The following is a 57,671-nucleotide window of genomic DNA, read 5'->3' on the forward strand; positions in this document are numbered from 1 at the left end:
GCTCATCCCGCAGGCCATAACGGCGCACCATAGTAACATCTCCCTCTTTGGCTTCAAAAACTCAGATTTTTGATTCTAAGCCGACAGAGGGGCTAATTGATGACACGCCCTAGAGCTATGGATGATTGTTATGAAAACAGCACAAAACGCCGCTTCTCTAACAACCATCCACCAGCTTCAGTCCGGGTCTTCTTTCCCTCGTCGAGGATCATCTTTATAGTCTGGAGCGGCCTGGTGGCGATACCAGCGCTGCCATTCCTTAGAGCTGCGGATCGCCAGCCAGAGGAGTAGGAGAGCAAGTAGACCGCCATGTTCGGGGGCGTCAAAGGCGAAAATTGCCAGAGAAACGCAAAGGACATCCTGCGCAAAGATCACCCAGAGGGGAATATTGTTGATGCGGTAAAACCAGCCAACCTGAACCAGTTGCAGCACCAGGGCCAGGACACCTCCGGTAATCCCGATAAGGGGGGTGATCGAGGCGTCAATGCCCAGGGTGCGAGCGACACCAATGCCCGCGATCGCCCCTGCAATCGGCCCTAACCCTAGCTGAATTGTTTGCAGAAATCGATGCATCAGGCGGTCTTTCGAGAGCATCAACTCTACCAAAGACCAGCTCACCAAAACGCCCACTACGACACTGGGCGGCACCCGTGAAAGGATTGGCATATTCGTCCACAGAATATCGCTCCGAAGTATGCCAATGAGTAACAATGGCAATGCGACCCGGATTCCTGCTGCCGCTGAGATAGAAAGGGCGGCCAGGATTTCGACCATACTCTGTTCTCACCCTGGTTGAGTACTGCTTTTACTCTAAGGCACGACCTTAAAAATTTCGCGTGAATTCCCCTTGATCACGATTTTGTTTGTTTATCGTGAGAGGAGAGGCAGCTGACCCCTCACAAGAAACAAGCCTCGGTTGCTGGGGATGTATCCCACTTTTGTAAGTGAAGCGGGCTTCGTCCGCTTCACTTACAAAAGTGGGTTTCCAAATTTGCAAACGTGGGATGCACCCGTTGCTAGCAACCGCCAGAAAGAATAACGAACGAAAACAAGACAAATTAGAACACTTGTACTAATATTATTTTACAGGCATGAAGCTTTTGGGAGCAGAATAGCCCTGATCCCTTGCTAACTATGTCATTGACCCCTTTTCTCTAATGCCAGAACGCATCGAAGGGGTTGCTAGAGCAGATTAGGAATGGCTGATGTCCTTGGGTTAGCCCCCTTAACCAATCAGCGTTTCGAACATCTTCTAGAGGATCAAATGATGGAAGCTTACATTTCAAACGAAACGATCGCCCGGTGCCGTGCTGTGTTGGATGCATTGCCTGCCCGTCCAGAATCAGTCATGCCATGGCTACCTGAAGGCGATCGCCATCAAACGACCCAATTAACCCTGCTTCCCCCGGATGAGCTGGCTGATTTCAGATCGCGCCTGCAATCATCAGAATTGATGCTTGTAGAGTCTTGAAAAGTTTAGTTTTTGTGTACCTTGTGCACAAAAACTAGATTTTGTCGCACTCCTCAGGGGCATAACTTCTGTACCCCCTATCCCTCGGGTTCTTATTATGACCTCCACGCTTCAAACGCAAGACCTGACCAACACTCTGATGCTGGTACTCCGAGAGCAAAACCACCTGCTTCAACAAATTCTGGCCAAACTTGATAAACCCCAGCTTGGGTTGCATGACAGCGCAGGAGCCATGCGGATTTATGCCAATCGCTCCAACGGATGCCTCTGGTATACCGTTACTGATGGCGCCGTCACACCCGTTACTCAAACGGCTCTAACCGCTTATCTAACCGATATTTCCTTTCCCAAACTAGAACGGCGAGGGCGGGAAACGGTTAAGTTGCAGGCGTTTTTCCAGGGCGATCGCCCCTATATCGTTGAGGCTGGTCACGATTCCAACTTTAGCAAAGGGCTGTTGAGTGCAGTCGCCCAACTTACCCCGGCCCAACTACAATATCCTCTCACCATTGCCCCCCAGGCCGGGTCCGATGAAAGCGTACTGTTCTGTCGGGTCTTTTCTCAGGGAGAACTGGTCAAAGGGGTTTATAGCGATGAAACCGACTGGCGCAATGTGGCTCAGACGGCGATCGCTACAGTCCGTCGTGCCCAAGCCGGGTAGTCCAGTCTCGTTCAAGCCAAAAGGAAAGAGCGGATGCTTCGCATCCGCTCTTTCCTTTTGGCTTAACCTGATAGCTGTAGCTGTAGACGAGTTAGTACGACCCAGAGGAGCACTGTGGAAAACATAGATTGGATGAATATCATTCCAGCAGGGTTTGCGATCGCCTTCTTCGCAGGTGGCATGCTGATGTTGGTGTCAGGTGTATGGTCTGCCCGCGATAAGTAATGCCCTATCTGTAGAACCTGCCTTACAGCGCTTTTCAAGTGCTTAAAATCTGGTTGCTTCTGTGAGAACTGCGTTCCGCGCGGCTTTCACAAAGACAGCCATAGCTGATTCAAACGAAAAGCGCTGTAGGGACTCAATGAAAAGCGCGGCGCATAACGCCGCGCTTTCTATGTAATGTGAATGGGCGGGGCGAGACTCGAACTCGCATGACCGAAGCCGCCACATTTTGAGTGTGGTGCGTCTACCAATTCCGCCACCCGCCCTCGGGCTTGGTTTCCTTATTATATAGGATTGTGCGCCGTTGTAAAAGATTTTCGTAAGTTGGACTGGTTGCCCAGCGATCGACTTCTTTCGCACGCAGCACTGGAACCGGATGCGTAAGTTGCGCCGTCTGGGCTTGACGCAGTACGCGGCCCATTTCGGAGGTGCTCAAATTTTCATAGGCTCGGGCCTGCTCTAGAAACGCATCCAGGTTTAGCATGGGGGCCAAGGCGGGAGAACCACCGCACAGCTTCATGAGCAGCGAGGCCACTGTACGAGGATTTTGAGTGACCAACAGAGCTGCGCGATCGCAGGTAAACTCGGCACAGCGCACCCACTCCATCATGCGCTCCTGAAGGGTTTGGGCGGCGATCGACCCTAAAACGGTTGTGCTGGCCGCCAGAATCAACAAATTTGCCAGGGTTAAGTAAACACTATGCTCACACTTCAGGTGGCCTAGCTCATGGGCAATCACCGCCTGAATTTCTTCGGGCGTCAGCATGTCAATGAGCGAGGTATGCAGCACAATAAAGGGCTGTTGCCCACGCATAGCAAAGGTGTAAGCGTTGGGAGCTGGATTCTGCTTAACGAAGAGTTGGGGCGGCTCTAACTCCAGAATTTTGCAGGCGTCCAATAGAAGCTCGTGGAGATGGGGTAACTGCTTCTCGCTTACCTGCACCCCAGACGCCAGGTTCTCCAACTGAAAGAACTGCTCCCCAACCGACCCCAGCACGCTGCGAATGATGATGTCCAACCCAGGAATCTGCTGAAGTGCTTGAGTTGCCTCCAGGTCAAGGGGATGGCGAAAATGATGGGCCTTCAAACCCGTTAAAACAATTTTGGAAGAATCCATAAAAATGGCGTAGATGGGCGATCGCCCGTAGCGCTATGGGCCTATTTTAGCGAAGGCAAGGGACAGACGGTCAGAAGGCGTTTCTGTTAATAGGAAAAGGCAGAAAGCATGCAAGTTTTCCTGCTGCTCCCTGCCCTTTGATTTCTGCTTATCAAAGCATTCGCGTTTTCTTGTGCTTTCCGTCCTAGTTTCTTGGCCCTGCCTGAATCGCCGAGTTGGCGATCTCGACAACATCTTCCAAAGAGCCATTCTTCATGTAAACGGTGTAGAGCACCCCTTGCATATCCCATTGCAAGATAGCGGAACAATAGGCACCGCAAAGATTAACAAACTGACCTGTAACCCCATTGGCCAAGGGGACGGTTTCGAGGCGATCGCCTGCCTCAAGGTCACTTTCGGTATAGCGATAGCCATCCTGCTCAGCGGTCAGGTTCCCCACGCTACAAGCGGTCGCGCCTTCGCAATTGGGGGTGTAGTCAAGGGTGAGGTAGTACCCATCGGGGCTCGTCAAACCATTCACATAGACGGGCTCAGAAACAGGATAGACCTCAGGTAGGTAAATCGGTATGGAGGTACCCCCCCGAATATCTGCTAGGGCATCATTCACAGGGAACTGGGTCTGAGCAGAGGCTGCTACCGGGGCCAGCACCATCCCTAGAAATGCGAGGGCAATATGCCATTGAAAACGGTTAAACGCCATAGGTCAGAAGCCAATATAGGTGAATCTTATAGGTAGACGCTTTGTGTAACGTGTGAGGTTCCCTTCCAGATTGGCATTTCTTTTGAGCGATCGCCATCTACTTAGAAAAAATGTTGTCTATCTAGCTTTAAAACGCCAATTTACCTTATAAAGTTAAGCCATGAGCCTAGATTCTTTAGATTATAAAGTCGTTGAACAGTTGATGGGGCAGGGGCGGATGACCTGGTCTGATTTGGCTGGTGTTTTACAGCTTTCGGCTCCAGCCGCGGCGGATCGGGTCCGTCGTCTGGAGGAGCGAGGGGTGATTCAGGGCTATGCTGCTCTGGTTAATGCTCCTGCTGTTGGAATGGATTTGTTGGCGTATGTAGCGGTCACCCTGGAGCGGCCTGAGCACCGAGCTGAATTCCTGATGGTGGTGCAACAAATGCCTGAAATTCAGGAATGCCACCACATGGCTGGCGAGGATGATTACTGGCTTAAAGTACGGTGCCGTCACACGCGCCATCTAGAGCAAATTATTAGTGATCAGATTAAGCAGGTTCGTGGGGTTTTACGCACTCGTACCACAATCGCTCTTTCCACAGTTAAGGAAACTCCCCAAATCCCCTTACCCCTTCCCGAATCCTAGAGGAGTTGGTTTTTCGTACCTGTCGGGATGAAAAACCAACTCCTCGAAAACGCCCTGGGTCTGCCAGGAAGATGGAGAAAACCATGGATACTAATTTTTTCTTGCGGGGTTTCGTTATTGGGTTTTCGATCGCCGTCCCCGTGGGCCCGATTGGTTTGCTGTGTATTCAGCGAACCCTCGCGCGCGGTCAGATTGCCGGGTTGCTATCGGGATTGGGGGCGGCTACGGCTGACGCTATATATGGTGCGATCGCGGCCTTCGGATTGACTATAATTTCTGCTATCTTGATGCAGCAGGTTTTCTGGTTTCGTCTGGTGGGCGGGATCTTCCTGATCTACCTGGGGGTTTGCACATTCCGTTCCAAACCAGCGGAGCAAGCGGTCTCTGCTCAAGGCGATACTCTCTGGAGAGTGTATGGCTCCACCCTGGTGTTAACCTTAACCAACCCGGCAACTATTTTGTCGTTTGTAGCAGTATTTGCAGGGTTGGGGTTGGCGACAGCGGCGGGCGATCGCACCACGGCGCTTGTCCTTGTGTTTGGGGTGTTTCTGGGGTCAGCCCTCTGGTGGCTGCTTCTTAGTTCAGGGGTTAGTTTGTTCAAAACTCGGCTTACGGCTCGCCACTTGCAATGGCTCAACAGAGGTTCCGGAATTATCATTACAGCGTTTGGCATCGTTGCCTTGCTCTCATCGGCGTGGGGGTCGTAGTTTGCGGTGTCTGGTTAGGAGCTGTTCCCGCCTTTGCACTCCCTGCCCAAACCATAGAAGTTGCTCAGGCTAACCAATCGATCGATGAGTTACGGCAACAACGCCAGGAGATTGACCAACAGCGCCAGCGTCTGGAGCGCGAGCGTAACCAGCTCCTGCAACAAGAGAAGTCGGCAAAAAATCGATTGGATGGGTTGCAAGATCAGATCAAAACGACAGCCGATGAGGTGCGCCGAAACGAGCAACAACTCAAAGCTGCCGAAGCCCGTCTGAAAGCCCTTGAAGCAGAACTGGCAAAAGCTGAAGACCAGTTCCAGAAGCAACAAACCGCGACGGTCGCCCGGCTACAATTCCTGCAACGACAGCAGGGAAGCCAGGGTTGGGCTGTGCTGTTAAATAGCCAGAATATTAATGAGTTTTTGGAGCGGCGATCGCAACTGCGACGGGTTTACAAGTCTGACCGGGATTTTCTAGATCATCTCAAAACCATTGCCGAGGACATCAATCGCCGCCATGCTGCGGTTGAGCAGCAAAAGAATGAAATTGCACTGATTAGTCAGCAACTCCTGGCCCGTAAAGCCGTATTCGAAGCACAAGCCAAAACTCAGGAACAGTTGGTGAATCGCTTAAACCAGGATCGCAAGGCCCTGGAGGTTGCCGAGAATCAACTGGAACGCGATTCAAATAACATTGCGGGTCTGATTCGCCAACGGCTCAGCCTGGCGGCTGGCAGCCGTTTGAGAGTACGGGGTACTGGGATCTTTAGTCTCCCCTGTAGTGCCCCCCTGACCAGTGGCTTTGGATATCGTGTTCATCCCATCCTGGGTTACCGCCGCTTCCATGCTGGCGTAGACTTTGGAGCGGCCTATGGAAGTACTATCTACTCAGCAGACCGGGGAACGGTTATTTTTGCTGGGTGGTACGGCGGCTATGGCCGCGCTGTGATTATCGATCATGGTGACAGCCTAACAACACTCTATGGCCATGCCAGTCGTGTATTTGTGCAGGAGGGGCAATCGGTTGAACGGGGGCAGGCGATCGCCGCTGTGGGCTCCACGGGCCTTTCCACTGGGCCTCACTTACATTTTGAGGTGCGTCGCAATGGCGAACCCGTGAACCCCCTCGAATATCTGTAGTAACCTGCCAAGAAATTTTTTGAAGGATATTTGCCTCTACAAAAGATTTTAAATTTAAGTGTTGGGGGCACCGCAATTGATCAGGCACTGGCAGTCGTTTTGGGTTAATTCTTGCTAGAGAGCAAATCTCCGCTCAAAGAGTTGCTCAAAATGCCGTTCCCCCTTAGTATCTCTAGCATTGCGCCTCTGTCGCAGCTCCTGAATCTAGTACCCTGACCCCTGGATGATCAATCATGCGAGGATATCTGGGTTACAGTCGCTGCATGATAGAGCAATACTGCTCCCCTTATGAATAGCCCTGCGTTTGGAGGTATGTCATGGCCAAGATCGTCTCAATCCATTCCTACCGAGGCGGCACCGGCAAATCGAATACAACTGCTAATCTGGCAGCCACCATCGCACGGATGGGAAACCGGGTTTGTATTGTGGATACAGACATTCAATCTCCCGGAATCCATGTCCTGTTTGGTTTTGACGAGGATAGTATTACCAAGTCTCTCAACGATTACCTGTGGGGGCGGCGGAGCATTGCCGAAGTGGCTTATGACGTCACCCATGTTTTGGAAGGTCGCGGTACCAATGACAGCAAAGTCTTTCTGGTGCCCTCTAGTGTCAAGGCCGGAGAGATTGCTCGGGTTCTACGGGAAGGCTACGACGTTGGTCTCCTGAATGAAGGATTTCAGGAACTGATTGAAGAACTTGATCTAGATTACTTGCTCATCGATACCCATCCCGGTCTCAACGAAGAAACCCTCCTTTCCATCACGATTTCTGACGTACTGGTTCTGATCCTGCGCCCTGACCAGCAAGACTATCAGGGGACTGCAGTAACGGTCGATGTGGCCCGTAAGCTGGAGGTACCCAAACTGCTGATGGTAGTTAATAAAGCTCCTACGGTGTTTGATTTTGACCAGCTCAAGGTGCGGGTTGAAGAAACCTATGGAAGCCATGTTGCAGGAATTTTGCCCCACTCCGATGAAATGATGGTGCTAGCCAGCAGTGGCATCTTCTCGCTGAAGTATCCCGAAAACTCTCTTTCTCGGGTGATTGAGGGTATTGCCCAAGAGGTTATTCATTAAACGGTTGCTGTTTGCGCGTGAAGTGTATCAACAACTCTTCTATCCGTGATTTTTTAGCGTGGCGGCGGTGTCGCTACGCTAAAAAATCACAGGCTACTGTTTCACCATGCTGAAAGCTCTCCTCTTTGATCTTGACGGCACCCTGACTCACTCAGATCCGGTGCATTATGTGACCTGGCAGGCCATTCTGCAAGACCATGGCATTGCCATGGATGAAGGTTTTTATAACACGCACATCAGTGGGCGCTTGAACGATCAGATTTTGCAGGATCTGCTTCCCCATCTAAATGCAACCGAGCGGCAGAAACTGAGTAACTTGAAAGAAGCAACCTTTCGGGAGCGCGCCCGAAATTTACAACCTTTGGCAGGGTCGTCGCAGGTGATTGAGTGGATGCAAGCTCAGGATTTAGGGCGGGCGATCGTCACCAATGCTCCCCGTGAAAACGCACACTTTATGCTGCAAGTGCTGGGATGGATAGACCTTTTTCCTATCGTGGTGCTTGCGGAGGAATTACCCCGTGGGAAACCTGATCCGCTGCCGTATCAGACTGCCTTGCAACGAGTCGGAGTCGCCCCTGAGGAAGCACTTGTGTTTGAAGACTCTCCATCGGGAATCAAGTCGGCAGTCGCAGCGGGCATTGCAACAGTGGCGATCGCCAGTGGCCACCCTGCTGACTATCTAGAAACCCTTAACCCTACCCTGGTTATTCCTGACTTTACTGACCCACGTCTGGCAGAGTTATTGGAACAACGGTATAGTCTGTTGCTTCGCTAAAACTTTCATCAACATTGCACAGTGAGACTCAGCCTTACGGTGCAACCTGAGTTCAGGTTAAGGGCGTTTTCAAGTGCTGCACGGTACTCGAAAACGCCCATTTTGGTGCGCGAAGCACACCAAAATGGGCACTTCAACCTTTGTTTAAGAGGGCAAAAGTGGCACCAGTAGTGTCACAAAGTAATACACCAGTGGTGCCGTAAAGACATAGCTATCGGCTCGATCCAAAATTCCACCGTGCCCTGGGATAAGTTGTCCAGAGTCTTTTACCCCAGCATCCCGCTTCATCATGGACTCTGTTAAATCTCCCAGTAGGCTAGCAATGCCAATAAGCAGCCCCAGAGCCATGCCTGTGAGAGGAAAACCACCCCAATCTAGCCACCATGAACCAAACGCCCCTACCGTAACACTGCCCATCACCCCAAAAACTGCTCCCTCGACTGTCTTCTTAGGGCTAATGTTGGAGAGACGGGTACGGCCAAAAAATTTGCCAAACACATAGGCTCCAATATCAGCCGCCCAAATGCAGCCAAAGGCCAGTAGCGTTGCAGTCAAGCCCATAGGCATATGCCGGAGATCCAGATTGCCAGGCCAATAACCACTGAGAGGCAGGTTTGCCACATCGTCCTGACCGAGCAATCGCAATCGCACCCAATAGCTCGGCAAGTATCCCCCATAAAACAGCCCCAAAATTGAGGTAGAGATGTCTGCAATCGTTGCGAGCTTGGGCTGAAACAGAAGATAAAAGCAGATAAACGTCCCTGCTACAGGAACGACAGCATCTGCCAGGCCAGGGACCGCAGTGGAAATCACGAGCAACACCTGACTGACAACCAGGGTTGTCTTGGCTGCAGGGACAATGTCTTTTGCCCGGACCAACTGAAAAAACTCCAACTGCCCTAAGTAGACCAGCAGCGCAATTCCAACGGTGTAATACCAACCCCCCAGGGTCGTCATCCCCACGGCAAGAATAATGGCAACAATGGCACTGAGAACACGGGGGAGGGGCATGGCTAGACTGAGCTAAATAAAGTAGATGAAGATGAATTAGATGAGGGTGACGAACGGCTAGAACCCTCTCAAACTATATATTAAAGGCGGGTTAATCCTTGCGATGTTTTCCGGGTCACTCAAGATTTTTTTGTTTGCCTGAAAAACAAACGATAGAGTTATCAGGAAACAGGCCATCTTGCTTTGAATCATAGTGTGAAAGAACACTGACCGGGGCGACATCTGGAGAGATTCGTAGGGGATGTGGCTGTGGCCAGATATTTTCAATTTTTAGGGAGATTTTATGACTCGAATGATGTTGCCGCTCCGTGCCCTTGGTGTAATGGGGGCGATCGCCACCCTTGCTGGAAGTGCATGCTTTTCCTCAGCGGCCCTAGCTCAAACTCCTATTCTGGAGCGGGAGGGAAGTCTCCGCTCTCTCCAGGGCGAGCATGTTTACAACGGCACAGCGGGGCAACGAGTTGCTATTAGCCTCACCAGCACCGAGTTTGACGGGGCGTTGACCTTGCTGTCTCCTAACGGCACAGAACTGGCCACCAACGAAGACTACGCCCGCAGCCAAAACCCCACCATTATCATCACCTTGCCCAGCACGGGAGCTTACAAAATTTTAGCCCGTTCTTCCTACGGTCAAGCGGGTAGCTACACGGTGAATGTGCGTCCCGCTACGGCTTACGATGAGGCGTATGCACGCGGGGTTAACCTTGTTCAGTCTGGTAATTTCTTGGGGGCGATCGATGCTTTTCGTGAAGCTACCCAGGCAGATCCCAACCAGCCAGTTGCCTATTTAGATATGGCCGATGCGCTCTACACGGAAGCCACCCGACTCCGCCCAGAGGAAGCCCGCAACATTGTCGCCAACTACAACCGTGCTGCTGATCTCTATGCTCAGCAAGGTAATACAGAAATGGCTCAAATGCTACGGGAACAAGCTTCCTACCTGGAACAATCGGCCGCTGGTGGGCTCTAAATTCGCTTAAATTTCCTTATGGAAAGCGGGCGGTGCTCAGCACTGCCCGCTTTCCATAAGGGGATTAAACAGCTATGCCGTTAATTGACCACTTGTGCTCCGTGGCTGCGAGGATCATCCTGAACCGGGTTGCGGTTGGACGCTGCCTCCAGCTGGGAAACCTGTCCCTGGCGGGGTACGAAGGGTAAGTCGCTACCGGCTGCCAGAGCATCTAAATTAGCCGCCAGAATGGGGCGTGGTTGCTCCCCGATAATGCTGGCGATCGCTCCCCCATCCGGCTTCAAAAATACAAAATGAGGAATGCCATCCACCCGATACCGCATCAGCTCTGGCAGCCACTTGTCATTGTCTACATTGAGCATGACGAAATTGATGCGTTCGCCATACTCCTGCTTCAAGGCTTCCATGTCGGGAGCCATAGCCTGGCAGCTGGTACACCAGTTGGCATAGAACTCCATCAAGGTTGGTTTGCCATTACTCAGGGCCATATCAAGAGGGGTGGATGCCTCTGCTTGAGCGGTCAAGGAAGAGGAGCCCGACTCAGTTTGAAGGCCTAGAAAAATAGCGGCGCTCAGGGCGATCGCCACCAGGGCAATTAAGAAGTTACGCACCCGCCCGGCCATTGAGGTCGTGGTGGGTTCAGCAGAGGAAGGATTTGGGGAATTCAGGGTCATATGCGTCGCAAAGATGCGCCTAAAATTTAGGTAGATTCATCAAGCTGGGCCACACGGCCCCTCTTTCCCAGTCTAGCGGAACTCACCCCCAAGGCTTTCCTGTGAAAAAACGCGTCACTCTCACGTTTCCTAAACGCTCTGTGCACATGCCCGTCACTTACCGGCTGGCAAAGGATTTTAATGTAGCAGCCAATATTATTCGGGCCCAGGTTGCTCCCAACCAGGTGGGTACCCTGGTGGTTGAGCTGTCGGGTGATATTGATCAGTTGGACGCGGCCTTGGAGTGGTTGCGATCGCAGGATATCGGCATTTCTACAGCCAGCCGTGAAATCTTAATTGCAGAAGACGTCTGCGTTCACTGTGGGCTTTGTACGGGAGTCTGTCCAACAGAAGCTCTGAGCCTGGACCCCACAACCTTTAAGCTGATGTTTACGCGATCGCGATGCATTGTCTGTGAACAGTGCATCCCTACCTGCCCAGTTGATGCCATTTCTACCAACTTGTAACGAGAAACTATGGCTTCCTCTCGCCCCTCTCCAGTGCGTTCTCTCCTGACCTCAATGGTTCTTTTGATGTCAGCCTATAGCGTCTTGAGCTGGTTTTTATACCGAATTACGGCACCCCGATTTGTGTGGATTCTCGTAGCCGTATTCGCGCTGTTTCAGGCCTTGTTGCTGACGACATTCTCTCGCGGATTTCGCACCTTCTTAAAGAATTGGCTGGAGTCTGACCTGGGATATTTTTCGGTTGTCATGGTTGCGGCTTTCTCCGTGACATTGGCGTTGATGTGGTACCACGTCTTTGAGTACTTTGTACTTGTAGCCGCCGCCGAAGTCCTGGCCCGGCTTGACCTTCAGAATGCTGGCTTAAACCAGTGGCAGGCGTTGCTATTCATGACTCTTACCTCGGCACTGGGACTGGCTGTAGGATGGTCAGCTCGCCAGGCTATCGAGGAAGCTATCCTTCACCTGGGTTGGTTTGCATAAAAATCGCAGCCCCCGGAGGAGCTGCGCGGCGCATAAGGAGTGATGTTTAAAGCTTAGGGCGATCGCCCTTTCTTCCACTCCGGGTTACGTTTTTTGATACACCAACTGCTCATGAGTTCGAGCAAGTGAATAAGCTGAAGTGCCATTTCGGAGTGCCGCACGTTGCGCGGCACTCAAAAACGCCCGTAATCCGAATTCGGGTTACGCATTTATGTTGTAGTTAAGGTGCTCCGCGCCTCAACTACAACATAAATGCGTAAATCCTGTTGAGTAAAACACAGGAAAGGGGTATATGGACGTTTGAGAAAGCGTCACATCTATCGGGATGACGGGAGATAGATATTTCACACTGAAATCGGTGTTTAACTGTCCGTGTCCCGCCGTCGCAGGCAGCGGGACACTTTTTGCATTTAATGCACATACATATTAGACATCCTGCGTGAATCGTTGCGCGGCTGCGCGGCGCAACGATTCACGCTCTCACAAATCGATTCATGCAGGAGGTCTATTGAAAGAGGTTGATTTTTCGTCTTTAGAAGACTCAAAACGTCAACCTCTTTAACTGTTTTTTATCGACTGCGGGTTGTAAAGATCGTTGTGAACATCATCAGAAATCCACACAGAAGGATGGCGATCGCCACTCCGCCCAGAATTAAGTTTGAGGTTTCAGTCGGTTCCATTGGCGTACTCGGTGGGAAATAAACAGCACCAGTGAACGGAGGAAGGCTTCTAGACTCTGGGGACGGGCGATCGCCCATCCATTCACGGTGATACAAAACAGCCCTAACCCCATCAAGATGAAGGTCGGAGCCATCACTACCCCAATCACATACCAGGTCATGACATGCAGCAGCATCAAGAGGGCATAGGTGCTAGCGGCCAGAGTAATCCAATGGCGGCTGCTGGCAGGACGATGAAGCCCCGTAAAAAGGAGGGTTTGAAAAGTCGCGAGCAAATTTGCTGGCACCAGAACCGCACAGATCGCTACACAATGCTGCCGGGAAAAATCGAACAAGCTGGCAAAATCAATCATGTGAAAAGGGATTTGGGAACTACGCCTTAAGGCTTATCACTTCCCCCCATAATAGAATGCGATTTCTTTATCTTTGAGGGGTGCGAACCCCGCATTCTGTAACATTTGATTGAGCTCATCTTGAGCAATGTGCTTGGCCCCAATGCGGACAATGCGTGAGCGCATTGTATTGCTCACCCCGCTGCGTTGCCGTCCGGCCTCCAGACCCATAACTTTGTTATATAAGTTCAACTTTTCGGCAGGGATGGGGGTGCCATCAAAATCGATTCCCTGGGCGATCGCTGTATCCACCGCATCCGCACCCACCAAATCATTTGCATTCGTTACATCAGACATGCCCGCGATACCAACCTGATCAATCAAAAGTACGCCCCTCATTATATTGTGCGATCGCTCCCAACCTTCTCTCGTCGGGATCAAGCCAGCAATTCTCATTTTGAAATCAGGCCCGAAAACCGCGCGCCTTTGGCGCGCGGTTTTCGGGCATCAAAGCCAAGAGTTCACGCCCTACGGGCGTGAACTCTTGGCTTTGATGCCCATACTGAGAATTGCTGGGATCAAGCCGAATTGAAGTGAATTGCCCTGGAAGGCAGTTTGCAAAAGGCTCTGTATGTTCTCTCAAGCAATTCACAGTTTCTTGGGTATATAAGGGGGAGGAGGGCGATCGCCCTCCTCCCCCTTATTTGCTCCTAATACTCAGCACTATGAGCTTGCCTATGTTGAGATAGGCGTACTCGGTGATTTAACCTGCACCTCTATACCCGCTGGGGAGATTGAATTTGTGATTAAACCTTCTACCCCATAAGGCATAAATTTTTTGGTCATATTGTATTAGTGAACTCAGCCCCCAATCAGACCAGGCAGGTTGCCATGCATCTCAAGCTGTATTTTCATTGTCTGGAGCTGTCGCTTAATTTTTCCTCTATCCAGCGTGTCCTAAGTTTCGGACCAGGAGCGCTGGAAGAATTACGGAGAGCCCTTTCGCCTCACTCTTGGCCAGAGAGAGGACGTGTATGAAGCCTCGCCTCCTTTCCTCAACGTCACTTTCACTACATAACGGTGACAATATTACGGATTGTAAAGGTGATCCCCGGAAGCTCTTGACCAAAATCGCGGTCAGGCATAAAGAAAATCTTTGGGTAGACGAGTTTATCGAGAAAAGTTGTCTACTCTGATAAAGACAACCCTGAGGATTGCAGCCGCGCCATTGGCCAGGGTTGACCTGGATAAGCAGGGATTGTTTGTCATCCTAGACAGAATGCTCTCAGCCCCGGTGTTGTTCAGAATTGCTCAGCCATAGACACACAGGCAGGTCTTATGACATACAGTTTTGGTCTGATTGGTTTGGCCGTGATGGGCGAAAACCTGGCCCTCAACATTGAACGCAATGGTTTTCCCATCGCTGTCTATAACCGGACGGCAAGTGTTACCGAAAAGTTTGCCGCGACCCGTGCACAGGGTAAAAACGTTAAAGCCGCTTATTCCCTTGAAGAATTTGTCCAGTCGTTGGAACGTCCCCGAAAAATTCTGGTGATGGTGAAAGCGGGTGGTCCCGTTGATGCGGTGATTGACCAGCTCAAACCGATGCTGGACGAAGGTGACATGATCATCGATGGAGGCAACTCCCTCTATACAGACACCGAACGACGAGTGCAACAGTTGGAATCCACTGGCCTGCGCTTTATGGGCATGGGGGTTAGTGGTGGTGAGACCGGTGCGTTGAATGGCCCCAGTCTGATGCCCGGTGGCACAGCTGCGGCTTATGAAGCGGTTGAACCCATTGTCACCAAGATTGCGGCCCAGGTCGACGATGGCCCTTGCGTCACCTACATCGGCCCTGGTGGCTCTGGTCACTACGTCAAAATGGTGCACAACGGCATTGAGTATGGCGACATGCAGTTGATTGCTGAAGCGTACGATCTGCTGAAAAACGTCGGTGGGCTCTCAGCCGCCCAACTTCATGATGTCTTCTCCGAGTGGAACACCACCGATGAGTTGGACTCTTACCTGATTGAAATTACCGCTGATATTTTCCGCAAGTACGATCCTCAGACTGGGGCTCCCCTGGTGGATATGATCGTAGACGCTGCCGGTCAGAAGGGTACCGGACGATGGACGGTAGAAACAGCTTTGGATTTAGGGGTTGGAATTCCTACCATCATTGCAGCGGTGAATGGCCGCATCATGTCTTCTATCAAGGAAGAGCGGGTGATGGCATCGAAGCAGCTCACCGGGCCATCGGGCCGGTTGGACAGTGACATCCAGACCTTTGTGGACCAGGTACGGGATGCCCTCTATTGTTCGAAGATCTGCTCTTACGCCCAGGGAATGGCGCTGCTCAGTCGGGCTTCCAAAGAGTTCAACTACAACCTCAACCTGAGCGAAATTTCTCGCATCTGGAAAGGGGGTTGTATTATCCGAGCTCGCTTCTTGAACAAGATTAAGGATGCGTTCCAGCAAGACCCGAATCTACCCAACCTGCTGCTGGCTCCCGAGTTTAAACAGACCATTCTGGATCGGCAAGGAGCATGGCGCGAGGTTATTACCTACGCGGCCCGTTACGGTATCCCCGTTCCCGCCTTTAGTGCGTCATTGGATTACTTCGACAGCTACCGTCGTGCAGTTCTACCGCAAAACCTGACCCAGGCGCAGCGCGATTACTTCGGGGCTCACACCTATGAGCGTGTGGATCAGCCTCGAGGCCAGTTCTTCCACACGGATTGGGATGCCCCTGAGGTGCCCACTCCTCCCGAGCCCTCCAGAGTTTAGTTGAAGCTCTAGCTGGGGATTATGTCGTGAAAAGCGCCCGGTGCTCTAGGCATCGGGCGCTTCTGCATGTTTGGAAACAACGGTTCGAAAACAATAGACCTCCTGCATGAATTATTGCCCTCAAGAACCGATTTATGTAGGAGGTGTAATGGCTCGAAACCAACGGTTACTGCCAGAGACTCAGAGGAATCAGCCGCTCCAACTCAAGGTTAGAAGCCACATGGGCTAACTTGTTGAGGTTGGTAGTGTCTTCTAGATGCGGAATGGTTCCCAAAATGGGTACCCCGCTGAGTTTCTGAATTAACCGGATGGGGGCCCATTGCTCTGCTTCTTCGGGGCTACAGGGTTCAACGCAATTGAGCACAATGCCCTTCAGGTGAATGCGACATTCACGAGCCAGGGCTGCATGGGCGATCGCCTGTCCAATACACCCCACTCGCACCGGCACCACTAACACCGTGGGTAAGCGCCAATCCCAGGCCAAGTCAGCAACGGTACTATCGTCCGTCAGGGGGGAGCCCAATCCACCGAAGGCTTCGATCAGCACCCAATCCTTTTGACTGGCTAAGTTCTCAAACGTATTCCAAATCAGAGCCAGATCTACGCGTTGCCCGACCTGATGGGCAGCCAGCGGTGGGGCAATGGGGGCATCAAAGTATGCAGGGCTAATTTCCTGAAGGGTTTGAGGTAGGGAAAAGAGCCGTTGATAGAGGTCGCGATCGCCTCCACCTGCCTGCACTGGCTTAAAAATGCCGAGCGATCGCCCAGCATAGTAACTCTGCCAGTAAGCAGCGAGAGCGGATGTCAAAACGGTCTTGCCGACCTGGCAATCGGTTCCTGCGATCAACAGCGCGTTCAAGTCAAAGCTCCTGGATTAAAACGACATCCTCTAACCTTATTGAACCTCAACCCGCAGCGCGAAGTTAACAACTTGGTTGCCAGACACATCAATTTGATAATAGCCACGGGTTGCTGCTTCAACCTGCCCACTGCTACCGCTCACCTGCCCGGTAGACTGCCCGGCTGGTTCTCGCAGGTTAATCGATACGTCGCCTTGAAGCACATCCACTTTCAGGACCTGCCCAGGAGAGAGGGCTACTAAGTAGCGTTGGATGCGATCGCTCTGCACCTGCCCTGTCACCTCCGTGCTACTACCCGGGCTCACGCTAATCGTTTCCTGACTAACATCCGGGTCGGGAGAAGGACTGGGATCGTCGGGCTCATCGGGTTCATCCGGTTCATCAGGGGGTGGGTTGGGAATCGTGGCTTCACGCCGCAGGTTCAGGGCATAATCTACGCGATCGGCATTCCCCGTTGGCCTTAGTTGAAGAATGTAGTCCCCGGCTTCATTGACCGTGTCCTGCCACCGGGTTACATCTACCGTGGGGCCATCTAAAGGATCCTGGTTGGCATCCAGCACACTCATCACCATGTTGTCTGCCTCCAGAAGAGCTGCGAGGGAGTCCCCTGCATCCAGAGAAACGATGTAGTTGATCGCCTGGTTGGCTCGTAAGGTGCCCCGTAGGGTTGAACGGGAATCCGCTTCCAGATTAACCCGTTGGTCAAATACCACAGGCTCGTCGTCTGGGGAGGGGCTATCCGTTGGGCTGGGAGAGGGGGTCGCAGAAGCGGTGGGAATGACTGTGGGAGTCGCTGTCACGGTGGGTGTAGGGTCTGGCCTGGAAGCCTGCAAATTCATCAATGCACTGACCACAGCCCAGGAGGCAATGCCTGTAATGAGGGCCAGCCCTAACCCCATCCCAATCACCGATAGGGGGTTGTCCCACATACTCCGTTGTGTTTGGACCCCTGGCACTTGAGCCGTTTGTGGATAAGCCGCGCGACGGGAGCGGGATGCGTTTGGGTCCATGCCCGTTGGGGACGGAACAGCCCGACGGCCTACGGCCACTGTCTGCATGTGCGATAGATCAGGAGCTTGGGCGGCTGGGTTGGGTAGGGGAGGCAGGGTGTGCTGGGGCACGGCTGCCGGATAAGTGGCTGGGGCCGTAGGAGGCGCTGCGGTCTGCCCTATAGGAGAAGCGCCAATGTCTTGTAAAGCTTTGGCCACTTCGGCAACGGATTGATAGCGATCGCCCGGCCGATAGCTCAGCATTTTATTCAGAATCCCCGCAAAGTTGGGGTTGACCTGGACGTAGCGCTGCCAGTGCCAGGTCAAACTGATGTCATCGTAGAGATCCTGGGGCTCATGCCCGGTCATTAAGACCACAACGGTCACGGCTAAAGCATACAGGTCGCTGTTGGGGTAAGCCCGCCCAGTCTGCATTTGCTCGCTGGGGGCATAACCCAGCTTGCCAACGGTAGTGACGTTAGACTGCCCGGTGCTGCCCTGGAGTTGAATTTGAGTGGCGATCGCCTTCACCACCCCAAAGTCAATCAACACCGGCTGATAATCAGATTGCCGCAGAATAATATTGTCCGGCGCAATATCGCGATGGATAATGCCTCGAGCATGAATGTGAGCCAGTACAGGCAAGAGTTGCCGCAGCAGTTGCAACCCTTCCGATTCGGAGAAGGCCATGCCCTGTGATTGCCGCTCGTTCAACAATTCTCGGTAGGTTTTTCCGGCCACATAGTCCTGCACGATAAACAGGCGCTGGTTTTCCTCAAAGGTGGCGCGAAACTGAGGAATCTGGGGATGGGAAATTTGGTAAAGAATTTCGGCTTCTCGGCGAAACAGCTCCCGAGACTTCGCCATCGCGCTATCCCCCGTCTGGAGAGGAATAAATTCTTTAATGGCACATCGCTCATTGAAGCGGCCTAAGTCCTCCCCAAGATAGGTACGGCCAAACCCGCCCTGCCCCAAAATGCCTAGAAGGCGATAACGATTTTGAAGAGTTACTCCAGCCGACAGGGAAGGTTGCATAAGGCCCATCCGAAAACACTGCTCGCCACTAAACCTCAGTAACTACAGCACCCCATCCCACCGTTACGGACGTTTGATGTTGATTTCTGCCGTTGTACCTGAACGCTTAGAAGACAATAGTCCACAGTTTAGCGCCTTGAAGCGGCCCCTGGGACACCGTCAGAGCCAGTCAAGATTTTGGCTAACAGCCTCCATTTACTCTCCTCAAAGCTCCCGCCATGAAGTTGCGTTGACTGGATTGGAGTCAGCTGGCACAGCTCTAATGCGCCCTATAGGGATTAACGAAAATGGCCCGTACCCCCAAAAGAAGCACAGGCAAAAATCTTTGAAACGTCCTTGGAAAACAGTCTTTCACCGATGCCAGGGGATGACGGTTTTAGACACAAACCTGTCCTACTCCCAACAAAAGCGATTGGATGCTGGTTGGCTTTACCCTTTCGAAGAGAGTTGCTCAACCTCACCCAGTGGTTTAGCCGAAACGGCCGCTCACATAATCCTTCGTGGCCTGCTGTGCCGGGTGGTTAAAGATTGTTTCGGTAGGAGCATACTCGACCAGGTAGCCTTGCTTGCCACCCTTATCATTCTGCTGAGCGTTAAAGAAGGCCGTCATATCGGATACCCGTGCGGCCTGCTGCATGTTGTGGGTCACGATGATGATGGTGTAGTTGGTCTTCAACTCCTGCATCAAGTCTTCAATTTGCAGGGTGGAGATCGGGTCGAGGGCCGAGCAGGGTTCGTCCATCAGAAGAACTTCGGGTTCGATGGCGATCGCCCGCGCAATACACAAGCGCTGCTGTTGACCACCCGACAAAGACAGACCACTGGCCTTCAGCTTATCCTTCACTTCGTCCCACAGAGCAGCTCCCCGCAGAGCCCGCTCTACCAAGTCGTCCATGTTGCCCTTGTAGCCATTAATGCGGGCACCAAAGGCAATATTTTCGTAGATCGACTTAGGGAAGGGGTTTGACTTCTGAAACACCATTCCAACCCGGCGACGCAACTCTGTTGCATCCACTCTCGAGTCATAAATGTTGGTACCCCGGAACGAGATCTTGCCCTCGACTCGAGCACCGGGAATCAAATCGTTGAGGCGGTTAAAGCAGCGAAGTACCGTACTTTTGCCACAGCCCGAGGGGCCAATGAACGCCGTAATTTTTCGTTCGGGAACCTCTAAGAATACGTCCTTGACTGCCAGGACCGGGCCATAGTAGTAATTTGCCCGCTCAACACGAAATGTCAGATCCGTACCAATCATAGTATTTGACTGCATGAGGGATAACCCTTGGTCAGGTGAAACTTGATAAACCATAAACCGTCGTATTGTATTCGTCGGCCACTAACGCTCTTTCTGGAAGCGATTCCGCAGGTAGATCGCAGTGGCATTCATTAACAACAGCACTACTAGCAAAACAATACTGCCAGCAGCAGCGTTTGCATGGAAAGCCTCTTGGGGTCGAGAGGTCCAGTTAAAGATTTGAATGGGAAGAGCAGAGAAGGACGAAAAAGGCCCATTGGGTAAGAATGCTACAAAGGTTTGTGCACCTATCACAATGAGGGGAGCGGTCTCACCGATGGCTCGAGACAGAGCCAGAATCGTTCCTGTCAAAATTCCGGGGAAAGCCAGGGGGAGGATATGATGCCAAACGGTTTGCCAGCGAGTAGAACCCAGGGCCATGCCTGCCAACCGTAACCCATCTGGCACTGCCTTCAAGGCTTCCCGTGTCGCCACAATAATAACTGGAAGAATCAACAGAGCGAGGGTTAAACCAGCAGCCAGAAGACTACGACCGTTAGTGATAGGGCGCAACGCCTGAACAAAGACTGTAAGACCCAGCAATCCATAAATGATAGACGGAACTGCTGCCAGGTTGCTAATGTTGATTTCCACCATGCGGGTGAACCAGTTATCTTTAGCAAACTCTTGCAGGTAAATTCCAGTCCCAACACCAATGGGAAACGCAAAGGCTGCTGTAATTAGCAATAACCAGACCGTACCTGCCAGTGCCGAGGCAACTCCAGCGCGTTCAGCTCGGCGGGAAGGGAAACTCGTCAGAAAGTCTAGGTTGAGACGAGGTAGTGCATCAATGCAGGTATCAATGATTAGAATAGCCAGCACAATCAACCCAATTGACGTCGCTATCCACGTCAGGGCCCTGAAAATAGCATCAAGGCGGTAGCGCTGCTTCAGATTAGAGTCAAACAGACTATCGTTGGCCGCAGAACCACCTGAGGAAAAGGATTTAGGATTCGTAGTTGCCATTATTCGTATTTCTCCTGGTACTTCCGCACAAACCAGAAGCTAAATGTGTTCAGGGCCAGGGTAATTACAAATAACGTCATACCCACGGCGAAAAGCGTGTCATACTTCAGCGAACCAACGGGAATGTCGCCCCCGGAGACCTGCACAATAAAGGAGGTCATAGTCTGGATCGCAACCCGTGGATCGAGCGTCAAGGTTGGGTTTTGGCCCGCAGCTAGGGCCACAATCATGGTTTCCCCAACAGCGCGGGCAACTGCCAGCACAACTGAGGCGACAATACCGGAGAGTGCAGCTCGTAGCACAACTCCTGTGATGACCTCTCGCTTTGTCGCTCCTACTGCGTAGGCTGCCTGGCGCAAGCTTCCAGGGACGGCATAGATTGCGTCTTCACTTAAGGAGGCAATTGTGGGTAGCAACGCAACACCGAGAACCAACCCTGCACTGAGGCCGTTAAAGGTCTGAAGACCAGGTACCAGGCTTTTCAGAATAGGGGTAACAAACAGCAATGCAAAATAGCCAAAAACGACAGTTGGCACCCCTGCCAGAATTTCCAGAGCGGGCTTCAGCCAAGCACGCACTTTTCGGGGGGCATATTCACTTAAACAAATAGCTGCCAGCAAACCCAGGGGCACTGCCACCAGGAGCGCGATGAAAGAGGTCAGAAAGGTCGCGCTAATGAGCACAAAAATCCCGTACTTGGGATTGGTGAATAACGGTGTCCATTGGGTGTCTGTCAAAAAGTTCCACAGAGGCACCTGTCTAAAAAATTTGATCGTTTCGGTAATCAGGGAAAGAACAATCCCCAGGGTGGTGAGAACCGAAATGAGGGCAAACGACCCAAAGACGAGCTTAACCAATCCTTCTTCTCGTTTGCTCTTGGCCCGATTGGGTTGCCATAGCTCGGAATTTTGCCGAGCAGGTGGCAGGGCACTCTCTGTCATGGATAAATCCTCGACTTGCTCTCTAGCCGTCTCATAGATTTAGAAAATTCAATGCACTGGTTCTGGAAAGGTCAGACTTGCAAAAAGCAAATCTGACCCAACTACGGTCTGCACAGAGAACCTAAAGCAGACCTAGACATTATTGCAATTGCTGGTTACTGGCTAACCAGACCCTTCGCTTCCGTGTATTGCTCATCGGAAAGGGGTACGTATCCAGTTTCGCTCACAAATTGCTTATTAGCAGGATCTGTGATGAAGTCAACAAATGCTTTAAATTCTGGTTTTGCCAGAGCTGCCTTGTTCACATAAACAAACAGTGGACGAGACAGGGGCTTGTACGTGCCATTCAGTACGTCTTCTTCGTTAGGTGCAACGCAACCTTCTCCACCATCGATCTCAACTGCCTTCAGCTTATCCTGATTCTCAGCATAATAGGCATAGCCGAAGTAGCCCAATGCATTCTTGTCGCCTTCAACGCCCTGTACCAGAACGTTGTCGTCTTCACTAGCGGTATAGTCACCCCGGCTGGCTCCCTCTTCACCATTGACCGTATCGGTGAAGTAGTCAAAGGTACCGGAGTCGGTGCCTGGGCCATACAAAGCTAGAGGTGCATCGGGGAAGCTAGAGCGAACCTGGTTCCAGTTGCTAACTTTACCCTGAGCATCAGGACCCCAGATTGTGGCCAATTCTTCAATGGTGAGGCAGCTTGCCCAGTCATTCTCGGGGTTGACCACAACAGTCAGAGCGTCAGTAGCAACGGGAATTTCAACGAATTCAACACCAGCCGCTGCGCACTTTTCTTTTTCTTCGTCTTTGATGCCGCGCGACGCGTTAGAGATCTGAGTTTCGTTGTTGCAGAATTTCTCAAAGCCGCCACCCGTACCAGAGGTCCCTACCGTAACCTGAACACCGGGATTCTTCGCCATGAATTCTTCCGCCATGGCTTCAGTAATGGGGAAGACGGTGCTGGAACCATCGGCCAGAATACTTCCGCTGAGGTTACCCGCAGCAGGAGATTCTGCCGTTGCACCCGCTTCTGGTGACTCAGCCGTTGTACTGGTACCACTGCCACAGGCAGCCAGAGAGAGCGTAACAGCCGTCAACACAGCCAGTGAAGCCGTGCGCTTAGAAAAAAGATTGAATGCCATAGTTCTGGTGGATCCTAATCGTTCGAATAGCCAAACGTTGGCATTGTAATGTCCGGACGTAAAGGTCAGGTTAAGTTATGCAGGATACATTTTTAAGCTTTGCAGGACATATGCATTTTTGTTGGATGTAGTGTGTTTGACCCATCACACCAATCAAAATCACCTGATATGGCAGACTTACGTAACCTGAGTTCGGGTTAAGGGCGTTTTCGAGTGCCGCGCGACGCACGGCACTCGAAAACGCTCATTTTGGCGTGCGCTTTGCGCACGCCAAAATAAGCACTTCAGCTTATCCCGAACCGAGGTTATTCAGGGCGGATTCATATAAAAACGGTATTAACCTGAGTTCGGGTTAAGGGTGTTTTCGAGTGCCGCGCGTTGCGCGGCACTCGAAAACGCTCATTTTGGCGTGCGCTTTGCGCACGCCAAAATGAGCACTTCAGCTTATCCCGAACTGAAGTGTATTAATAGCCTGTTGATTCCCCAGGAAGAGGGGAAGACGATCGCCCCTGATAAGCCAGATATACGGCCTCCAGAAAATCATCGGATGTCAGTTCAGGCGGTATGGTTTCTAACTGAATTAGGGTTTTAATCTGGTGAGCCAGTTTCATACTGAGTTCACCACGAGAGCGTTTGGTAAGGGTTGGACGGCGTCGCAAATACTCCCGAATAACTGCAAAATCATCCGGCTGTAACTGCTCTAATTGGGTGAGTTCGGGCAGTTTCACGGCTAAAGTTTGGGCTGTTTCAGAACAGTGCAAGTCGTTTTTAAGAATGGGCCGATTTTCTTGAACGACGAGCGTGCCTGCAACGCGATCGCCAATCCGTTTCTCCTGTTTGCCAATCACAATCAGCAGTGCCCCCAGAAAAAACAGATCATCAATGGGCCGCAGCAAGGTGCGCAAGATTGCCTGGGAAAGGCCAACTGGACGGCCATCATCTCGAATGACCCGGATTTTTGCAAACCGCTTACCCGGAGTTTGCCCCTGCCAGCTGACCTCGAAAAAGACAAAGTAGCCCGTGTAGAGGGCAAAGGTTACTAGCAAATAAATGGCCAACAGCCACAGGGGTACTGAGCTGTAGTCTGTCTGTAGTTGCGACAGGTAGTCCATTAGCTGTAGTGAGACTGTAAACCACAGCAGGGTGACCAGAACCCATGCCAGAGCGAGAACATGATAGTCAATCAGCAGAGCCAGAGCGCGATTGCCAATCCCGGCTAAGGCGAACTCCAGTTCAACGCTTTCGGGGGTAGCCAGGGTAAAACGGTTGAAGTACTTCATAAGGCTCAGGCAGGGGGGAGGCGATCGCCCCAGTCACGTAATTCGAGATCGAGCCCTTCCCGCCGGCTTCGCAAGTCGTAGTAGATAACGGCTTTGATTGCCTGCCATAAAGGCAGCAGAAAAATACTCGATATCGACCCCAGAATGAATCCGATCAGAGAGGTGATCGCGGCAAAACTTGCAGAATCTTCCGGCATCAGCAGAGCTGTTGCCTCCTGCACCAGACCTACAAGGAGCTGTACCACCACTTGAAGCGGAAACGTAATGAGAAGCGTTACGAACAGAATCAGCATTAACCGCCAAAAATTGCTTCCAGTTAATTCCCAGCTCCGACTAATTCCTTCAGTAACTTTGATACCCGGTTCCATTGCCAGCGGTAAATCAGCGATGGAAAGCCTTACTCCTAGAAATAGCCAGGCTAGAAGAACGATCAAAACAACGCCAAAAAAGATGAGGACCGTTAGCACGATGAGGGTTGGATTCACCAGGGCGGCAGAGGCCGGGTTACGCAGGAAATCGGCCCCACCCATAGCCGCAAAAATAACGGAAGTGCAAATGAGGGCGATAATGCCCATCACGGCAAACGTGCCAAGCAAGATCAGGTTAATCAAAACCCCTAACTGTAAAAAGCTCCAGCGGCGGGATCGGGTATAGCGCCGGGCTTGTTTAGAATCTTCAGCCTGGTTAATCAACTCGGTAAACGCGAGGCGAGCGATCGCCGCTGAGTCTGCCAAGGAGTAGGACAGAGAGATGAACAGGAGTACAAGCCAGGCAGGTATCAGCAAACCCAGAAAGCTGTAGTACTGCTGCACCGTTGTGTAGAACAGCACAATGGGCACCAGCGTAACCCAGGGAATCACCGTCCAACCCGTGGCGATCGCCGCCACCCTCAAGTATGGCTTCAGGTTAGAGCTATAGAGCCGAATTCCCGTGTTCACGACGTTCCCCACGGTCATGGGTTGTAGAGGACTGTGGGTATCCGAAGTGGAATCCATAAATATCTGGTACCAAAAAGGATGCAAATCTGAGGCTATCCTAGTCTACGGGAGGAGCAGTCTTCCAGCCTTTCGTCACAAAACATGAATATACGAGTCACTTGCTCCTATGAACATTCAGCGGTGGGTAGCCCGGCGAGAACCCAATTGGAAGCAATTGGCAGAACTACTCAACCGGGCTGAAAAACGGGGTTTGAACACGCTCTCTGCTTCAGATATCCAGCGTCTTGCCAGCCTTTATCGCTCGGTATCGGCTGACCTCGCTCGGGCTCGCACCCACCGTGTCGGCAACCTGATCGTGCAAGATCTTCAGAGCTTGACCACCCGTAGTTACAACCAGGTCTATCAGGGGTCACGCAAACAGGAGTGGCAGGCCGTGCTGGACTTTTACCGCTGGGGTTTGCCTGAGGTGGTGCAAGCGTCGGCGGGGTACATTGCGGTGGCGATCGCCCTCTTTCTGATTGGGGCATTGGTCGCCTGGTGGTTTGCCTGGACTGATCCAGCCTTTCTGCCTCTGGTGGTGCCGGCCAATATTATTAGCCAGGTTCGCGACGAGCAGCAGTTATGGATGGGCTCAATTGTTGGTGTTGAGCCTTTCGCCTCCAGCAGCATCATGATTAACAATATTCGTGTTTGCTTCTCGGCGATCGCCGGGGGCATCGTCGCAGGGCTTGGCACGACCTACATCATGCTGCTGAATGGAGCCCTGTTGGGGGCGATCGGTACGCTTGTTGCCCAGGGTAATCTGGCATTTCCCTTCTGGGCCTTTGTGTTTCCCCATGGTTCCCTGGAGTTGCCTGCCATTTTTATGGCTGGGGGAAGTGGCTTACTTCTGGGACGAGCGCTGTTGTTTCCGGGCCGCTACCGCCGTATGGATGCCCTGAAGATCTACGGGCAGCAGGCCGCTCGTCTTGTCTATGGGGTTGTGCCCATGCTGGTGATTGCAGGGTTGATTGAAGGTTTTTTCTCCCCTAACCCGGCTATTCCTGACGCGGCAAAATATTTAGTGGGGATTGGTTTGTTAATTGGGTTGGTGGTTTATTTAGGCCAACGACGTCCTTAGCATCTACCCGAGCTTGGAAGAGCTTTTTAAGGGGCGCTTTACGCGCCCCTTAAAAAGCCTTTAACCCGAATTGAGGTTAACATCTGGTCGTAAAGAAGAGGGGAGGCGCGCAGCACCTCCCCTCTTTAGATTTGAGCAATCAGCCCTTGCTTAGAGCAGTGGACTAATGCGGGTGCGATAAGCCTGGTTATCCAATCCTCCGCCGCTGTCTGCGGTGCCAGCAGGAATCATACGCTGTAGTCGCTCGACGCGATCGCCCGCGCCGGGGTGGGTACTGAGGATCGAGGGAAGCGATCTTTGACCCCGTAGTTTTTCCATAAAGTCCACCATGCCTCGGGGAGCATAGCCCGCTCGGGTCATAGTCGCCAGGCCCCGCTCATCGGCTTCGTATTCTGCTTCGCGGCTATTGGGTCGGTTCACAGCCAGTTCGATCCCAAGGGCCACAGCCGTGCTTCGATCCAAACCGGCAGCGGAGGCAACTCCCGCCTGTATGGCCCGTTCTCGCATGTTTTCGACTACATGACGGGAAGCAATGTGGCCAATTTCATGGCCTAGAACCCCAGCAACTTGAGCCTCGTTGTCTGCAGCTCGGAGAAGCCCGGTAGTGACATAGACGTAACCGCCCATTGTGGCGAATGCATTAATTTGTCTGTCTTCTACCACCTTGAACGTATAGGGAATATCGGGGCGATCGCTAACGGGTACCAACCGCTGCCCAATCTCGTTAACGTAGTCATTCACCTGAGAGTTGCGGTAAGGCCGAAACTGCTGACTCATCAACTGATCGTCCATCTGCCGTCCCAATGCAACTTCTTGGCGGCTCGATAAGTTGGAAAGTTGAATGACTTGAATTCCCCGAAAAATCAAATCCAATAACCGCCCCTGGGCGTGGGAGGGGGTTGGGGTCATGACAATGACGCTAACTGCCATCAAGGCAGAGACCATCCCATACAACCAGCGGCGGCGAATGAAGCGGGATACGCCCGTGAGTAGAAGAGACATGGCTAATTCGAGTGAGGGTAATGAGAGCGTAAACAAACAATTAAATCAGCTTTTTCGATCCGGAAGGATGGGTGAAACCTCCGGGAACTATTGAGGATCCTGACGCAAGTTTTCCCAAATAGGTTGCCGAAACTAATGTCCTTACGTCAGTTCCAAAAAAATGGGGGATCGGAAGACGTGATAGGCTGCTAAAGTTATCCCTGTTTGGATATGAAACTCTTCGCCCATTGGCGGCAACGGTTGAATTATGGCTATTTTGGACTCTAAGGGTCGGTTGTTTGGCAAGATTAATATCCTCGATCTCGCGGCCGGCGTGGTGATGCTGATGGTGGTTGCCGGAATTTTTCTGTTCCCGGGTGGCTCTGGTTCCTCGGTGGCTCAGATCGGGGCAACCAGCAAACCCGTAGAAGTAGATTGCATCGTGCGCGGTTTGACCGCTAGCAATCCACAACAGCTATTGACGGACGTTGGCCAGTCAGAAACCGTCAATGTAATTATCCGAAATCAACCCTATGGTCAGCTCAGCGTCGTTGGCGTGAAATCGTTGCCTCGCACTGTCGCCGTACCTCAACCCGATGGTGGTGTCAAAGCCGAAAATGATCCTCGCCCCGAGCTAGAATACACCGTCGATATGCTGATTACCCTGGGTGGCAACGCGCAGATTACTGACGATGGCCCCGTGCTGGGTAATAACAAAGTGAAAGTCGGCACACCGCTAGAATTGGAAGGAGAAACCTTCCGGTTCAATGCTCCGGTTGTTGGCGTTCGGGTTAAAGAATAACAACTGTGTTTATTAGCGTCGTCATTCCTACCTACAATCGCAAGCCGATTTTGGAGAAGTGCCTCAAAGCACTGGAACAGCAGCACATCCCCAAATCGAGCCCAATTCAAAGCTATGAAGTGGTTGTAGTAGATGACGGCTCAACCGATGGCACGGTGCAATGGTTACAACAGCAGGCGGCTGATTACCCTCATGTGCGGCTCGTTGAGCAAAATCATCGGGGGCCAGCCGCTGCTCGCAACCTGGGGGTGGATTCTGCCTGGGGAGACGTAATTATTTTCATTGACAGCGATCTGGTCGTGTTGGATGGCTTTTTGCAAGCTCATGCTGCCACGCTGTTGCAGGAACAGCAGCGGTTGGGGAGCGATCGCGTCTTCACCTATGGCCGTGTCATCAACACCTGCAATTTTGACGACCCCACTGCTGAACCTTACAAGCTGACAGATTTTTCGGCGGCGTACTTTGCCACAGGGAATGTGGCGATCGCCCGTCACTGGCTTGAAGATGTGGGTTTGTTTGACACCCGTTTCCAACTCTATGGCTGGGAGGATTTGGAACTGGGGGTTCGTCTTAAACAACAAGGGCTGAAGCTGGTGAAGTGCCCTGAAGCGGTGGGCTACCACTGGCATCCTCCCTTTTCCCTGGCCCAAATTCCCAAACTGATCGATCAAGAAATTCAGCGGGGTCGCATGGGCGTTCTGTTCTATCAGAAGCACCCCACATGGGATGTACGCCTAATGATTCAGATGACCTGGCTGCACCGTATTCTCTGGGGTGTACTCTCTTTGGGTGGCCTTCTGAATGAGCGTACTCTTGCTCCTCTTTTGCAATGGCTCATTGACCAGGGCAAGCCTCAATTGGCTCTGGAGTTAGCCCGGGTTTTTCTCAACTGGTATAACGTTCAAGGTGTGTACGCCGCCCAGGCCGAGCTGCTCCGCGCAGAACAATAAGGATCCTGACAAATTTAATACCCGTACTTTTTTAGGAGAGTGCGGCACCGCACTCTCCTAAAAAAGCTATGCACACTATTTTGTAAGAACCCTCAGCATAAAATGCGGGGGCTAATATTGCCCATTCATCCAGTTCTAAAGGCTTTGCGATCGCCGGGCTAAAGCTGCTTCGACAGCCTGCTGCTGGTCGCGACGGCCAATCCAGCGGTGATATGTGCGGTTGTGGATGGCGACGGAGTGGCCCATCATGCGAGCGGCGACGGTGTCGGGAATGCCCAGATGGATGGTGCGAACTGCCCAGGCATGGCGCAGATCGTAGGGAGCAAAGGGTAGGCCGTAGCGCTGAAACTGAAGCGACACCTGCTGACCGATACGCTGAAGGGTCGTTTCTGTCAGATCTGTTTTGAGTGAAGGGAGCGTGACCTCCCACAGGTTGAACTGCTCCACCCAATCCGGCGGGAAAGGCCACACCTGATGCTCTCCAGTTTTGGTGGTTTCCAACACTTCGATGACGGGAGAGCGATCGCCCCGTTCCAATGCAGAAAAATCACAAAAGAAAACTTCGTGGTTCCGTAAGCCGTAGGTTGCCATCAGGCCATAGACAAAGCGCCAGGCCGGGTTGGGAATGCGCTCATAGGCCGCCAGTATATCGGCATCCGAGGGAAGGTGGCGTAATTGTGTGCGGCTAGTACCATAACTACCCCAGTGATCCTTGAAGTCTTCTGGCAATTCAATTTCTAAAAAATCGGCCAGGGCTTTCAGAGCGGTGCAGCAGATTTGACGACTGCGAGTATTGGGACGGGTTTGTTGTACCGTGAGCACGATCGCTTCGGCCAGTTGAAGGTTGGGGCGTTCCTGGGCGATCGCTTCCAGCTTCCGCATATAAGGCGCGTAAGCCTTGCTCCAAGTTGTTTTGGCAGAGGCTAGCTCATGGGCTTCCTGGGATTGCCTTAGAAGATGTTCACGAAGGGCCGCGATTTTTTGCGGTAACTCCATTTGATACAGGCGACCTCCCCCTGCAACAGGCAAATAGGTACGCCATTCAAAGGTTTTCTGAATGAGTTGAGCCGCAATCACCTTGGCGGTTTGCTCGGCTTCCTTCAGCCCAGTGGGAGTGGCAGGCAGTTCGAGGGGAATGCGCTGCTGATGCGGGTTGAGGCGGTGGCTTCCGGGCCGGGGAGGAAGGGTCCCCCGCAGGGCTAACTGCTGCCCTCGTCGCTCAATTTTCAAGCCCAAGCGGGCGGCCTTAAGACGCTGGTTCGTTTGAGCAATGCGATTATCAATAGCCTCAAAATCGGTCATTGGGAAACGAGATTGGCTAACCGGCTACCACAATTACCTACTCAGGATAAATCAATCTAGCGCACCCGATCATCTGTTCTAGATAATTCCAGCAATTCTCAGTATGGGCCTCAAAGCCAAGAGTTCACGCCCTACGGGCGTGAACTCTTGGCTTTGAGGCCCGAAAACCGCGCGCCGAAGGCGCGCGGTTTTCGGGCCTGATTTCAAAATGAGAATTGCTGAGATAATTCTGATATAGCCATTGCAATCCACTTGGAACAGTATATTTTTGAAAAGCCGCGCGGTGTGGGCTTTCCAAAAATACACTGTCTGGTTAAACGCGTAGCGTTATAGAACAGGCCCTGTCAACATTGCTGCGGTGAAACCTCAGTCGGTTGATGCGATTTCAGGCGAGGAACGGGTGGACTTAGCCCGCGCATTCCTTGCCTGAAATCCTACGAGTTGACTAAGGGTTATTGAATGGGAGCGTCTGGCGGAGCTAACCGATATTGATCCTGTGCCTCGACACTTTCCACCCCATCGATTTGGGCTATCTTTTCAACCTCACAGGTTTCACAAGAACCTGTAATGACCCCAACCGCATCCATAATATGCTCAACTTTCAGGCCCGCTTCTTGCAGAAGATGGGCGACTTCCAGGATGTTGTCGAGATGGTTATCGGCTACCGCTATGGTGATCGCTGTTTTTTTCATAGAACTAGCCTTCTTTCGAAGATTTGTGTGAGATGGAGTTAGAAATACAACCCAGGGGCTAATGCCAATAGCTCGACTTTGTTGTAAAGAATATCTTCCCTAATTTGACTCTAACTCTCAATCCCCTGATTGAACGATTTTAGTAACAGGAAAGTTATGTTTCAGATCAATAAATAACTAAGTAACCTCAGTTCGGGATAAGCTGAAGTGCTCATTTTGGCATGCGCAAAGCGCACGCCAAAATGAGCGTTTTCGAGTGCCGCGCAACGCGCGGCACTCGAAAACGCCCTTAACCCGAACTCAGGTTAACTACACAATCCTAAGGCACTTATACCTTATGCCAATTAACCCCCTTTGTAGTCGCTGTAAAGCGACTACAAAGGGGGAGCTTTAGTTCTCAATGGCTTGATGTGGCTGTGCTAACACTGCACACTATCGGCTATAGAGCCGGGTGAGCGTGAGGAGGCGATCGCTCACGTCCTTCGTCAGCAAATCAGAGCTACGATAACGCCACCGCCAGTTTCCTGCATTGGTGCTGGGGTCATTCATGCGGGCACGGCCATCCAGGCTCAGGATATCTTGCAGCGGAATAATGGCTAAATCCGCCACAGAGGCTAGAGCGGCGCGGATCAGAACCCAGTTGACTTCCTCAATTGCATCAACATTGGGATAGCCAAAATAGGTAGCCAGGAATTCTTTCTCGTGAGCGCTTGCGTTAGCCCACCATCCAAGGGCCGTATCGTTATCGTGGGTACCCGAATAAACAACGCAGTTTTGAATGTAGTGATGGGGCAAGTGAGTACTCTTAGAGTCTTCGCTAAACGCAAACATGAGAATGCGCATCCCTGGGAATTCGAAGCGATCGCGCATCTCCTCCACTTCAGGCGTGATAATTCCAAGGTCTTCGGCTAAGACTGGCAGTTTTCCTAATCGGCTTCCTAGCGTTTCAAAGAACTCATAGCCGGGAGCCGGAATCCATTCGCCATTAATGGCTGTTTCTTCGCCAGCGGGAACCTGCCAGTAGGCTTCAAAGCCCCGGAAGTGATCCACTCGCACAATATCGACGTACTGGAGGGTTGCTTTAAAGCGTTTGATCCACCAATCGAACTGGGTTTCTTGCGATCGCTCCCAGGCGTATACCGGGTTGCCCCACAACTGCCCCGTCTCGCTAAAGTAGTCGGGTGGGACTCCAGCAATGTAAGCCGGTTCTAAAGTTTGGGGATCAAGTTTAAATAGCTCTGGATCGGCCCAAACGTCTGAACTGTTGTGGCACACATAGATGGAAATATCGCCAATGATCTTGATGTTGCGAGAATTGGCGTACTCCCGTAATTTCGACCACTGCTCAAAGAATTTGAATTGCAGGAATTGTTGAAATTGAATGCGTTCTTTTAGCGCCTGGCGCTGAGCATTAAGGGCATCAGGCTCTCGACGGGCGATCGCCTTCTCCCATTGGCTCCACGGCTTGCCATCATTGGCTTCCAACAACGCCATGAACAGTACAAAATCATCTAACCACCAGGATTGTTCCTGGCAAAACTGCTCAAATTGGGTCTTTTGATGACCTGTCAGACTTTTTTGAAAGTGCTTAAAGGCTAACTCTAAATAGTTGAATTTATAAGGAATAACTTGATCAAATTCCACCCGGTCAGCATTGGCATTGGGTAGGGGGGACAGCTCATCCGCTTGCAGCAAACCCTCGTCAGCCAACTGCTCCAGGCTGATCAGCAACGGGTTTCCCGCAAACGTACTGAAGTTCATGATGTAAGGGGAATGCTCATAACCTGTCGGACCCAGAGGGAGCACTTGCCACAAGGTTTGACCACTCCGCTCCAGAAAATCCACAAACTCATAAGCTGATTTTCCCAGGTCGCCAATTCCGAATGGGCTGGGTAAACAGGTTGGATGTAGCAGGATTCCGCTGGCTCGTTGAAAACGCATAGTGTTAGGAAATGCCCCAGGTTGACTTCGTGTTAAAACTACGGATTTACAGGTAGAAGTCGGAGTTCTAAAGAACTCCGACTTATGAGAGCACGAGGCTTCTCGCGATCGCAACGCCCAAGCGATCGCTCACGTCTTGCAATCCACGATTATTGATTCTGCTTCAGCTTAATGACAGGGTGGGGATCTGCGCGATTGTCCATAGATATAATTTCACGCCTCTTTGCTAAAAAACTTCTCTTACTTTTGCTGGATGGGTAGTTCGAAAATCTCAGCTATTGTTCTACCAGAAATTTTTTTGTCGCATTGGTAGGCTTAATCTTGAAAGATAACTCCCTCTGGTTCAAGGATGCCGTTATTTATGAAATCTCCGTTCGAGCTTTTGCTGATAGTAATGGGGACGGTATTGGAGATTTCCGCGGCCTCACTGAAAGACTAGATTATCTGCAAGAGTTAGGAGTTACCGCGCTCTGGATCTTGCCATTCTTCCCTTCGCCACTGCGAGACGATGGCTATGATATTGCTGATTACACCAGTATTAATCCGATCTACGGCACCCTGGAAGATTTCAAAGAACTTTTAGATGCTGCTCATCAGCGAGATATTCGCATCATTATCGAGCTGATTATTAATCATACTTCCGATCAGCATCCCTGGTTTCAACGTGCCCGTCGAGCACCAAAAGGAAGCCCCGAAAGAGACTTTTATGTATGGAGTGATACTCCCGAAAAGTATTCAGAAGCCCGAATTATTTTTCAGGATTTCGAATCATCGAATTGGGCCTGGGATCCTATTGCGAAAGCCTATTACTGGCACCGTTTCTATTCTCACCAACCCGACTTAAATTATGATAATTTAGCGGTTCACCAGGCTGTGTTTGACACTCTGGACTTCTGGTTGGATTTGGGGGTGGATGGCTTACGAATGGATGCGGTGCCCTACCTCTATGAACGAGAGGGTACAAACTGTGAAAACCTGCCAGAAACCCATGCGTTTCTGAAGAAACTTCGCAAGCATGTTGATGAGAAATTTCCCAGCCGGATGCTATTGGCGGAAGCCAATCAATGGCCAGAAGATGCCGCTTATTACTACGGTAATGGCGATGAGTGCCATATGAATTTCCATTTTCCGTTGATGCCACGGTTATTCATGGCATTGCGGATGGAAGATAACTTCCCAATCGTGGATATTTTGCAGCAAACGCCTGAAATTCCTGATAATTGTCAGTGGGGTTTGTTTCTGCGAAATCACGACGAATTAACGCTAGAAATGGTCACCGATGAAGATCGGGATTACATGTATCGCGTCTATGCCCAGGATCCCGAGATGCGGTTGAACCAGGGGATTCGTCGAAGACTCGCACCTTTGCTAGGGAACGATCGCCGTCAAATCGAATTGTTGAACAGTTTGCTGCTCTCATTACCCGGAACCCCCGTGTTGTATTACGGGGATGAGATTGGCATGGGCGACAACATTTATTTGGGCGATCGCAACGGTGTTCGCACTCCCATGCAATGGACTCCTGACCGCAACGCAGGCTTTAGCCGTGCGAATCCTCATCGTCTTTTCCTGCCCTTAATTGTGGAGTCGGAGTATCACTACAACACCGTCAATGTCGAGGCTCAGCGGGCTAATCCAAACTCGCTTTTGAATTCCATGAAACGCTTGCTTGCGACGCGCAAACGTCTTCAAGCATTTACCCGAGGCGATTTTCAGCTATTACATTCAGACAACCGTAAAGTCTTTGCCTTTACGCGAACCTTTGAAGACGAACAAATCCTTGTAGTCGCTAATCTTTCGCGATTTGTTCAAACTGCAGAACTGGATCTAACGGCTTTTCAAGGGCGAATTCCCATCGAAGTATTTGGGCGAACAGAGTTTCCGCCCATTCACGACGCGCCTTACTTCCTGAGTGTTGGTCCTTATGCAATTTACTGGTTCACGTTGAAGCTGACACCGGCCGCATTAACCGCCAAACCCCAAACAGAAATTCCTACCTGGGTAATCGCAGGCCAGTGGCAATCGGTATTCTTGAAAGCGGACTTGAAGAATCGCTTAGAAACATACTTACCCGAATATTTGTCTGGTTTTCGCTGGTTTAATACGGCAAATCAGGCCGTGCAAGCTGCCCATATCAACGAGGCGATCGCCCTTCCCTATAAGGATAGTGCGGCCTATATGGTCTCATTACAGATTGACTATATCAAGGGCGATTCAAAAACTTATTTGCTGTTTTTGGGATACGCCGAGGATGAACAGGCAATTCATTTATTAGCGGAAAGCCCAGAGTCGGTTGTTGCAAGGTTGCGAACTTCCGATAGTGAAGGAGTTGCCGTGTTGTTCAATGCGATCGCCGACAAACTCTTCCTCACATCCTTACTCAGCAGCATTACCCAAAATCACACCTTTAAGGGAATGGCTGGAGGCCTGACCGCAAAGGCCACAGAATTACTTGAACCGTTAAGTCAAGGTCATGAAAATGGAGATGCATTTCTCCTTAAAGGAGAGCATTGCAATACCTCCATAATTTACTGCGACTCTGTTGGAGGCAGTGCTTCCTCTTACTTAATTTTGAAATTATTCCGCAAGGTCGAGGAAGGCATTAATCCAGATTTGGAGATTCGCCGCTTCCTGGACAAACACAATTTTGAAAACATCACATCTATTGCTGGCTATCTAGAGTACCGTCGACCCAGCGGCCCGGTATCAACCATCGGTATTTTGCAACAGTATATTCCTGATGCACGGAATACTTGGGACTATACTCTAGACAGCCTACGCGATTACTTTGAACAGATTATTGTACATCAAGCCGATCTTGATATCTTTCCTATTTTGCCGACGAATCTCCTGGAATTACAAGCGATATTTGAGCGAGACCCGGCTGAAATCATTGCGGAATTTCCGGCATCTCGAATAATTGGTGCTTATCTAGCAAATGTCCAATTATTAGGGCAACGGACGGCAGAGTTGCATGTTGCACTGGCATCTGATGTTAATGATCCAGACTTTGCGCCTGAGCCATTCAGCGGATTTTATCAACGCTCTATTTATCAGTATTCTCGGAATCTAGTCGGCCAGGTTTTTTGGCAACTTAAGGAACAATTACCCGCACTACCTGAGCATGGTCAGACCTTAGCTCAAAAGATTTTGGGGCAGCACCAGAACTACCTGGATCGCTTTCGGCTAATCCTCGATCAAAAGATTAGTGCGATGCGAACCCGTTATCACGGTGAATATCATTTAGGTCAGGTTCTCTACACAGGAAAAGACTTTTTTATTATTGATTTCGAGGGAGACCCAAGCCGAAATGTGAGTGAGCGGCGTATGAAGCGATCGCCCCTCCGAGACGTCGCGAGTATGCTGCAATCCTTCTATTATGCTGCTAGCGTCGCGTTCCAAAGTGAGTTAGAAAGTGGCATCATTCATTCCGAGCAATCTGCTCAAATGCAGCAGTGGGTACAATTCTGGATTTCGTGGGTTAGTGCTGCATTTCTCCATTCCTATCTGACAACAGCTCGTAATGGAACATTCTTGCCAAAGACTCAGCAGGAGTTGAAAGCTTTGTTGGATAACTATCTCTTGGAGAAAGCAATTTATGATCTGGGATATGAACTGAATCGCCCTTCGGAAAGTACAACAATCCTGTTGCAACGAATTCTAGAACTCTAGTACTTCATGATGTAAATCAACTTAGGAGATTTACAGTAATGAAATTACCCCCAGAATGTTGGTGCTTTGCCCGCGAAGCGGGCAAAGCACCAACATTCTGGGTAAATTCTTATGCAGAAACCTCCTTACGTTTAGTGGTCTGGGGGTAAAGCCCTCACACCACTAAACACGGGTAAACTTAAGCTGCCGAGTACTACTGTGTATTTTGAATCTGGCTGGAGGAGGTGTCTTTTCGTGCGCTTCGTGCACAAAAAAAATCTTTAAAACCTCGGGCATAGACCTAAAGGTACAGGTCGCAACCTTCATCTTAATGGGTCATTCGATAAGTCTTAGATACATATAAAGAAGTAGTCAGAACTTCTAATAGAAATCTTATTACAACTGTAGACGGATAGGCATTTCGAGCGGGGATCGCTATTGTTCTAGGGTAGGTTTTCCGTGATGTTAGAAGCGCTCTAGTTAATGTGAATGCTACCTAGAAGCATTCGCTCTTTAGCTCTTTATCTACCTCGTTGTATTACTTTTAACACTTCAAATTCTTGCCGGAAAGTATCCCTATGTATGTACCTCTGTGGCCTGGTAATGTCTATCCTTTAGGGGCCTATTGGGATGGTAAAGGAACAAATTTTGCTCTTTTTTCTGAAAATGCTACTGGAGTTGAATTGTGCTTGTTTGATCGGAATGATCAAGAAACTCGAATTCACCTAACAGAAGTTAATACATTTGTTTGGCATGGTTATTTGCCAGGAATAGGGCCTGGGCAACGTTATGGCTATCGGGTTCATGGCCCTTATGATCCCGCTAGAGGCTTCCGTTTTAATCCCAATAAACTTTTAATTGATCCCTATGCTAAAGCCATTGATGGGGATGTAAAAAATGGGCCAGAAATTTTTGGATATGATTGGAACCATCCAGATAGAGACCTATCTTTCTCTGACTTAGATAGCGCTCCTCTTGTTCCCAAATCGGTTGTTGTTGATCAATCATTTGATTGGGAAGGCGATAAACTTTTGCGTACTCCCTGGCATGAAACAATTATCTACGAAGTTCATGTCAAAGGTTTTACAAAGCTGCATCCAGATATTCCTGAAGAACTACGGGGAACTTATGCAGGCATGGCCCATCCGGCTACGATTGAACACCTGCAAAAGTTGGGAGTTAGTGCTGTTGAATTACTACCCATTCACCACTTCTTATCCTACCCAGGTCACCTAGCAGATAAGGGATTGAAAAATTACTGGGGCTACGATTCCCTTAACTTTTTCTCGCCTCATGCAGCCTATAGTGCAAGTGGCACGTTAGGGGAGCAGGTAACAGAATTTAAGGAGATGGTTAAGGCCCTGCATCGTGCAGGTATCGAAGTCATTCTCGACGTTGTTTACAACCATACAGGGGAAGGAAATCATAACGGCCCGACCCTTTCATTCCGGGGTATTGATAACAGCCATTATTACCGTCTGGTGCCAGGTGATGAGCGCTATTACATGGACTTTACCGGCTGTGGTAATTCCTTCTATATGCGCCATCCTCAGGTGTTGAAACTCATTACCGACAGCTTGCGGTATTGGGTGACGGAAATGCATGTGGATGGTTTCCGCTTTGACCTGGCATCTGCCCTTGCTCGAGAGTTGTACGAAGTCAATAGTCTGGCTGCCTTCTTTGACATCATCCATCAAGACCCAATATTGGCCGATGTGAAACTGATTGCCGAGCCGTGGGATGTGGGAGATGGTGGTTATCAAGTTGGAAACTTCCCGGTTCTTTGGTCTGAATGGAATGGTAAATATCGTGATACCGTACGAGACTTTTGGCGCGGTGAAGATGAAACATTGGGAGAATTTGCCTATCGTTTGACGGGCAGCCCTGACCTCTATTTCCAACAGAATGGTCGGCGTCCCAATGCCAGCATTAACTTCATTACGGCCCACGATGGTTTCACGTTGAATGATTTGGTTAGTTATAACCAAAAGTACAACGAAGCCAATGGTGAAAATAGCCAGGATGGAGAGGATCATAATCGTTCCTGGAACTGTGGGGTTGAAGGGGAAACGGATGACCTGGAAGTGCTGCAACTGCGGGAACGACAGCGGCGGAATTTTCTCACAACGTTGATGTTGTCGCAGGGGATTCCTATGTTGCTGGGAGGCGATGAGCTAGGGCGATCGCAAAAGGGCAACAACAATGGTTACTGCCAGGACAATGAAGTTTCCTGGTTCAATTGGGAGTTAGCAACCGGCAATGAAGAATTAGTTAACTTCTGTCGTGAACTCATTCACTTCCGCCGTCAGCATCCTGTTTTTCGCCGCCGCAAATGGTTCCAGGGACAAGCGATTCGTGGAGTATCCGATATTGGTTGGTATGACCCTGATGGAACCGAGCACACCGAAGAGGAATGGCAGGAAGGATATACCAAGATCATTGCCGTTTTTCTGAATGGCGATCGCATTCCTAGCCCTGGCCCACAGGGACAAAAAATTAGGGACGACAGCTTTTTGCTGCTGTTCAATGCTTACTGGGAGACGATCGAATTTACCCTTCCCCATGCCATGCCGGATAAACATTGGCAGATGGTTATTGATACAAAAGAGCCTCGTTTCATCCGAGAAGAGCGAATTTTCAGTGCCGATCAAGCGGTTCCTCTAACGGGGCGATCGATTGTTGTTTTGCAGCAGTTAATTTAGGTGATTGGCTAAGCCATCTCAACGGAAATCACCCCTATATCTCATTCACCAAGGAACACTATTCACCATGCAAGTTGGAGCTAATTATTTAGGTCAAGGCCAGTGCGAATTTACCCTTTGGGGGCCCAATTTAGACTCCGTTGCGGTGCAACTGGTTTCTGACAATAATCGCTTGATTCCCATGGAGCGGCAGGAGGGAGGATATTGGAAGGCGATCGCCTCCATCCAACCGGGCACCAACTATTTCTATCAACTCAATGGTGGAGATGGAAGACCCGACCCGGCATCCCACTACCAGCCCGAAGGCGTCCATGGCCCTTCCCAGGTTGTTGATCACCAATTTGATTGGACAGATCAGAACTGGAAAGGTGTTCCTCTGGAATCCATGATTGTCTACGAACTTCATGTGGGCACTTTCACGCCCGAAGGCACCTTCGAAGCCATTATCCCCCGGCTCAAAGACCTGAAGGAACTGGGTGTAACGGCGATCGAAATCATGCCCATTTCCCAGTTTCCGGGCGACCATCCCCCCAATGAAGCGAACCAGGGGCATGACTACCGCAACTGGGGCTATGACGGTACCTATCTGTATTCGTCCCAAAATTCCTATGGTGGCCCTGAAGGGCTGAAACGCCTGGTTGATGCCTGCCACCAGGAAGGAATTGCGTTGATTCTGGATGTGGTTTACAACCACTTTGGTCCTGAAGGAAATTACATCAGTTTGTATGGGCCTTACTTTACTGAAGTCTACCTAACGCCCTGGGGAAGTGCGGTTAATTTCGACGACAAACATAGTCCGGATGTTCGTAATTTCTTCATTCAGAATGCATTGCATTGGTTGCGGCATTATCACATTGACGGGCTGCGGTTAGATGCCGTTCATGCCATCTACGATTTGGGCGCATTTCATATTCTGGAGGAGCTTTCTGAGAATGTTGCAGCGCTTTCAAAAGAGATGGGGCGTGAGCTGTACTTAATCGCTGAGAGTGATTTAAACGACCCTCAAATTGTCCGCCCCGCTGATGCAGGGGGATATGGAATGCATGCCCAGTGGAGCGATGATTTGCACCACTCGTTGTATTCATTGCTGACGGGCGATCGCTCCGGTTACTACCAGGACTACGGCAAGTGCGAACATCTAGCAAAAGCTATTCAGAACAACTTCGTTTATGACTGGCAATATTCGCCATTCCGCCAACGAAATCATGGGCGATCGTCCAGGGGTTGCTCACCCTCACAATTTATAGTTTGTATTCAGAACCATGACCAGGTTGGGAACCAGATGATGGGCGATCGCCTATCCAAGCTCGTTTCCTACGAAGCTTTAAAGCTGGCAGCCGGAACGATTCTTCTATCTCCCTATACTCCCATGCTCTTCATGGGCGAGGAATATGGTGAGGAACTGCCCTTTACCTATTTCGTGAGCCATTCCGACCCAGACCTCATCAAAGCTGTTCGGGAAGGCCGAAAGCGGGAGTTTGCTGACTTTCATGCCGAAGGAGAACCGCTAGATCCAGAAGCGGTAGAAACTTATCTTCTATGCAAACTAAATTGGGAAAAACGCAAGGAGGGTAAGCATCAAACCCTGTGGTCTTTCTATCAACATCTGATTCAGCTTCGTAACTCTCTTCCGCCGCTTCTCCAACGCGATTTTGACAGTATTGAAGCGGGCTGTGATGAAGACAAGAAACTGGTCTGGTGGCGTCGTTGGAATGGAACTCGCCAGCTCGTTGCTTTACTGAACTTCAATCAGGAAGCCATTACCTTTGAGCCCTTGCTAACTGTCTTGAGGGGACACAAAATTTTGGATTCAGCCGAGCAGAAATGGGCAGGCCCGGGATCGTCGGCTCCTGAGCAGTTGGAGCCTGGAAAACAAGCTAATTTACCCCCTCTGAGTTTTGTGTTGTACGAGTCCGAGAAGGTTTAAAGCAACTACCCATTCCTATACTCTCTAACCTCCTATGCGTATTCCTACAGCCACTTATCGCATTCAATTCAACTCTGAATTTACCTTTGAAGACGCTCAAAAAATTGTTGATTATCTGGCGGATTTGGGTATTTCGGATCTCTATGCTTCCCCTATCTTTCAGTCGACAAAAGGCAGTACCCATGGCTATGACGTAACCAATCCAACTCAACTGAATCCTGAGCTAGGAACTTCAGAGGATTTCGATACGTTGGTTGGGCAACTGCAGCAACATGAGATGGGTTGGTTGCAGGATATTGTTCCCAATCACATGGCCTACAACAGCCAGAACCAGTGGTTGATGGACGTACTGGAAAATGGCCCAAGTTCCCGTTATGTTGAGTACTTCGACATTGCCTGGAATTCTCCATTTGAGGCGACGCAGGAACCGATTCTGGTTCCTTTGTTAGGGAATTTCTATGGGGATTGTTTGGAGAATGGCGAAATTCAACTGCAATATGACGAGAATGGGTTAAGTGCTAATTACTATAGCCTCAAGATCCCACTCAGGCTGGAGTCCTATAGTATTTTCTTGACCCAAAACCTGGGGCATTTAGTGAGGGTTCTAGGCAGAAAGCATCCCTACTTTATCCGGCTGTTAGGGATACTTTACCTACTTAAAAACCTTTCCTCAGACGACATTGTAGGTAAGCAGCGAGAAGACCAGGCTGACTTTGTCAAAGGAATGCTCTGGGAGCTGTATAACGACTGTTCAGAAATTAGAGAATTTCTGGATAACAATCTAGAAACTTTTAACGGCGAGGTTGGTAAACCAGAAAGCTTTAATTTACTGGATGCTCTCCTGACGGATCAGTTCTTCCGCCTATCCTATTGGAAGGTAGGAGCTGAAGAAATTAATTACCGTCGATTCTTCACGGTTAATGAATTGATTTCAGTCAAAGTTGAAGAGTTAAAGGTTTTCAATCAAACCCATGATTTAATCGCCAAGTTAGTTCAAGAAGGGAAGTTTACAGGTTTACGTATTGACCATATTGATGGGCTGTATAACCCGACGCAGTATTTAGAACGCCTGCGAGAGAAGATAGGCGATGTCTACATTTCAGTTGAGAAGATTCTGCAGCCGGGCGAGAGCCTCCCTTCAGTTTGGCCGATTGAAGGAACCTCTGGTTACGACTATCTAACCTTTGTGAACAGTATCTTCTGCAAAGCAGACAATGAAGAGAAATTTAATCAAATTTACTCTGAATTAACGGGCTTTAATTCCACCTTTGAAGACTTAGCGATTCAGAAAAAGCATCTCATCATCGATAAGAACCTGGCGGGGGATATTGATAACCTGGCCCAGTTGATGAAAAAGATTGCGGGTAAATATCGCTATGGCAACGACTTCACGGTGAATGGTTTGAAGCGTGCCCTAGCTGAAGTGTTGTCACGCTTCCCCATTTACCGGACATATACGACGGCGGATGGGGTGTTGGAGAGCGATCGCCCCTACATCCAAGACGTCATCCAGGCGGCTAAAGACAATGCTTCGATGCTGATTAATGAGCTGAATTTCATTGAGAAGCTGATGGAGTTGCGCTTCGAAGATACGCTGACCCAGGCCGAAAAAGATCAATGGCTTTATCTGGTGATGCGGATTCAGCAGTATACCGGGCCATTGATGGCAAAGGGTGTGGAAGACACGGCGCTGTATATCTACAACCGTCTCATTTCCCTCAACGAGGTGGGCGGTAACCCGGAGCGCTTTGGCATTTCCCTGGCCGAATTCCATGAATTTAACAGGGTGCGCCAGGAGAAGTGGGCCAACGCTCAGAGTACCACTTCGACCCACGACACGAAGCGCGGGGAAGACACACGAGCCCGCATTCATGTGCTTTCTGAGATGCCCGACGAATGGCTTCAGCAGGTGCGCCGCTGGAGTGACATCAATCGTCGCCATAAGAAGAAACTGCGGGGTGCGTTCATGCCCGATCGCAACGACGAATATGCTTTCTATCAAACGCTTGTCGGCGCGTTTCCTTTCAACGAACGTGAGTATGGAAGTTTTAGCGATCGCGTCAAAGATTACATGCTCAAAGCCATTCGCGAGTCCAAAGTTTACACCGCATGGCTGCGACAGAATAGCGCTTACGAAGAAGCCTGTATCAACTTCGTGCAGGCTGTTTTGGAGAATCCCGAACAGAACGAGTTTCTCAAGGAATTCATTCCGTTTCAGAAGCGTGTTGCGTACTACGGCATCTTCAATTCACTATCCCAAGCCCTGATTAAACTGACGTCTCCCGGCATCCCTGACATTTATCAGGGTACTGAACTGTGGGATTTGAGCCTGGTTGATCCAGATAATCGCCGTCCCGTTGATTTTGAACAGCGACAGGCGTTTCTCACAGAGGTTCAAGAGCGTCTGCAATCTGATCCGTTGCCGTTCATCGAAGAACTGTTGGCTAACAAAGAGGATGGTCGAATCAAGCTGTTTCTCGTTGCTCAGACGTTGAAGGCGCGTAAGGAGCACCTTCCTGTATTCCAGAAGGGTTCCTATCAAGCATTAGAGGCAAGTGGCAAGTTTCAAGACCACATTATTGCCTTCATGAAACAGCATGGGAATACCACTCTTCTAGTCGTTGTGCCCCGTTTTCTTACGGGAGTCATTCAACTTGATGAATTGCCCCTGGGTGAGCCCGCCTGGGCCGATACGCACCTGAAATTACCGTCTCAAGCGCCATCCCGTTGGACCAATTTGATGACGAATCAAACTGTAGAAATGGATGGTAGTGAGCTGGCGATCGCCCAAACCTTCCAGCACTTCCCGGTGGCCCTTCTGGTTCACTCGGGTACCTAACACAAGGAGGGTTCTCCCATGCCAAAAATTGGTTATCACGCATCCCACGAACAATTTAAGCCCAGTGAGTTGCTCACCTATGTGCAACGGGCCGAACAGGCGGGCTTTACGGCCTCCCTCTCCTCTGATCACTTCCATCCCTGGAGTGAGCGACAGGGGCAGAGCGGCTTTGCCTGGGCCTGGCTGGGGGCGGCGATGCAGGCGACTCAACTTCCTTTCCGTGTGGTGTGTGCGCCTGGGCAACGCTACCATCCCGCCATTATTGCCCAGGCATCGGCAACGCTGGCAGAAATGTTTCCGGGGCGCTTTTGGCTGACGGTGGGGAGTGGTCAGTTGATGAATGAGGGAATTACCGGGCAAAAGTGGCCGGTGAAGGGCGATCGCAATGCCCGCCTCAAAGAGTGCGTAGACATCATTCGCGCCCTTTGGGCAGGTGAAACCGTTACTCATCACGGCATTATCACTATCGAAGAGGCAAAACTCTACACCCGTCCAGAAACGCCACCGTTGCTCATTGGGGCTGCTGTTACAGCAAAAACCGCTGAATGGCTCGGCAGTTGGGCCGATGGATTAATCACCATTTCCCAGCCTCCCGAAAAACTGCAGCAGGTGGTGGATGCCTTTCGACGGGGCGGTGGCGAAGGCAAACCCATGATTCTCAAAGTGCAGCTTTCCTACGATCGCGACGAAGCGACGGCTCGCGAGGGAGCCTACGATCAGTGGCGCAACAATATTTTTGACAGTCACTTACTGACCGAGTTGCAAACCCCGGCCATGTTTGATGCTGCCGGAAAGTTTGTCCAGCCTGACGAATTAGACGAATCTGTCCGAATCTCCGCAGAGCCTCAGCAGCATGTGGAGTGGTTACAGCGGGATTTGGAGATGGGTTTCGACGAACTGATACTTCACAACGTGAATCGCAATCAGTCGCTATTTATCGACGTGTTTGGTGAACAGGTCGTCCCCTTTCTCAAGCAGACAAAAATCCCCGCACAGGTATAAGCTATGACCGCAAAACCTACTACCTTGAAAATGCGCCGCAGTGGAATTCTGCTGCATCCCACATCCTTCCCCGGACGTTTTGGCATTGGCGATCTTGGCACTGAAGCCTATCGATTTATCGATTTCCTGGCTGAGACGGGACAGCAACTCTGGCAAATTCTTCCCTTGGGGCCAACAGGGTCGGGGAATTCCCCCTACATGTGTTACTCTGCGATGGCCGGAAATCCTCTGCTGATCAGCCCTGAGCGGCTGCAACAGGATGGTTTACTAAGCGATCATGATTTTGAGGGATTGCCGGAATTCGACCTCGATCGCGTGCGTTACGACGCTGTTATCCAGAGCAAACTAGCGCTGCTCAGAAAAGCCAGCGACAACTTCAAACACCACGCAACCCCAGAACAAAAAGATAAATTCCACCAATTCTGTGAGAGCAAGGCTTACTGGCTGGACGATTTTGCCTTGTTCATAGCACTCAAAAATGAGCACAATGGCACAGCCTGGCACACCTGGGACCATGCGATCGCCAGCCGCCATCCTGAGGCATTAGAAGCCGCGAAAGAGCGCTTATCTGACGGAGTTTTCTTTGAAAAATTCCTCCAGTTCGAGTTCTTCCGTCAGTGGTCTGATGTCAGAAACTACGCCAATTCAAGGGGCGTTCAAATCATTGGAGACATCCCCATTTATGTGGCCCAGGATAGCGCTGACGTCTGGGGACATCCCCAAAATTTCCATCTAGATGAGGAAACCAATGAACCTGCGCTAATGGCCGGAGCGCCACCCGATTACTTTAGCGAAACAGGCCAGTTGTGGGGCAATCCCATTTACAACTGGGAGTACATGCAGCAATCCAATTTCAAATGGTGGATTCAGCGCTTCCACGCCATGTTGGATTATGTGGACTTAATTCGCGTGGATCACTTCATTGGGTTTGAGTCTTTCTGGGCCATTCCCAAAGGATCTAGCGATGCCAGAAGTGGACAATGGACCAAGGCTCCCGGAGACGCCTTATTCACCACACTTCAGCAAGAGTTAGGTGTGCTACCCATCCTGGCCGAAGATTTAGGAAGCGTCACCCCCGAAGTGGAAGCCCTGCGCGATAAGTTTGAATTCCCTGGCATGAAAATTTTGCAGTTTGCCTTCGGGGATAGTCCCAAAAATCCTTACTTGCCATTCAACTACGATCGCAACTTCCTGGTCTACACGGGCACCCACGACAACGACACCACCATCGGTTGGTACACCACCCTCAGCGACAAAGAACGCCAGGATGTGCTGACCTACCTGGGCTGTGCCAGTCAGGACGGCATTCATTGGGACATGATTCGTCTGGCTTTCAGCTCGATCGCCAACTTCGCCATCGTTCCTCTGCAAGACGTCCTTGGTTTGGGAACCGAAGCCCGCATGAACTTTCCTGGCAAACAGGACGGCAACTGGGAATGGCGGTATCGGGAGCATGATTTGAGTCAGGATGTACGCGATCGCCTCAAACACATTACCCACTTTTTCGATCGCGCTCCCTCCCATCACCACCACTAAAACTGTTGTGAGGAGTGTGGCGATCGCTCTCCTCACAGGGTTTTGAGCTTACACAAGACTTACGTATTTTTGTTTGTGGTGTGCGAAGCACACCACAAACATTCCTGTTGCAATCTAATGATCAGATGAGCTTGTTGAATCTGGCGAATGAGACATCACGCGATCGCGCCCCAGAGCTTTGGCGCGATACAACTGTTGGTCAGTGCTCTCAATGAGCGCAGAAGGTGAAGACCCGGGTGCAGGAAACCCAGTGGCCACACCCAGACTCAAGGTTACATAGGGGCTGGCTGGGGAATTGGCGTGGGGAATTTGCAGAGATTTAACGGCTTGGCGAATGGTTTCTGCAAGATGGATGGCTCCCTCAAGCTCGGTATTGGGTAAAACGACAATAAATTCCTCACCGCCATAACGGGCGGCTAAATCGTGCGATCGCTGAACCTGGCTACTCAAAACTCTGGCAATCCGCTGCAAGCAATGGTCACCAGCCAGATGACCGTAGAAATCGTTATAGCGCTTGAAATAATCCACATCCAGAAGAATCAGCGACAGCGGTAATTGCTCCCGTATCGAACGCTGCCACTCCTGCACCAGGTGTTGATCAACGTGGCGACGATTAGCCATTCCCGTTAGACCATCAACTATTGTCAGCCGATGTAGTTCCTGATTGGCTTGCTGCAATGCGACTTCTGCCTGTTTGCGATCGCTGATCTCTGCCATCAACTGTTCATTGAGAGAGTTCAACCGGGCAGTTCGTTCCTTCACCTTTTGGTCTAACTCTGCATTAAATGCCATCAAGAGCTGTTTCTGCTCTTCTAAGCTTATGAATAATGAATTGACGGCTCTGGACAGCTTGGCGACTTCATCTCTACCGGAGAAAACAGGAATCCGCGCGGTTGTATCTCCCTGGCGAATGCTATCCGCTGCCGCCGCAATTTGCAGTACCGGGTTTATCAACCATCCTGCAATCCACCAGACCAGGGCACCGCTAGTGACACCAAGCGCAATTCCCCAGATGATAATTTGTTCTTGCAACGCTACAGCTTCGGCAAAAGCTTCCTTTGCAGACTGGCGTACCAGAACTATCCAGCCCAAACCTGGATACTGGTCACACCCTTTAGTCGCGGCAAATCCTGTTAGGTAAGAAGTGCCATCGAACCATTGCTCGACTAGAGAACCGCTCTTCCCTTGCTGCGCTGACTGCACACTGATCAACGGCTGAGAGCCAAGAGTGGGTGAAGGTGGACCTGTCAGGGGTTCGTCACTATCAGGGGCACTGGCCGGGGCCAGCAACATCTCTCCAGATTTAGAGAGAACCATCACGTCGACGTTGTAATGATCGTGCAGGGGATTCAACAAATCATCCCGTACATGTTTTGCCCACTCCCAATAAAGATGGGCCCCCAGTACCCCTTCAAATTTGTTTGGATCTTGTGCATTAAATACAGGGGTGGCAATATCTACAAAACGAGTGGGTTCGGCACTGGAGTTGGGGTTAGGAAGGAGCTGAGCCAACAACTTGGCATCATGAACATCTTCAACAACCGCCCCCCATCTGCCTCGAATGAACCAGGGACGCTGTGAAACATTTTTTCCTTCTAATACGCGGTTTGTGCTGGCCAGAACGATACCATCAGAATTCGTTAAACCAATCCAGGCATAGTCTTTGTAGGCGTTCTGTAGGGTCTGGAGGAGCGATCGCTTACTCTCAGGAGATTGACGAGAATCTTGAATAGCGTTCAGTGTCGCGAGAGTTTGAATTTCCTGGTAGTAAACAAACATCCCCCGGTCCAAATTCCTGGCCATCTGATAAGCCAGCTCTTCCATAAATTGACCATTACCGGCTTTAATTTGAGCTTTACTGGTATTGCCAACAATCCATGACAACAACAGAGAAAAGCAGAGAATTGTTGTGGCAATAATTAATCCCAATCGCTGCTTAAAATTCTGCCGTGGATTGAGCCTTCTAATCCATTTTCCAAATACCATACATCACACAGCTATCTAACCTTGAGTTGAATAGCATCAAGCCAGCATTCTAATGAGAGGATTATTTTTTCAAGCTTCAATTGTATCCTGCACGATCCACCCAGACTGTGAGTTTTAATAATCTCGAATCTTGAACCAAACAACAGGCGAAATATTTGTCTGGGCTAGGTCTGTAAACCAGTTTTTGACCAATACATAATAGTTTCTCTATCTATCGGTATTTTCAAATCTTATGCCAAAATTTAGAATCCTCTTTTCACGGCTGCAAAGCGTCAGTAAAAAGAGGATTCTAAGGCTTGTTTTAAAAGCCATTTTTTTGTGCGCTTTGTATAGAAGAAATAGCCCTTTCAGCCGATCTTTCTGTACTGACTCAAGCTGTAAAGGTTGCCACAATCTAAAAAAATATTGTTGGATGCCCCCTTGTTTTTTCGTGCGCTAAGCGCACGAAAAAACAATTTCAGTGGATTAGCCCACACTCTGCTGAATGGCTTGAACTAAACCACTGCCCACATCTCGTGAAGGGCCAGGAAGCCGCTTAGCACCCTGTATCAGCCTTGCCCATAGCTCATTACCCTGGGCTCCCGTTGCCTGGGCATAGAGGGCTGCAACGCCTGCTACGTGGGGAGTTGCCATGCTGGTACCGCTAATGATGCTGTACCGGGTCGGCATGGGCCAGGACGAGTAAATATCCACCCCTGGTGCTGCCACATCAACTTGTCCACCCCGGGGATTTAAACCGCCATTGGAGAAGGGGGCGATCGCTAACCTCGAATCTACAGCCGCCACCGCCATAATGGAGGGGCAGTTCGCCGGATGGCTGACGGGTTGCACTAAGCCATACTGACGAAAACTATCATTCCCGGCGGCGGCTATAATCAGCGTGCCCCGGCGCAGGCTACGTTTACCGACCTGCTCGTATACACGGGAGAAGTTTTGTCCGGGTTGAATAGGGGCACCCAGGGACATGGAGATGATCTGACAATCGCTGGCGACCGCCCAGTTAATTCCCGCCAGAATGCCGCCATCAACCCCGCCGCCATCATCGCTCAGCACTTTGCCTGCGAAAATTTCGGCTTCGTAGGCCACACCATAACGAGGATAGGTTGGCAACTTCGAGCCACAGGCCGTTCCAATGCAATGGGTGCCGTGGCCGTTGCCATCCTGCACCTCTTCTCCCTCAACGAAAGATTTGCTGGTGATCTTGCGTCCAGCGAAGTCAGGATGGCTTAAATCGAGCCCTGTATCTAGCACAGCAACACGAATTCCGGCACCACTGTAGGGCGATGTATTGACATGGGTTGCCATTAAACCCCAGGTGAGTTCATCTGTAGCGGCTCCTACCCCGGGTGGCGCGCCGACTAAACTACTGTTGACGTCTCCATTCGTGAGGTGGTCAATGAGTTGTTGGATGGCATCCCGATAACCCCTCAGATAATCCAGAGAAACATTCACGCTGTCGCTTACTGCCGGTGGGGGCGTAGGGATCGTGGGCCGAAACTGCTCAGCATCGGGCAACGCATAAACGACTCGCTCGGGCTCCATGATCATGGGAGGGTTGGGGCTGGCGGCGACAGTGCTGAGCGATCGCACCTGATCACTATCCAGAGCCACCACTGCGACCCCTAATTCGTCAAACACGACCGACGTGGATTCCTCCACCTCGTCAATAATGACGGCATGGTCTTCAAAATCACCGGAGTGGGCAAATGCGGTGACGCCCGCATTATTGCCAAGGGCCTGGATGCCAGCACCAATATCTTCATCATCCAGCAGCACCAGATACCGACCCGTGGTCTGTGGGCCAGTTGGGATCCGGGGGAAGCTAGTCATAGACGGGACTTTTCCTTGATTGCATTCATCCTGAGTCTACGGCTGTATTTGAAGGATTTCCGCAAAATCTAAGGATTTCATCCGATGGGCAGACTTTAATTCCCTCAAGACTTACGCAGCCAGCCCTGCCCTTACGCAAGGAGGGGGAATGCAACGCACTCCCCCCTCTGAGTCATGGTAATAACGGAAGCTATGGCGTTATTTAACTCCCTCGGTCTGCAATTCAGAAATCAACTGCTCTAGATGGCCGCTCTCTGCCTGGTACACTTCGTTGCAGAAATGACAGGTCGCTTCAGCCCCGTTGTCTTTCTCGATCATGTCTCGCAGTTCGTCTTCCCCTAGCAGCTTCAGTGCTCCCAGCATCCGGTCGAACGAACAACCGCAGTGGAACCGCAACAGTTGCGTTTCTGGGAAAATATTGAGATCCATATCTCCCAGCAGATCGGTCAAAATCTGGGGCAACGATTTCCCAGCCTGGAGCAGCGGAGTAAAGCCTGCCAGGGTACTCAGACGAGATTCGAGAGTTTGAATCAACGATTCGCCCCGAGCTGCCTTGGGAAGAATTTGCACCAACAGGCCTCCGGCGGCTGTCACACCCTCAGGTTCAACAAAAACACCCACCATCAAAGCTGAAGGTGTTTGCTCAGACGTGACCAGGTAATAGGCCACATCCTCACCAATCTCCCCCGAAACCAGTTCTACCGTGCTGGAGTAAGGGTAGCCGTAACCAATATCTCGTAATACATGGAGTCGTCCTTCCCGGCCGATCGCTCCACCCACATCCAATTTCCCTTGAGGGTTAGGAGGCAGTTCCACAGAGGGATTTTGCACATAGCCCCGCACGGTTCCATCCAATCCCGCATCTGCAAAAACAATCCCCATTGGACCGTTCCCCCGAAAGTGTAAGTTCACCCGGGAGCCTTCCTTTTTCATGCTGGAAGCAAGAAGCAAGCCTGAACACATTGCCCTACCGAGGGCAGCGGTGGCGACATAGGAGAGTGAGTGACGTTGACGAGCTTCTTCCGTGAGGCGTGTCGTCACAGCACCGACCACCCGGATTCCCCCACCTGCCGCCGTTGCGCGAATCAATTGATCGGCCATAACCTAAACAGTTCTTCATAAATCCTCACTCCATTCTATATATTGCAGTTCCTGCTTGGGTGAAGTCAGCTCAAACCAATAACCAGCCCCATCTGTATGTTTTTTGTGGGTCTTAATCTTGCAATACTCTGGACCGTTTTTCTGAAACCCTTAATTTTTGCGTGCGCTTTGCGCATACAAAAATTAAGGGTTTCAGAAAAACGGTCCGAATTAATGATTCTGTATGAAGTAGGTAGCTAGCCGACCTCTGCGAGAAAAGCTGGGCAGCCACGGTATCGAAGCTCTTGTAAAATCCCTGCAAAACAACCTGTGATCTAAATCACAAAAACTACACTGCAAGATAAAATCATTGTGAAATTTACTAGGCTCAAGCCTTAGGTTGCAAGGGAGAACGGGATAGGTTAGGGAATGGTTGACCCCTGAGCCGGTTGGGCAGATTAGGTCATAGTCCGCTCGAAAAGCCCGGTGGCTTGGCAACTCTGGCATTTGACCCGGATCGAGTATTTGGCTGAACGGAATTTTTTCCAGGAGTGCCGTGCTCTACAGAGTCCTTGAATTTCTCACTTCTCTGAATTTTTCGGATGTATTTCTCTGGCCTGCGGTTCTCTAACATACACTGACTACACAGGGCTTCTGGATGACTGGCTTAATGTTTGACCTACGCAGGGAAAATATGCTCAGCGTTCCCGCATTGACGCACGATCGCATTCTGGCGGCGATTGATGTGGGGACGAACTCGATCCACATGGTGATTGTCCACATTCAACCGTCCCTGCCTACCTTTACGGTGATTTCTAAAGAGAAGGCAACTGTACGCTTGGGCGATCGCGACCCTAAAACTGGCTGCCTCACCCCCGTTGCGATGGATCGTGCGACCCAGGCGCTCCGTCGCTGCCAGGAACTAGCCAATCGTCTTCATGCCGAGGATATTGTCGCTGTTGCGACGAGTGCTGTCCGAGAAGCCCCGAACGGTCGTGACTTCTTGCAACAAATCGAAGAAGAGTTGGGGCTCACCATTAACCTCATCGCTGGGCAGGAAGAAGCCCGACGCATCTACCTGGGCGTGCTCTCGGGGATGTCCTTCAACAACCAGCCTCACGCCATCATCGACATTGGCGGTGGCTCAACGGAGCTGATTTTGGGCGATGGACACGAACCCCGCAGCCTGAGCAGCACGAAAATTGGAGCCGTTCGTCTAACCGCCGAATTTGTTACTACAGACCCCATCAGTTCTACTGAGTTTGGTTACCTTCAAGCTTATGTGCGTGGGATGCTGGAGCGGCCCGTTGAGGAGTTATTAGCTCAATTGCAACCGGGAGAAACCTGCCAACTAGTTGGCACATCGGGCACCATTGAAGCGGTTGCGATGCTCCATGCCCGTGAGAAGCTGGGCATGATTCCCGACCCCATGCATGGCTACAGCCTCACCCTGGAAGATCTACGGGAGTTAGTCAATCGCCTGCGCCGTATGCCCTATGCTGAGCGCACGAAACTTCCGGGCATGAACGAGCGCCGTGCTGAAATCATTGTTGCAGGAGCGGTCATTCTGCAAGAAGCGATGACCCTGCTGGGCATGAACTCCATCTTTATCTGTGAACGGGCGCTGCGGGAAGGGGTGGTCGTCGACTGGATGTTGACCCACGGCCTGATTGAAGATCGGCTACGCTTTCAAAGCTCGATTCGAGAACGCAGTGTACTGCGTACCGCCCAGAAGTTTGAAACCAAGATGCCTTACTCCGAGTGCATCGCCCGCCATGCCATCAACCTGTTCGACCAGACCCAGGGAGTCTTGCACCCCTGGGGTGTTGAAGAACGGGATCTGCTCTGGGCAGCGGCCATGCTTCATAACTGCGGCCACTTTGTCAGCCACTCATCCCACCATAAGCATTCCTATTACTTAATCCGCAACAGCGATTTGCTGGGGTTCACCGAGGTCGAAATTGAGACGATCGCAAACCTGGCCCGCTACCATCGCAAGAGTTGTCCTAAGAAGAAACACGAGAGCTATCGTAATATCAGCAGCAAGAAGTACCGACGGGTTGTAGATCAGCTCAGCCCGCTGCTACGGCTGGCGGTCGCAATGGATCGACGGCAGATTGGAGCGATCGCTCAATTCACCTGTGAGCCCCGTCCCGAAGCCGGAGAACTGCGGCTGCACCTCTACCCCCGTCATGCAGGGGATGACTGTGCCCTGGAACTGTGGAGCCTCGATTATAAGAAGGGATGCTTTGAAGAGGTGTACGGCTTAAAACTGGTTCCTATTCTTCACCCGGATGCAAAGGGTTAACGTCACGCGCTCATTAATGTAACAAAACGGAAACATAACAAAACCGAGGAATCCGATTTTCGATGGCAACTCAGTCGTGGAATCGGGTTCTTCCATTTTGCTGGGGTGGAGGGCGATCGCATAACAACCGCAGCAACAATTGCAACCTGGAAATCAGCGATCCCCGTTGCGAGATCAACCGTTTGTTGATACTTTAGTGGCTTGTTTTACAAGAAGTGTCTAAAAGCTCAAATTTTTTGAATATCGCTGGTTTTTAAGCATATATCTCACCCGCAGAACGAATCTCTTTGATTGGCACCTGGAGCGACAAGTACCTCCGATTTAAGCCTGGACGGTTTTGTGGGCCACTGACGGACAACCGCTGAGACATCATGCATCGCCGTATCCCCCAACGCTTTACGATTTTCATCGCTTGTACAGGTAAGACCCCGCTGACTATCTCCATTCACCCCCTGATTTTGGTAGCGATTCTATTGGGCTCTATTTCCTTCCCGGTGGTGTCGGTTGCCAAAGCCTTTCAGACGATGACCAACCGCAACTCGCAGTTGACTCACGAGAACCGCAACCTGAATAAGCAGGCTCAGGAAATTCTGGAAGGCATGGAGCAATTGGAATCCGAAATTGACGCCCTGCAACGGCGGGCTGGGATGCCCGAAACTGGCTCGGAGAACCAATCCCGGCTACCTCAGGGGGGCGTACCCTTGGCTGTAGAAGGCAAATTCTTTTTATCTGTTGCTGAGGAACAGTTACCTCAGCTGATGGAGGATCTAGAGGGAACTCAACCGGCTCTGGAAGCTACTCTAAAACGAGAAAATGCAAGGCCTCAGGGCCTTCCGCTCAAGGCCAGTTATCGGGAGACTTCAGGTTTTGGGTTTCGGCGTAATCCCTTCGGTGGTGGCTCAGAGTTCCATGGTGGTCTTGATTTTGTGGCCGCTTTCCGCAGTCCGATTTATCCTACGGCTCCTGGGAAAGTGATTCGAGCAGAAATGTCTCGTGGGTACGGCTATCATGTGGTCATTGACCATGGTTATGGATATAAAACCCTCTATGGTCATATGTCAGGGCTAGCCGTAACTTCGGGTATGACGGTCGATCGCGATCGCATCATTGGCTATCTGGGCAATACAGGCCGCTCGACAGGTCCGCATCTACACTACGAGGTTTTCCGGAATGATCAGCCGGTGGATCCCAAGTATTATTTGGACTGAGCGATCGCATTTCACCTATTCATCGCTAGGGAGCGAGGTATGTTCGGCCGAAAGCAAAGCAACAATTCACTCACCTATCTGAGCGAGAAAAGTGAGTTTCAAGGGGCATTGCATATTGAAGGAAATCTACGGGTTGATGGCGTCATCCATGGCACCGTAGAAGTTCGAGGCGACATGGAAGTATCACATACAGGTTTGGTGGAAGGGCCAGAAATTCATACCCGTAACCTGATCATTCATGGGGTTGTTAAATCCCGTATTGTTGCAGAAGGTCGCCTCAGCCTGAGCCGCACCGCTCGTTTAGAGGGGGATGTTACTGCCCACTCCATTGATATTGAAGCGGGTGCCTTCTATCTAGGCCATATGACGACCTCTGATACTGAGGATAAGGTGCTCCCTGGCACTGGCAAGTATCCCGAATTAATCGGCGGCGAGCCGCAGTAAAATTTTCGCTTAGCCATCGTTGAGTGAGTGCTAGGCCAGAGTAGCGGCGTTACAGGTAACGCCGCTACTCTGCTCTGCCATTCATTTCAGAAACGAACGTTACCTGACAGGATAAGTCGAAGCACTATTGGGTGCTTCGACTTATCCTGAACTGCTGTTGACGAAGGCTAGATCCTGAAAAACACCGACTCAAATTGCATGGTTTGTTTAGGGGAAATAAAGTGCTTTTCTCGAACCGTAAATCTGCCATAAACCGGGGGGGATAGAGTAGTGCCGTTGGTGAAAGGAACAGGTTAGGATTCTGACAGGCGATCGCACAGGCATTCTGTCGTTTGCCATGTCAACATTTATGGAACTTACGGTTCATGGGTAGCACTTTTGGGCATTTATTTCGCATTACGACCTTTGGCGAGTCCCACGGTGGGGGCGTCGGTGTTGTGATTGATGGGTGCCCTCCTCGTTTGCCCATCACACCTGAAGAAATTCAGTTTGAGCTGGATCGGCGGCGACCGGGCCAAAGTAAAATCACGACTCCCCGTAAAGAAGCTGATCAGTGCGAAATTCTCTCCGGGGTGCTCGACGGGCAAACCCTGGGTACACCCATCGCTATCCTGGTGCGCAACAAAGACCAACGCTCTCAGGATTACGACGAGATGTCGGTGAAGTACCGCCCTTCCCATGCAGACGCGACCTATGACGCGAAGTATGGGATTCGCGCCTGGCAGGGGGGTGGGCGCTCTTCGGCACGGGAAACCATTGGGCGTGTAGCCGCAGGGGCGATCGCCAAAAAAATCCTGCAACAAGTTGCCGGGGTGGAAATCGTCGGCTATGTGAAGCGTATTAAGGATCTGGAAGGGGTCATTGATCCGGAGACCGTCACCCTGGGCCAGGTGGAAAGCAACATCGTTCGTTGTCCTGATAGCGAAGCGGCCCAACGCATGCTGGATCTGGTGGAGAAGTACCGCGACCAGGGGGATTCCCTGGGCGGAGTGGTGGAATGTGTAGCGCGTCGCGTTCCCAGAGGTTTGGGGGAACCTGTGTTTGACAAGCTGGAAGCCGATCTGGCAAAGGCGATGATGTCGCTCCCTGCTACCAAGGGTTTTGAAATTGGCTCTGGTTTTGCAGGTACCCTGATGAGCGGGAGCGAACATAATGATGCCTTCATTACGGATGCCGAGGGAAATGTGCGAACGGAAACCAACCGTTCCGGCGGCGTGCAGGGAGGCATTTCTAACGGCGAAAACATCATTATTCGCATTGCCTTTAAACCCACGGCTACCATCCGCAAAGAGCAGCGGACGGTGACCAAGGAAGGTGAGGAAACCCTGCTGGTTGGAAAAGGCCGGCATGACCCCTGCGTGCTGCCCCGTGCGGTGCCCATGGTGGAGGCGATGATGGCCCTCGTGCTATGTGACCATCTCATGCGGCAACATGGACAGTGTGAACTGTTCTAGAGCTTGTTTATGACTGCTGATCTGTCCCCCGATCGCCCTACGGATTTTGCCCAAACCCTCGACCAGGCTGTGCAGATTTTCCGCACAGGACAGGGTAGCCGACCGGGGGCGGTCGCCATGGTTGAAGCCCTCCTCCAGGCCGAAACGACCGCCAAACGTGACCACATCACCTATCCCTTCTCAGCTCTAGAGGGACAGTGGCGGCTTTGTTTCACGACAGGGGTTCAGAAGCGCAAGGGGGGCGGCGTGCGGCTGACCCGAGGTTTTTATATGCCAGGGTTTACGCCTGCCTACATCAGCTTTTATCCGGAGGGCGAGACGCTGTTGGGGGAAATTCGCAATCAGATTTCCCTGGCAGGTTTATCGCTTACCCTTACTGGGCCTTGCCGCTACCCTGGCAAGAAAAATTTGCTGGTGTTTGATTTTACGCAGATGGAGATAAGGGTGGGCGATCGCTCCCTCTATCAAGGCGGTATTCGTGGAGGCTCAACCAAAGCTCAGGAATTTGCTCAGAAACCCGTTGCCA

47 protein-coding genes and 1 tRNA gene (1 of these 48 running past the window's edge) are annotated in these 57,671 nt (G+C 51.0%); 25 read left to right on the top strand and 23 right to left on the bottom strand.

Annotated elements, in window-relative coordinates; translation table 11 throughout:
- Positions 1 to 177: 177 nt before the first annotated feature.
- Positions 178 to 774, bottom strand: a complete 597-nt coding sequence (locus H6F91_RS26690; RefSeq protein ID WP_190775575.1) for a DUF4126 domain-containing protein — start codon at positions 772 to 774, stop codon at positions 178 to 180.
- Positions 775 to 1,198: 424 nt separating this feature from the next.
- On the opposite strand from H6F91_RS26690, the gene H6F91_RS26695 reads away from it, so the two are divergent.
- Together H6F91_RS26695 and H6F91_RS26700 are read left to right on the top strand one after the other, a co-directional pair.
- Positions 1,199 to 1,471, top strand: coding sequence for a hypothetical protein (locus tag H6F91_RS26695; protein WP_190775574.1), 273 nt, complete (start codon positions 1,199 to 1,201; stop codon positions 1,469 to 1,471).
- A gap of 97 nt (positions 1,472 to 1,568) precedes the next feature.
- On the top strand, positions 1,569 to 2,132 hold the full coding sequence (locus H6F91_RS26700; protein ID WP_199308074.1) for a hypothetical protein: 564 nt from the start codon (positions 1,569 to 1,571) through the stop codon (positions 2,130 to 2,132).
- 406 nt (positions 2,133 to 2,538) lie between these two features.
- Here H6F91_RS26700 and H6F91_RS26705 read toward each other — a convergent pair.
- From H6F91_RS26705 to H6F91_RS26715, 3 genes are all read right to left on the bottom strand, one after another.
- Positions 2,539 to 2,620 (bottom strand) — tRNA-Leu (locus H6F91_RS26705).
- Positions 2,599 to 3,471: a M48 family metallopeptidase gene (locus H6F91_RS26710; protein WP_190775573.1), complete on the bottom strand. Its 873-nt coding sequence runs from the start codon at positions 3,469 to 3,471 to the stop codon at positions 2,599 to 2,601. Before H6F91_RS26710 ends, H6F91_RS26705 begins: the two co-directional genes overlap by 22 nt.
- Before the next feature lie 184 nt (positions 3,472 to 3,655).
- Entirely contained in the window at positions 3,656 to 4,171 is a 516-nt protein-coding gene (locus H6F91_RS26715) for a hypothetical protein (protein WP_190775572.1), read from the bottom strand.
- Between the two features lie 160 nt (positions 4,172 to 4,331).
- On the opposite strand from H6F91_RS26715, the gene H6F91_RS26720 reads away from it, so the two are divergent.
- From H6F91_RS26720 to H6F91_RS26740, 5 genes are all read left to right on the top strand, one after another.
- Complete coding sequence (locus tag H6F91_RS26720; RefSeq protein ID WP_190775571.1) at positions 4,332 to 4,799, top strand: Lrp/AsnC family transcriptional regulator; 468 nt, start codon at positions 4,332 to 4,334, stop codon at positions 4,797 to 4,799.
- Between the two features lie 83 nt (positions 4,800 to 4,882).
- On the top strand, positions 4,883 to 5,506 hold the full coding sequence (locus H6F91_RS26725) for a LysE family transporter (RefSeq protein ID WP_190775570.1): 624 nt from the start codon (positions 4,883 to 4,885) through the stop codon (positions 5,504 to 5,506).
- Positions 5,494 to 6,642, top strand: a complete 1,149-nt coding sequence (locus tag H6F91_RS26730; RefSeq protein WP_347280091.1) for a peptidoglycan DD-metalloendopeptidase family protein — start codon at positions 5,494 to 5,496, stop codon at positions 6,640 to 6,642. Before H6F91_RS26725 ends, H6F91_RS26730 begins: the two co-directional genes overlap by 13 nt.
- A gap of 317 nt (positions 6,643 to 6,959) precedes the next feature.
- Positions 6,960 to 7,721: a MinD/ParA family protein gene (locus H6F91_RS26735; RefSeq protein ID WP_190775568.1), complete on the top strand. Its 762-nt coding sequence runs from the start codon at positions 6,960 to 6,962 to the stop codon at positions 7,719 to 7,721.
- A gap of 106 nt (positions 7,722 to 7,827) precedes the next feature.
- Positions 7,828 to 8,496 carry an HAD-IA family hydrolase gene (locus H6F91_RS26740; protein ID WP_190775567.1) on the top strand — a complete coding sequence of 223 codons (669 nt, stop codon included), beginning with the start codon at positions 7,828 to 7,830 and terminating at the stop codon, positions 8,494 to 8,496.
- A 144-nt stretch (positions 8,497 to 8,640) separates the two neighbouring features.
- Here H6F91_RS26740 and H6F91_RS26745 read toward each other — a convergent pair whose 3' ends face one another.
- Positions 8,641 to 9,507: a phosphatidate cytidylyltransferase gene (locus tag H6F91_RS26745; RefSeq protein ID WP_190775566.1), complete on the bottom strand. Its 867-nt coding sequence runs from the start codon at positions 9,505 to 9,507 to the stop codon at positions 8,641 to 8,643.
- 283 nt (positions 9,508 to 9,790) lie between these two features.
- On the opposite strand from H6F91_RS26745, the gene H6F91_RS26750 reads away from it, so the two are divergent.
- Positions 9,791 to 10,477 (top strand): pre-peptidase C-terminal domain-containing protein, encoded by a 687-nt coding sequence (locus H6F91_RS26750; protein ID WP_190775565.1) that lies wholly within the window; start codon positions 9,791 to 9,793, stop codon positions 10,475 to 10,477.
- A gap of 80 nt (positions 10,478 to 10,557) precedes the next feature.
- Here the strand turns inward: H6F91_RS26750 and H6F91_RS26755 are convergent, their stop codons facing one another.
- Positions 10,558 to 11,151: a thioredoxin domain-containing protein gene (locus tag H6F91_RS26755; protein WP_190775564.1), complete on the bottom strand. Its 594-nt coding sequence runs from the start codon at positions 11,149 to 11,151 to the stop codon at positions 10,558 to 10,560.
- 101 nt (positions 11,152 to 11,252) lie between these two features.
- Here H6F91_RS26755 and H6F91_RS26760 point away from each other — a divergent pair, with 101 nt between their 5' ends.
- Together H6F91_RS26760 and H6F91_RS26765 are read left to right on the top strand one after the other, a co-directional pair.
- Positions 11,253 to 11,657, top strand: a complete 405-nt coding sequence (locus tag H6F91_RS26760) for an NIL domain-containing protein (protein WP_190775563.1) — start codon at positions 11,253 to 11,255, stop codon at positions 11,655 to 11,657.
- A 9-nt stretch (positions 11,658 to 11,666) separates the two neighbouring features.
- Positions 11,667 to 12,137 (top strand): hypothetical protein, encoded by a 471-nt coding sequence (locus H6F91_RS26765; protein ID WP_190775562.1) that lies wholly within the window; start codon positions 11,667 to 11,669, stop codon positions 12,135 to 12,137.
- Between the two features lie 652 nt (positions 12,138 to 12,789).
- Here the strand turns inward: H6F91_RS26765 and H6F91_RS26770 are convergent.
- The gene (locus tag H6F91_RS26770; RefSeq protein WP_190775561.1) at positions 12,790 to 13,170 is read right to left on the bottom strand and encodes a hypothetical protein; all 381 of its coding nucleotides are present in this window, start codon (positions 13,168 to 13,170) and stop codon (positions 12,790 to 12,792) included.
- Positions 13,171 to 13,206: 36 nt separating this feature from the next.
- A complete protein-coding gene (locus tag H6F91_RS26775; protein ID WP_190775613.1) occupies positions 13,207 to 13,506 on the bottom strand; it encodes a DUF4090 family protein in 300 nt (99 codons plus the stop codon).
- Positions 13,507 to 14,487: 981 nt separating this feature from the next.
- On the opposite strand from H6F91_RS26775, the gene gnd reads away from it, so the two are divergent.
- The gene (gene gnd / locus H6F91_RS26780; protein WP_190772780.1) at positions 14,488 to 15,939 is read left to right on the top strand and encodes a decarboxylating NADP(+)-dependent phosphogluconate dehydrogenase; all 1,452 of its coding nucleotides are present in this window, start codon (positions 14,488 to 14,490) and stop codon (positions 15,937 to 15,939) included.
- A gap of 166 nt (positions 15,940 to 16,105) precedes the next feature.
- Here the strand turns inward: gnd and bioD are convergent, their stop codons facing one another.
- From bioD to H6F91_RS26820, 8 genes are all read right to left on the bottom strand, one after another.
- Positions 16,106 to 16,798, bottom strand: coding sequence for a dethiobiotin synthase (gene bioD / locus H6F91_RS26785; protein WP_190772779.1), 693 nt, complete (start codon positions 16,796 to 16,798; stop codon positions 16,106 to 16,108).
- Between the two features lie 36 nt (positions 16,799 to 16,834).
- Positions 16,835 to 18,823: a serine/threonine-protein kinase gene (locus H6F91_RS26790; RefSeq protein WP_190772778.1), complete on the bottom strand. Its 1,989-nt coding sequence runs from the start codon at positions 18,821 to 18,823 to the stop codon at positions 16,835 to 16,837.
- Positions 18,824 to 19,292: 469 nt separating this feature from the next.
- Positions 19,293 to 20,093 carry a phosphate ABC transporter ATP-binding protein PstB gene (gene pstB / locus H6F91_RS26795; protein ID WP_242036023.1) on the bottom strand — a complete coding sequence of 267 codons (801 nt, stop codon included), beginning with the start codon at positions 20,091 to 20,093 and terminating at the stop codon, positions 19,293 to 19,295.
- 66 nt (positions 20,094 to 20,159) lie between these two features.
- On the bottom strand, positions 20,160 to 21,083 hold the full coding sequence (gene pstA / locus H6F91_RS26800) for a phosphate ABC transporter permease PstA (protein ID WP_190772777.1): 924 nt from the start codon (positions 21,081 to 21,083) through the stop codon (positions 20,160 to 20,162).
- Positions 21,083 to 22,024: a phosphate ABC transporter permease subunit PstC gene (pstC, locus tag H6F91_RS26805; protein ID WP_190772776.1), complete on the bottom strand. Its 942-nt coding sequence runs from the start codon at positions 22,022 to 22,024 to the stop codon at positions 21,083 to 21,085. The genes pstA and pstC overlap by 1 nt, the downstream gene beginning before the upstream one ends.
- Before the next feature lie 155 nt (positions 22,025 to 22,179).
- Positions 22,180 to 23,172: a PstS family phosphate ABC transporter substrate-binding protein gene (locus tag H6F91_RS26810; RefSeq protein WP_190772775.1), complete on the bottom strand. Its 993-nt coding sequence runs from the start codon at positions 23,170 to 23,172 to the stop codon at positions 22,180 to 22,182.
- Positions 23,173 to 23,636: 464 nt separating this feature from the next.
- Complete coding sequence (locus tag H6F91_RS26815) at positions 23,637 to 24,452, bottom strand: RDD family protein (RefSeq protein ID WP_190772774.1); 816 nt, start codon at positions 24,450 to 24,452, stop codon at positions 23,637 to 23,639.
- A 5-nt stretch (positions 24,453 to 24,457) separates the two neighbouring features.
- Positions 24,458 to 25,447: a glycerophosphoryl diester phosphodiesterase membrane domain-containing protein gene (locus H6F91_RS26820; RefSeq protein ID WP_190772773.1), complete on the bottom strand. Its 990-nt coding sequence runs from the start codon at positions 25,445 to 25,447 to the stop codon at positions 24,458 to 24,460.
- Between the two features lie 109 nt (positions 25,448 to 25,556).
- On the opposite strand from H6F91_RS26820, the gene H6F91_RS26825 reads away from it, so the two are divergent.
- Positions 25,557 to 26,510 carry a stage II sporulation protein M gene (locus H6F91_RS26825; protein WP_190772772.1) on the top strand — a complete coding sequence of 318 codons (954 nt, stop codon included), beginning with the start codon at positions 25,557 to 25,559 and terminating at the stop codon, positions 26,508 to 26,510.
- Positions 26,511 to 26,660: 150 nt separating this feature from the next.
- On the opposite strand, the gene H6F91_RS26830 is transcribed toward H6F91_RS26825, so the two are convergent.
- Entirely contained in the window at positions 26,661 to 27,512 is an 852-nt protein-coding gene (locus tag H6F91_RS26830; protein ID WP_190772771.1) for a M48 family metallopeptidase, read from the bottom strand.
- 247 nt (positions 27,513 to 27,759) lie between these two features.
- On the opposite strand from H6F91_RS26830, the gene H6F91_RS26835 reads away from it, so the two are divergent.
- Together H6F91_RS26835 and H6F91_RS26840 are read left to right on the top strand one after the other, a co-directional pair.
- Positions 27,760 to 28,293 carry a DUF4330 domain-containing protein gene (locus H6F91_RS26835; RefSeq protein WP_190772770.1) on the top strand — a complete coding sequence of 178 codons (534 nt, stop codon included), beginning with the start codon at positions 27,760 to 27,762 and terminating at the stop codon, positions 28,291 to 28,293.
- 5 nt (positions 28,294 to 28,298) lie between these two features.
- The gene (locus H6F91_RS26840) at positions 28,299 to 29,243 is read left to right on the top strand and encodes a glycosyltransferase (RefSeq protein WP_190772769.1); all 945 of its coding nucleotides are present in this window, start codon (positions 28,299 to 28,301) and stop codon (positions 29,241 to 29,243) included.
- A 135-nt stretch (positions 29,244 to 29,378) separates the two neighbouring features.
- Here H6F91_RS26840 and H6F91_RS26845 read toward each other — a convergent pair whose 3' ends face one another.
- The 3 genes from H6F91_RS26845 to malQ (H6F91_RS26855) form a co-directional block, all read right to left on the bottom strand.
- On the bottom strand, positions 29,379 to 30,545 hold the full coding sequence (locus H6F91_RS26845) for a site-specific integrase (RefSeq protein ID WP_190772768.1): 1,167 nt from the start codon (positions 30,543 to 30,545) through the stop codon (positions 29,379 to 29,381).
- A 452-nt stretch (positions 30,546 to 30,997) separates the two neighbouring features.
- The gene (locus H6F91_RS26850) at positions 30,998 to 31,237 is read right to left on the bottom strand and encodes a ketohydroxyglutarate aldolase (RefSeq protein WP_190774322.1); all 240 of its coding nucleotides are present in this window, start codon (positions 31,235 to 31,237) and stop codon (positions 30,998 to 31,000) included.
- A 432-nt stretch (positions 31,238 to 31,669) separates the two neighbouring features.
- Positions 31,670 to 33,178, bottom strand: coding sequence for a 4-alpha-glucanotransferase (gene malQ / locus H6F91_RS26855; protein WP_190774321.1), 1,509 nt, complete (start codon positions 33,176 to 33,178; stop codon positions 31,670 to 31,672).
- Positions 33,179 to 33,484: 306 nt separating this feature from the next.
- Here malQ (H6F91_RS26855) and treS point away from each other — a divergent pair, with 306 nt between their 5' ends.
- The 6 genes from treS (at position 33,485) to malQ (H6F91_RS26885) (ending at position 46,835) form a co-directional block, all read left to right on the top strand.
- Positions 33,485 to 36,850 (top strand): maltose alpha-D-glucosyltransferase, encoded by a 3,366-nt coding sequence (gene treS, locus H6F91_RS26860; protein ID WP_190774320.1) that lies wholly within the window; start codon positions 33,485 to 33,487, stop codon positions 36,848 to 36,850.
- Positions 36,851 to 37,407: 557 nt separating this feature from the next.
- Positions 37,408 to 39,531 carry a glycogen debranching protein GlgX gene (gene glgX / locus H6F91_RS26865; RefSeq protein WP_190774319.1) on the top strand — a complete coding sequence of 708 codons (2,124 nt, stop codon included), beginning with the start codon at positions 37,408 to 37,410 and terminating at the stop codon, positions 39,529 to 39,531.
- Positions 39,532 to 39,598: 67 nt separating this feature from the next.
- Positions 39,599 to 41,458 carry a malto-oligosyltrehalose trehalohydrolase gene (treZ, locus tag H6F91_RS26870; protein WP_190774318.1) on the top strand — a complete coding sequence of 620 codons (1,860 nt, stop codon included), beginning with the start codon at positions 39,599 to 39,601 and terminating at the stop codon, positions 41,456 to 41,458.
- Between the two features lie 34 nt (positions 41,459 to 41,492).
- Complete coding sequence (gene treY, locus H6F91_RS26875) at positions 41,493 to 44,297, top strand: malto-oligosyltrehalose synthase (protein WP_190774317.1); 2,805 nt, start codon at positions 41,493 to 41,495, stop codon at positions 44,295 to 44,297.
- Between the two features lie 18 nt (positions 44,298 to 44,315).
- A complete protein-coding gene (locus tag H6F91_RS26880) occupies positions 44,316 to 45,299 on the top strand; it encodes a TIGR03885 family FMN-dependent LLM class oxidoreductase (protein ID WP_190774316.1) in 984 nt (327 codons plus the stop codon).
- Positions 45,300 to 45,329: 30 nt separating this feature from the next.
- The gene (gene malQ / locus H6F91_RS26885) at positions 45,330 to 46,835 is read left to right on the top strand and encodes a 4-alpha-glucanotransferase (RefSeq protein ID WP_190774326.1); all 1,506 of its coding nucleotides are present in this window, start codon (positions 45,330 to 45,332) and stop codon (positions 46,833 to 46,835) included.
- 114 nt (positions 46,836 to 46,949) lie between these two features.
- Here malQ (H6F91_RS26885) and H6F91_RS26890 read toward each other — a convergent pair whose 3' ends face one another.
- The 3 genes from H6F91_RS26890 to hslO form a co-directional block, all read right to left on the bottom strand.
- On the bottom strand, positions 46,950 to 48,821 hold the full coding sequence (locus H6F91_RS26890) for a diguanylate cyclase (protein ID WP_190774315.1): 1,872 nt from the start codon (positions 48,819 to 48,821) through the stop codon (positions 46,950 to 46,952).
- Between the two features lie 465 nt (positions 48,822 to 49,286).
- Complete coding sequence (locus H6F91_RS26895; protein WP_190774314.1) at positions 49,287 to 50,651, bottom strand: S8 family serine peptidase; 1,365 nt, start codon at positions 50,649 to 50,651, stop codon at positions 49,287 to 49,289.
- A 198-nt stretch (positions 50,652 to 50,849) separates the two neighbouring features.
- Entirely contained in the window at positions 50,850 to 51,752 is a 903-nt protein-coding gene (gene hslO / locus H6F91_RS26900; protein WP_190774313.1) for an Hsp33 family molecular chaperone HslO, read from the bottom strand.
- Positions 51,753 to 52,425: 673 nt separating this feature from the next.
- Here hslO and H6F91_RS26905 point away from each other — a divergent pair.
- The 5 genes from H6F91_RS26905 to H6F91_RS26925 form a co-directional block, all read left to right on the top strand.
- A complete protein-coding gene (locus tag H6F91_RS26905) occupies positions 52,426 to 54,039 on the top strand; it encodes a Ppx/GppA phosphatase family protein (protein ID WP_242036027.1) in 1,614 nt (537 codons plus the stop codon).
- Between the two features lie 371 nt (positions 54,040 to 54,410).
- Positions 54,411 to 55,247, top strand: coding sequence for a M23 family metallopeptidase (locus H6F91_RS26910; RefSeq protein ID WP_190774311.1), 837 nt, complete (start codon positions 54,411 to 54,413; stop codon positions 55,245 to 55,247).
- 39 nt (positions 55,248 to 55,286) lie between these two features.
- Complete coding sequence (locus H6F91_RS26915) at positions 55,287 to 55,691, top strand: polymer-forming cytoskeletal protein (RefSeq protein ID WP_190774310.1); 405 nt, start codon at positions 55,287 to 55,289, stop codon at positions 55,689 to 55,691.
- A gap of 365 nt (positions 55,692 to 56,056) precedes the next feature.
- Positions 56,057 to 57,145 carry a chorismate synthase gene (aroC, locus tag H6F91_RS26920; RefSeq protein ID WP_190774309.1) on the top strand — a complete coding sequence of 363 codons (1,089 nt, stop codon included), beginning with the start codon at positions 56,057 to 56,059 and terminating at the stop codon, positions 57,143 to 57,145.
- Positions 57,146 to 57,154: 9 nt separating this feature from the next.
- Positions 57,155 to 57,671, top strand: partial view of a hypothetical protein gene (locus H6F91_RS26925; RefSeq protein ID WP_190774308.1) — the 5' portion only. Its footprint extends 98 nt past the window's final position; the window shows 517 of its 615 coding nt (coding positions 1-517); its start codon is at positions 57,155 to 57,157; the stop codon falls past the right edge of the window.

This window comes from Leptolyngbya sp. FACHB-8 (assembly GCF_014695575.1).
Taxonomy (GTDB): domain Bacteria; phylum Cyanobacteriota; class Cyanobacteriia; order Elainellales; family Elainellaceae; genus Vacuolonema.

Excerpts from the sequence above, each read along its gene's own strand:
- H6F91_RS26880 (WP_190774316.1), top strand. The coding sequence starts at position 44,316 with ATGCCAAAAATTGGTTATCACGCATCCCACGAACAATTTAAGCCCAGT.
- treY (WP_190774317.1), top strand. The coding sequence starts at position 41,493 with ATGCGTATTCCTACAGCCACTTATCGCATTCAATTCAACTCTGAATTT.
- H6F91_RS26695 (WP_190775574.1), top strand. The coding sequence starts at position 1,199 with ATGGCTGATGTCCTTGGGTTAGCCCCCTTAACCAATCAGCGTTTCGAA.
- H6F91_RS26700 (WP_199308074.1), top strand. The coding sequence starts at position 1,569 with ATGACCTCCACGCTTCAAACGCAAGACCTGACCAACACTCTGATGCTG.
- H6F91_RS26770 (WP_190775561.1), bottom strand. The coding sequence starts at position 13,170 with ATGATTGATTTTGCCAGCTTGTTCGATTTTTCCCGGCAGCATTGTGTA.
- H6F91_RS26850 (WP_190774322.1), bottom strand. The coding sequence starts at position 31,237 with ATGAAAAAAACAGCGATCACCATAGCGGTAGCCGATAACCATCTCGAC.
- H6F91_RS26735 (WP_190775568.1), top strand. The coding sequence starts at position 6,960 with ATGGCCAAGATCGTCTCAATCCATTCCTACCGAGGCGGCACCGGCAAA.
- H6F91_RS26750 (WP_190775565.1), top strand. The coding sequence starts at position 9,791 with ATGACTCGAATGATGTTGCCGCTCCGTGCCCTTGGTGTAATGGGGGCG.
- aroC (WP_190774309.1), top strand. The coding sequence starts at position 56,057 with ATGGGTAGCACTTTTGGGCATTTATTTCGCATTACGACCTTTGGCGAG.
- H6F91_RS26820 (WP_190772773.1), bottom strand. The coding sequence starts at position 25,447 with ATGGATTCCACTTCGGATACCCACAGTCCTCTACAACCCATGACCGTG.
- pstA (WP_190772777.1), bottom strand. The coding sequence starts at position 21,083 with ATGGCAACTACGAATCCTAAATCCTTTTCCTCAGGTGGTTCTGCGGCC.
- H6F91_RS26765 (WP_190775562.1), top strand. The coding sequence starts at position 11,667 with ATGGCTTCCTCTCGCCCCTCTCCAGTGCGTTCTCTCCTGACCTCAATG.
- H6F91_RS26745 (WP_190775566.1), bottom strand. The coding sequence starts at position 9,507 with ATGCCCCTCCCCCGTGTTCTCAGTGCCATTGTTGCCATTATTCTTGCC.
- H6F91_RS26715 (WP_190775572.1), bottom strand. The coding sequence starts at position 4,171 with ATGGCGTTTAACCGTTTTCAATGGCATATTGCCCTCGCATTTCTAGGG.
- H6F91_RS26915 (WP_190774310.1), top strand. The coding sequence starts at position 55,287 with ATGTTCGGCCGAAAGCAAAGCAACAATTCACTCACCTATCTGAGCGAG.
- H6F91_RS26710 (WP_190775573.1), bottom strand. The coding sequence starts at position 3,471 with ATGGATTCTTCCAAAATTGTTTTAACGGGTTTGAAGGCCCATCATTTT.
- H6F91_RS26905 (WP_242036027.1), top strand. The coding sequence starts at position 52,426 with ATGCTCAGCGTTCCCGCATTGACGCACGATCGCATTCTGGCGGCGATT.
- H6F91_RS26895 (WP_190774314.1), bottom strand. The coding sequence starts at position 50,651 with ATGACTAGCTTCCCCCGGATCCCAACTGGCCCACAGACCACGGGTCGG.
- pstC (WP_190772776.1), bottom strand. The coding sequence starts at position 22,024 with ATGACAGAGAGTGCCCTGCCACCTGCTCGGCAAAATTCCGAGCTATGG.
- malQ (WP_190774326.1), top strand. The coding sequence starts at position 45,330 with ATGCGCCGCAGTGGAATTCTGCTGCATCCCACATCCTTCCCCGGACGT.
- gnd (WP_190772780.1), top strand. The coding sequence starts at position 14,488 with ATGACATACAGTTTTGGTCTGATTGGTTTGGCCGTGATGGGCGAAAAC.
- H6F91_RS26890 (WP_190774315.1), bottom strand. The coding sequence starts at position 48,821 with ATGGTATTTGGAAAATGGATTAGAAGGCTCAATCCACGGCAGAATTTT.
- H6F91_RS26845 (WP_190772768.1), bottom strand. The coding sequence starts at position 30,545 with ATGACCGATTTTGAGGCTATTGATAATCGCATTGCTCAAACGAACCAG.
- glgX (WP_190774319.1), top strand. The coding sequence starts at position 37,408 with ATGTATGTACCTCTGTGGCCTGGTAATGTCTATCCTTTAGGGGCCTAT.
- H6F91_RS26825 (WP_190772772.1), top strand. The coding sequence starts at position 25,557 with ATGAACATTCAGCGGTGGGTAGCCCGGCGAGAACCCAATTGGAAGCAA.
- H6F91_RS26740 (WP_190775567.1), top strand. The coding sequence starts at position 7,828 with ATGCTGAAAGCTCTCCTCTTTGATCTTGACGGCACCCTGACTCACTCA.
- H6F91_RS26910 (WP_190774311.1), top strand. The coding sequence starts at position 54,411 with ATGCATCGCCGTATCCCCCAACGCTTTACGATTTTCATCGCTTGTACA.
- H6F91_RS26720 (WP_190775571.1), top strand. The coding sequence starts at position 4,332 with ATGAGCCTAGATTCTTTAGATTATAAAGTCGTTGAACAGTTGATGGGG.
- H6F91_RS26790 (WP_190772778.1), bottom strand. The coding sequence starts at position 18,823 with ATGCAACCTTCCCTGTCGGCTGGAGTAACTCTTCAAAATCGTTATCGC.
- H6F91_RS26725 (WP_190775570.1), top strand. The coding sequence starts at position 4,883 with ATGGATACTAATTTTTTCTTGCGGGGTTTCGTTATTGGGTTTTCGATC.
- malQ (WP_190774321.1), bottom strand. The coding sequence starts at position 33,178 with ATGCGTTTTCAACGAGCCAGCGGAATCCTGCTACATCCAACCTGTTTA.
- H6F91_RS26775 (WP_190775613.1), bottom strand. The coding sequence starts at position 13,506 with ATGTCTGATGTAACGAATGCAAATGATTTGGTGGGTGCGGATGCGGTG.
- H6F91_RS26815 (WP_190772774.1), bottom strand. The coding sequence starts at position 24,452 with ATGAAGTACTTCAACCGTTTTACCCTGGCTACCCCCGAAAGCGTTGAA.
- H6F91_RS26755 (WP_190775564.1), bottom strand. The coding sequence starts at position 11,151 with ATGACCCTGAATTCCCCAAATCCTTCCTCTGCTGAACCCACCACGACC.
- H6F91_RS26835 (WP_190772770.1), top strand. The coding sequence starts at position 27,760 with ATGGCTATTTTGGACTCTAAGGGTCGGTTGTTTGGCAAGATTAATATC.
- pstB (WP_242036023.1), bottom strand. The coding sequence starts at position 20,093 with ATGCAGTCAAATACTATGATTGGTACGGATCTGACATTTCGTGTTGAG.
- treZ (WP_190774318.1), top strand. The coding sequence starts at position 39,599 with ATGCAAGTTGGAGCTAATTATTTAGGTCAAGGCCAGTGCGAATTTACC.
- H6F91_RS26690 (WP_190775575.1), bottom strand. The coding sequence starts at position 774 with ATGGTCGAAATCCTGGCCGCCCTTTCTATCTCAGCGGCAGCAGGAATC.
- hslO (WP_190774313.1), bottom strand. The coding sequence starts at position 51,752 with ATGGCCGATCAATTGATTCGCGCAACGGCGGCAGGTGGGGGAATCCGG.
- H6F91_RS26830 (WP_190772771.1), bottom strand. The coding sequence starts at position 27,512 with ATGTCTCTTCTACTCACGGGCGTATCCCGCTTCATTCGCCGCCGCTGG.
- H6F91_RS26810 (WP_190772775.1), bottom strand. The coding sequence starts at position 23,172 with ATGGCATTCAATCTTTTTTCTAAGCGCACGGCTTCACTGGCTGTGTTG.